We start from the raw sequence: 57,671 nt of genomic DNA, 5'->3' as shown, positions 1-57,671 counted from the left end.
CAAATAAAAAAGCCTTCGACTGCATACTTGAAGCAGTAAAAGCAGCAGGCTATGAAGCTGGAAAAGACATTGTCCTTGCCATTGATGCAGCAGCTTCAGAATTTTATGATGAAGATAAGAAAAAATATGTACTTGCAGGAGAAGGTCGTGAATTTACAGCAGAAGAACTTTCAAAATTTTATCAAGAACTTGTAAATGAATACCCAATTTATTCCATTGAAGATGGACTAGCAGAAGACGATTGGGAAGGTTGGAAGCACTTGACAGAACTTCTTGGCGACAAGGTTCAATTAGTTGGCGACGACTTTTTCGTTACAAATACAAAGAGACTTCAAGAAGGGATTGAAAAGAAATCTGCAAATTCAATTTTAATAAAATTAAATCAAATTGGAACAATTACAGAAACTCTTGATGCCATAGAACTTGCAAAGAGACACAATTACACAGCAATAATTTCTCACAGATCTGGAGAAAGTGAAGATTCAACAATTGCTGATTTAGCAGTTGCAACTAATGCTGGCTTTATAAAAACTGGTGCACCAGCAAGATCTGAAAGAGTTGCAAAATATAACGAACTTCTTCGTATAGAAGATGAACTAGGCGATCTTGCAATTTATCCTGGCTTTGATGCCTTCTTTAATTTAAAATGAAAATCTATTTTATAAGACATGGCGAGGCAGAAATTTATGCAGATGATGATTTCAAGAGAAAGCTCACAACTTTAGGCAAGAAAAAATTAGAGGAAGCCTTTAAAGCCTTTGCAAAAAATTTAGAAGACAAAAGATCCTTTAAAATTTACTCCTCACCTCTTGAAAGAGCAAAAGAAACTGCAGAAATTTTGGCAAAACATCTGGACTCAAATTTTGAAGTGAAGGACTATCTTGCCGGTGGAAGAATAAAAGATATATTAAAAACTTTAGACCCAGATGAAAATTACATCTTTGTATCCCATGAGCCCTTTATATCAAATTGGATTTATCATCTAACAGGCGACATGAAAATAATATCAAGGGGCAGCATAAATTTAGTAGATCTTGATCCAAAAGAATTTATAGAATAAAATTTTTAAAACACAAGCACTGGCAAAGACCGGTGCTTTTTTGTTAGGAAAATTTATAAGAGTCTAAAATGATTAGGAATTCTTTTAAAAACCAAAGTGTGATAGAATTTGTTTACAAGATTATGTTAGGTGATTAAATGAAAAAAATAATTTTAATAGAAGATGATGAAATTTTATCAAATCAAATTTATAAATATTTGTCTGCAAACAATTTTGATGTGGAAATTTGTAATTCTTATAAAGAGGCAATAAATAAAATAAACAATTCTTTTGACTTGGCGATTCTTGATATAAATTTGCCTGATATTGATGGAATTAACTTATTAAAAATTTTGAGAAACAATAATATCCGTGTCATCATCACAACAGTGAAAAATGATGAGAAATTTATCGTGAGAGCTCTTGACAATGGAGCAGATGATTATATTACTAAGCCTTTTAAATTAGCTATTTTAAGAGCTAGGATTGACAAGACTCTAAGGACTGCTCTTGTAAAAGATGATTTTATTAGCTTTAAAGATCTAAGCCTAAATAAAAATGAAGGATGTTTTTATTATAAAGATGAGAAACTTGATTTAACAGCGCTAGAATTTGAAGTTATGAATTTATTTATAAATAATCCCAATAGAATTTTTACTCGAGAATTTTTATTAGAGAGATTTTGGGATAGAAGAGAAAAGTTTGTCAACGACAATACACTAACTGCCACTATAAAAAGAATTAGAGATAAAAGTGACAGAGATATTATTAAAACAATCCGTGGAATAGGTTATAGGATGGACTGATGATTTATTTATTTTACCCTGTGAGCTTACTTATACTTTATTATTTTTTAAAGAAAAGACAAAAGAAAAGAATTGAAGAATTGGAAGAACTTATAGATAGGCTGGGAGAAAAAAATTATTCGATTCCCATGGTGCAAGATGAGTTTTCAATCCTTGAAGATAAGATTTATAAAATTTTTATAGAACTTGTTGAAGCTAGAGAATTAGTGGAGAAAAATTCAAAAAAGCAAACTCAAAACCTAGAAGATATTGCCCATCAAATAAAGACTCCAATTACTTCAATGTTTTTTGATTTGGAGATGATCAATAAGGATGAGGACAATAAAAAAGAAATTGAAAGACTTGAGCTTCAACTTGAAAGGCTTAATTCTCTTGCTGATATTTTATTAAAGCTATCTAGTCTTGATGCAAATGTAGATAAAATGGAAAAGAATGAAGTTTTAATTTCAGAAATAATTGAATACGCCTTAGATATTTTAAGAAAAAGTATTGATGAAAAAAACATTAAAATTATATTTGATTATGAGGATTCTGAGATAAAAGTTGATTATTATTGGGTTTCTGAAGCCCTAATAAATATTATAAAAAACGCTTTAAATCGTGAAGAAACTACAAAAATTAAAATTTCTACAAATAAGAATCCAATTTACACAGAGATAATAATTGAAGATGACGGCGGAGGTATTAAAGAAGAAAACTTCAAAAAAATATTTGAAAGATTTTACAAGAGTCCTGACTCTAAGGGCTTTGGCATAGGTCTTGCTATGGCAAAATCAATTGTTGAGGCAAACAATGGAGATATATCTGTAAAAAATGGCAAAGATGGTGCGATTTTTAAAATTAAATTTTACAATGTCACTTAAAAGTCATTTTAACCCTTTATTATTGAGACAAATAGAGGGAGGTACATATGGAAATTGTTAGAACTGAAAATTTATCAAAAACTTATGGAAGTGGAGAAAATCTTGTAAGGGCAATTGATGATGTTAATTTAAAAATAGAAAAAGGAGAATTTATTGCAATTGTTGGACCAAGTGGATCAGGCAAGTCAACTCTTCTTCACTTGTTGGGTGGTGTGGACAATCCAAGTTCCGGAAAAATATTTATAGACGGTAATGACATCTCAAAATATTCATCAAAGGAATTAGCACTTTTTAGGAGAAGGAAAGTAGGTCTAATTTATCAATTTTATAATTTAATTCCCAACTTAACAGTTAGGCATAACATTGAGTTGCCCCTAAAGCTTGATAAGAGAAAAATCAAAGATGAAGTCCTATTAGATATTATTAGAAAACTTGGCATAGAAAACAAGTTGGATTCTTTTCCAAGTGAACTATCAGGTGGTCAGCAACAAAGGGTTGCCATAGCAAGGAGTCTTATATATTCTCCGTCCCTTGTACTTGCTGATGAGCCAACAGGAAACTTAGACAGAGAAAATTCAAGAGAAATAATTGAAATTTTAAAATATTTTAACAGGACTTTAAAACAGACAATTATAGTAATCACCCATGACGAGTCCATAGCCCTAGAGGCAGAAAGAGTAATAACAATAGTGGATGGAAAAGTAGTGGGAGATGATAAGAATGAATAGGAAGAATCTATCAATCTCACTTTCACTTTTTATAACTGCAATTTTCTTTACATTTTGCCTTTACTTTGGATATGTAAATAATAAGTTTGATTATAAATTTTTTAGGAACAGATCAATTTATGATGCTAAAATTATGTCTGATACAGTTTCTGGTGAATCAAGTAAATTAAAAGAAATAAAGAATATTAAAGAAGTGGGAGAAGTTGCAGTAGAAAATAATTCTGCCAAGCTATCTCAAAATGTCTTAGTGGTAAATTACATAGACCAGGGTTATAACAAGATGTTAGAAGATAATATGTTAAAAGAGGGAAGTTTTGCTGCAAAAGATAATGAAATTACCATACCAAAAAGTCTTGCAAAAAAAGAAAATTTAAAAATTGGCGATAAGATAAAAGTAGAATTTGGAAATAGATTGGTTGATGGAAAACAAATAAAAGCAGTTTCAAGTGTTACTAAGGATGAAGAATTTATAAGAAAAGATAGCAAAGAATATGTAATAAGTGGTCTCACAAGAAATCTTTACAATGAGAATATGAAGATTTTTTATGCTTCTACTGTCATTGGAAAGGATGCAAAGACCAATAGCTTTGTAAGATTCCATAATTTTAGAAAAGCCTACAATAATAAAGATAATTTAGAAAAAGATCTTGCATCTGCCTTGAATAAAGATAAAGTAGAACTTGAATATAGCGAGATAATGAAAGATTACTATAATGTTGATGGAAGTCTTTTACAACAAAATAGGCAGGTGATTGTAGACTCTATTTTAATATTTGCTACAATCCTTATTTTTATATTTTTTGTAAAAAATATTTTTACAGTTTGGGGTCTAAGAAAGATAAGAGAAGTTTCAATGTACAAATCCATTGGCTCAACAGATTATCAAATTTATAAATTGCTTTTAAAAGATGGATTAAAAATTTCACTTCTACCAATAGTTATGGGACATGTTTTCGGATATGGGGGAATCAACCTCCTCTATCTTGGTCTTCAAAAAATTGTAGAGGAAGAGGAAAAACTCAAATATATAGAATTTTCGCCAAGCCTTTCCTTTGTAATTTTATTAATTTGCTTTTTTATAATTTTCATATCAATATTTGCTCCAGCTAAAAAAATCGCAAAGATAAATATAATTGATGGTATAAAAGGCAACTTTAATGACAAAAATATAAAACTAAAGAGAAATAAAGATATTTGGAAAGAATTGAAGATAAATAATTTAAAAACTACTTCTTCTCAGAGATATATTTCTGCAATTGGAATGATAATTGTATCAATTTTTTTGATAGTTTTCTCTATGGCAAAGTACAATAGGGTGAAGAATACTTACACTTACAATACGAATATTAATATACTAATTCATTCAAATGAAGCTGAAGTTCCAAATGTCTTAAAGGATATAATGAAGACTACAGAAAATCACAGAGCCTTCCTTTCAACTGAAAAATATATTTCTCTTAGTAAGGAGCAAAATTATTCAGATGAGTTTAGATCTCTTAATTTAGATGAAAAAATGCGAAAATATTACGATAATGGCGAAGATTTTTATCTCGATGGAATTATAACGGCTTTAGATGACCAAACATTTGAAAAAATAGGTGGTAAAAAGGGAGAAGTTTTGCTATTAAATAGGGTCCAAGTTAATCCAAATGCACCTATTGATGGATCAGAAACAACAAAATATTTTAAAAATATAAATAGTTTAAATTACTCTATAACACAAGAGAAAGATTACAATTATTCAATTAAAGTGGATAAATTAATTGATGACACAAAGGACTTTAGACAAAGAAGAGAACCCTTCTATGTGTATTTATATCTTGACTTTGACACATATTTTAAACTCTTAGATGAATGGAATAAATACTATTTAAAAAACAATAATGACTTGAGAAGAAACACCTATGAACTATCAATGCAAGTTGATGAAAATAAGTTAGACGATATAAAGAATGAAGTTAAAGAGAGATTGGATTCATCCATTGCTTATAATGAAACATATAATTTAACTACGAGTAAAGACGAAGAGGCAAATCGCATGAAAGATGTAAAAACTTTTGGCCTTATGATAATTTCTATTGCAAGTATAATTTTTATTTTAAATATAACTAATGGATATTCTTCTATTAATTTAAGTTTAATGGCAAGAAAAAAAGAAATTGGTTCTTTAATGTCTTGTGGAATAGATGAGGAAGAACTAAAAAATAAATTTATAAAGGATTTCATATTCGAGGAAATAAAATCTCTGGCAATAGTTTTAACAGTAAGTTTTGCTGCTTTATTTATAATTGCAAAAATTTCACCAACAATGGATATGAAGATTTTATTATCATATTTTGAATATAAATATTTTCTTGTTTTTGGAATTTTGATTTATGGTATAAATATCTTAATCTACAACTTATCTTTGAAAAATATTCTAAAAATTGATCCCATTGATTTGATAAGAGGATTTGATTAGGAGGTAGTCATGAGAAAAAATATTAGCAAATTATTATTTTTTATTGGCATAGGAATTTTTATAATTTCTTATATGCTGCCAGTAGATCTTTTTGAAAACTTTACAAATTTAAGACCAACAGGTCTCACTAGTTTATTTATTTGTAGGATTATTGGCATTATTGGTCTTGTCTTTGCAGTAAAAGAAAAGTCGATTTTGTTTGGAGTATTAAATTTTTTATTGATTATAATTTTTCCTCTCTTTATGTTTATTAACAGTTTAATATAATTTATTTTAAGTGATGTTAGGGATAATTAATTTTATTCTTAGCATCACTTTTTTATTTAATAAATTTTTATGGCTTCGACTATACTAGAAATAAATCAAAAATAGCAAAAGATTTCGAGTATAGTCGAAATCGAAAAAATATGAGAGTTTATTTTAATGAAAAGTTATTGAGATAACTGAATCAATAAAACTTGTAAATAAAATTAAATAAATATATAATTACTTGGGGTTAAAGCCAAGTTTTTTATTTAAAGGAGAAATGATGAAGACTTCATATATATTAATGATTATTACAATTGTCTCAAAAATCTTTGGACTTTTGAGAGAAAAGGCACTTGCTTACTTTTTTGGAGTTGGCATGGTGGCAGATATTTTTCTAATTGCCTTCCAACTTCCCATGACCTTTACCAATGTCATTAGCGGGGCTGTTGCCAATGGCTACATACCCATGTACGACAAGATAAAGGAGAGAGAGGACAAGAAAAGAGCAGACCTCTTTACTGCTAATCTTTCCAATATTATTTTAATTGTCTTTGTTCTTGTGACTATTCTTTCTATTATTTTTGCAAGACCTCTTGTGAAATTAATGGCTGAAGGCTTTGAGGGAGAGAAATTAGAAACAGCAATTTTTGTTTCAAGAGTTGCCATGCTTTCTATTGCAGTAACAGCTGTAAGTTCAATTTATAAGGCCTATTTACAAATATACGAAAAATTTATAATTTCCGTTCTTCATTCAATTTTAATGAATGTCATAATAATAATTGCAATGGGAATTTCTTACAAGCTAGGAATAAATTATCTTGCCATAGGAATTTTACTTGCCTTTATTTTGCAATATTCTATTTTTATTTTGCCAATTAAAAAACTTGGCTACAGACACAGTTTAAAAATTAGTTTTAATGAAGACATGAAGACAATGTTTATCTCAATTCTTCCAATTTTAATTTCAACTTCAGCAATTGAAATAAACTTCATGATTTCCCGTTCTCTTGCATCAGGAGCCTATGCTGGTGGAATTTCTATTTTAAATTATGCCTACAAACTTCAAAGTTTTGTAACGGGAATAGTTGTAACATCAATTATTACAGCAACTTATCCAAAACTTGCAAACTTTGGATCAAAAAAGGACTATGTAAATTTAAAATCTGCACTTTCTGAAGGACTTTCAAATATGCTACTTCTAGTTGTGCCAGCTGCCTTTGGTCTTTATATTTTTTCCTTCCCAATTGTAAATTTATTATTTGTTGGTGGAGAATTTTCAGTAGATGATGCAAAAATTACGGCAACAGTTTTATCTTTTTTTGCCTTTGGTGTAATTGGAATTGGTGTGCGTGAAGTTATTTCAAGAGTTTTTTATTCTCTTGGAGATAACAAAACTCCAGTTATAAATTCTGTTTTAATAGTAGCAATTAATGTCATTCTTGCTCTTTTACTTTCAAAAGTAATGGGAATAAGGGGAATTGCCCTTGCGACTTCTATTTCTTTTATAGTTGGGGCTATAGCACTTTACCTCCCATCAATTAAATTAATTGGCAATGTATTTAACAAAAAACTTTTTACAAATGTCATAAAAATTACTATTTCATCAATTGTTATGGCTATTTGTTCAAAATTTTTCTACAATATATTAACTAAGAGCTTTGGAATAAATTTATCTCTATTAATTTCTATAATTATTGCAGGCTTAATTTATTTAATCTTATTAATTGTATTAAGAGTTGAAGAAATAAAAGAAATAAAGAAGGTAATTTTTAAGAAATAGCTAATAAAGTAAAAGCTACTTTATTTTCTCACTTTATTAGTGTAAAATATTAACTAATAAGGAGGGATTTATATGAAGGTAATTTTTCACGTAGTCGAAGAAGATAAATGGGCAGATGTAATTTCAAATGTAAGAGATTTATTAGATAATATTGATGATATACATGTTGAAATAATTGCAATGGCTAAGGCTGCAGCACTTTTCACTAAATACTCTGGAGTTGATTTTCATGGTGTTTTAGGAAATCCTAAAGTAAATATCACAATTGGTAAAAAAGCATTAGAAGATAATAGACTTACAAAGGAATTAATTCCTGCTGGAATTCATGTAGAAGAATTAGTAATTACAAAAATAGTAAAACTTCAAAATGAAGGTTACGCTTATATTAGACTTTAAAAAAATTCTGCCAAGTGGCAGGATTTTTTTTGTTTTAAAGCTTGCAAGTTTACATAAAAAATGATAAAATACCTATTTGCATAATAATAATTAGAGTGGTGATTTGTACTCTAATTGGAGACACTCATTTGAAAGGCTAGGGTGAGAAAATTAATGGTACATCCTGTTAAATATGGGAAACGTGAGAGAATGAGTTTTTCTCGTGTAGATGAGGTTATGTCACTTCCAAATCTCCTTGACGTGCAGACTTCTTCATATAAATGGTTAATTGAAGAAGGGTTAAAGGAAGTATTTGACGACGTATCTCCTATCGAGGATTACACTGGTAATTTAATTTTGGAATTTGTCGACTATCATTTATCTGAAGATATTAAATATGATATTGATGAATCAAAACAAAGAGACACTAATTATTCTGCGCCACTAAAGGCAAAGGTAAGACTTATCAATAGTGAAACGGGAGAAGTAAAGGAACAAGAAGTCTTTATGGGCGACCTTCCTCTTATGACACCAACTGGTACTTTTGTAATAAATGGAGCAGAACGTGTAGTTGTTTCACAACTTGTAAGAAGTCCAGGAGCATATTACAAAGAAGAAAGAGACAAGACTGGTAAAAAAATCTATTCGGCAACACTTATTCCAAATAGAGGAGCTTGGCTTGAATTTGAAACTGATGCTCAAGGCGTAATTAATGTAAGAATTGACAGAACTAGAAAACTTCCTATCACTGTTCTTTTAAGAGCATTGGGAGTTGAGTCTAACCAAGAAATAATTGATGTTCTTGGTGAAAGTGAAGCACTTTTAAAGACATTAGAAAAAGATATTACTACTAATAAAAATGAAGCTTTACTTGAAATTTATAAAAAGTTAAGACCAGGTGAACCACCTACAATTGATTCAGCACAGTCACTTTTTGAAAATATGTTTTTCGATGACAGAAGATATGATCTTGCAAAAGTTGGAAGATATAAATTCAACAAAAAATTAGGCATCAGTGCAAGAATAGAAAATAATATTCCTGCAGAAGACATAGTTGATCCTATGACTGGCGAAATTTTAGCTGAAGAAGGTGAACTTCTTACTAGAGCAAAGGCTGAAAAAATCGAAGCAGCTGGAGTTAACCAAGTTTTAATAAAAACTGATGAAAATTATGAACACGCAACAGATAAGACAATTGTTATAGGAAATAACTTTACTTTTGTTGATGCTTACGAACTTGACTTTGACATGGAAGAACTTGGCTTTAAAGAAAAAGTTTATAGACCACTTTTCGATGAACTTTATGAAGAATATTCTGAAGACACAGAAAAATTCAAAGAAGAACTTTTAAAAGCTCACAAAGAACTTTCTCCAAAACATATATTAATTGACGATATTATCGCTGGAATTAATTATGAATTTGGACTTATGAATAATGTTGGTTCAGTTGATGACATCGACCACTTGGGCAACAGAAGAATTAGATCTGTTGGAGAGCTACTTCAAAATCAATTTAGAATTGGTATTTCTAGAATGGAAAGAGTTATCCGTGAAAGAATGACAGTTCAAGATGTTGATGCTACAACACCACAATCACTTATAAATATTAGACCTGTGACAGCTGCCATAAAAGAATTTTTTGGCTCTTCACAACTTTCACAATTTATGGACCAAAACAATCCTCTATCAGAATTAACACACAAAAGAAGGTTATCTGCACTTGGACCTGGTGGGTTAAGCAGAGATAGAGCTGGATTTGAAGTGCGTGACGTCCATAACTCACACTATGGAAGAATGTGTCCTATTGAGACACCAGAAGGTCCAAATATTGGACTTATAACATCACTTACAACTTACGCAAGAATTAACGACTATGGTTTTATTGAAACACCATATAGAAAAGTAGTTGACGGAGTTGTAACTGATCAAATTGATTATCTAACAGCCGATGTTGAGTACGAACAAATCATTGCACAAGCTGACGAAAGGCTTGATGAAAATAATAAATTCGTTGAAGACAGAATTGCAGCCAGAGGTCATGGTGGTAATGCCGATATATTTGACATCAAAGATGTAAATTACATGGACGTTTCACCTCAACAAATTGTTGCGGTTGGTACTTCTATGATTCCTTTCTTGGAAAATGATGATGCCAACAGAGCCCTAATGGGTGCCAACATGCAGCGTCAAGCAGTACCTCTATTAAAAACTGAAGCACCTGTTGTTGGAACTGGTATTGAATATAGAGCAGCCAAGGACTCAGGCGTTGTAATAGTCTCTAAAAATAAGGGAACTGTAAAAAAAGTTGATGCTGTTCATATTGAAATTGAAAGAGAATTTGACAAGGGCATTGACTCATATAAATTACACAAATTCATGGGCGGAAACCAAGGCACTACAATTAACCAAAGACCAATTGTAAATGCTGGAGACTCTGTTGAAGCAGGAGAAATTATTGCCGACGGACCAAGTACAGACCAAGGTGAAATGGCTCTTGGTAAAAATATCCTAATAGCCTTTATGAACTGGGAAGGATATAACTACGAAGATGCTATGCTTGTAAGTCAAGAACTTGTAATTAACGATGTATTAACTTCACTTCACATTGAAGAATATGAATCTGAAGCAAGAGATACAAAACTTGGACCTGAAGAAATAACTAGAGATATTCCTAATGTTGGCGAAGATATGTTAAAGGATCTTGACGAAAGAGGAATTATAAGAATTGGTGCAGAAGTTAAACCAGGAGACATTCTTGTTGGTAAAGTAACTCCAAAGGGAGAAACTGAACTTTCTGCAGAAGAAAGACTTCTTCGTTCAATCTTTGGTGAAAAGGCAAGAGAAGTAAGAGATACTTCCCTTAGACTTCCTCATGGTGAACAAGGTATTGTCGTAGACGTAAAGACTTTTAATAGATCTGCTGGCGATGAACTTCAACCAGGCGTCAATGAAATGGTAAGAGTTTTTGTTGCTACAAAGAGAAAAATTCAAGTTGGAGATAAAATGTGTGGTCGTCACGGTAATAAAGGAGTTATTTCTAGGGTAATGCCTAAGGAAGATATGCCTTATATGCCAGATGGTACACCTATTCAAATTGTTCTTAACCCATTAGGGGTTCCTTCTCGTATGAACCTTGGACAAGTTCTAGAAGTTCACTTGGGTCTTGCTGCCAAAAAATTAGGCTGGCATGTTGCCACTCCAGTATTTGATGGTGCCAATGAAAATGACATTTTCGATACACTTGAAGAAGCAGGATATTCTAGAGATGGAAAGATTCAACTAAGAGATGGTAGAACTGGAGAAGAATTTGACCACCCTGTAACTGTTGGTTACATGTATATGTTAAAACTTCACCATTTAGTTGATGAAAAGATCCACGCTCGTTCTACTGGACCTTACTCACTTGTTACACAACAACCTCTTGGAGGTAAGGCACAATTTGGTGGACAAAGATTTGGGGAAATGGAAGTTTGGGCACTTGAAGCTTATGGTGCCAGCCATACTCTTCAAGAAATGCTTACAGTTAAGTCTGACGATATTGTTGGTCGTGTTAAGACTTACGAAGCAATAGTTAAGGGCGAAAACATTCCACAACCAGGAGTTCCTGAATCCTTTAAAGTTTTAATAAAGGAATTACAAGCACTTGCTCTTGAAATTCAAGTACTTGATGAAAATGGAAATGAAGTTGATCTTGAAGTTGATGAAGATGAATTAACGAAGATTGACAACATTGACGACAAAAATAATGAATCAGATGACGAAATAAAGGAACTTATTGAACACACAGGAACTGCAAATATTGGCATCAGAACAATTTCAAATGATGAGGTTGAGTCTTTTGAAAACAGCCACATTTACGAAAATGAAGATGGCGAAGAAGACGATTTTGATGAATCCGATGAATCTGAAGATTAATTAGTTATTTTAATTAATAGGAAAGGAGAAGTGCTCCTTGAGCGAACATGAATTATTCCATTCAATAAAAATTGGACTTGCTTCACCAGAAAAGATCAGATCATGGTCTTATGGCGAAGTAAAAAAACCGGAAACTATAAATTACAGGACATTAAAACCTGAAAAGGAAGGTCTATTTTGTGAAAAAATATTTGGACCTACTAAGGATTGGGAATGTTCCTGTGGAAAATATAAAAGAGTAAGATACAAGGGAGTAGTCTGCGAAAAATGTGGCGTTGAAGTCACAAAGGCTAAGGTTCGTCGTGAAAGAATGGGTCATATTGAACTTGCTGCTCCAGTATCACACATTTGGTACTTTAAGGGAATACCTTCAAGGATGGGTCTTGTGCTTGACATGAGCCCTAGAGCTCTTGAAAAAGTTCTTTACTTTGCTTCTTATGTTGTAACTTATGTTGAACCAGGCGAAACAACTCTTTATGAAAAACAACTTCTTTCAGAAATTGAATATAGAGAGTTCAAAAAAGAATATGGCGACAAGTTTACTGCTAAGATGGGTGCAGAAGCTATTAGAGATCTTCTTGTAAAAGTCGACCTACAAAAGGAAAATGATGAACTTCAAGAAGAACTTCAAGATGCAACTGGACAAAAGAAAATTAGAATTACAAGAAGACTTGAAGTAATAGATGCCTTCATCCAATCAGATAACAAGCCTGAATGGATGATACTTGATGCAATCCCAGTAATTCCACCAGATTTAAGACCAATGGTACAACTTGATGGTGGCAGATTTGCAACAAGTGACTTAAATGATTTATATAGAAGAATTGTAAATAGAAATAACAGACTTAAAAAGTTAATGGACATCAACGCTCCGGACATTATCGTTAGAAATGAAAAGAGAATGTTACAAGAATCTGTTGATGCTCTTATAGATAACGGAAGACGTGGAAGACCTGTTACAGGTCCTGGAAACAGACCACTTAAATCCCTATCAGAAATGTTAAAGGGTAAGCAAGGTCGTTTCCGTCAAAACTTACTTGGTAAGAGAGTTGACTATTCTGGTCGTTCTGTAATCGTAGTTGGTCCAGATTTAAAATTCTATCAATGTGGTCTTCCAAAGAATATGGCTCTTGAACTTTTCAAGCCTTTCGTAATGAGAGAACTTGTAAAGAGAGAATTAACTTATAACATTAAGTCAGCAAAGAGAATGGTTGAAAGAGGAAAAGACGAAGTTTGGGATGTACTTGAAGATGTTATTAAGGACCATCCAGTTCTTCTTAACCGTGCACCGACACTTCACAGACTTGGTATTCAAGCCTTTGAACCAGTTTTAGTAGAAGGCAAGGCAATTAAGCTTCATCCACTTTCTTGTACAGCCTATAATGCCGACTTCGATGGTGACCAAATGGCTGTCCATTTGCCACTATCAACTGAAGCACAAGCTGAAGCAAGACTACTAATGCTATCAACAAATAATATCTTGGCACTAAAGGATGGTAAGCCAATTACTACTCCTACTCAAGATATGGTTCTTGGTTCATATTATCTAACTTTAGATAGAAAAGATAAACTAAAGGGAGATGGATCAATTTACAGAAACTTTGATGAAATGTTCCACGCTTATGAATCAGGATTTTTACACCTACAATCTCATGTATCTGTTAGAAGATATATAGATGAAAATGACAAGAGAGGTAAAATTGTCCCATCAACTGTTGGTAGATTTATTGTAAATGAATTTATCCCACAAGACTTAGGTTTTGTAAATAGAGATGAAGACAAATATTCTCTTGAAATTGACCAAGTTGTAGACAAAAAACTTCTTGGTAAAATAATTGAAAAAACTTACAAAAAACATGGAAATATAAAAACTGCAGAGCTACTTGATAACATCAAGGCTACAGGTTATCACTACTCAACTATTGGAGCTGTATCAATTTCAATGGGTGACGTTGAGATTCCTGACACAAAGCCAGAACTTTTAGCTAATGCAGAAAAGGAAGTTGCTAAATACGAAAAAGCCTTTAGAAGAGGTCTTATATCTGATGAAGAAAGATATGAAAAGGTAATTGAAATTTGGAACAAGGCAACTGATGACTTAACTGATGATGTAATGGACGGCTTTGATGCCTTAAATAATATTTATATCATGGCAGATTCAGGAGCCAGAGGTTCAAAAAACCAAATCAGACAACTTGCAGGTATGCGTGGACTTATGGCATCACCTTCAGGTAGAACAATAGAAGTTCCAATTACTTCAAACTTTAGAGAAGGTCTTTCTGTACTTGAATTTTATATGTCAGCCCATGGTTCCAGAAAGGGACTTGCCGATACAGCACTTAGAACTGCCGACTCTGGATATTTGACAAGAAGACTTGTAGATGTTTCACAACAAGTAATTGTTTCTGAAGAAGACTGTGGAACTGATGAATATCTAGTAGCTAGAGCTTTTAAAGATGGCAAGGAATTAATTGAATCCCTAGCTGATAGAATTGAAGGAAGATATTCTTTTGAAGACATAATAAATCCAGAAAGTGGAGAAGTTATTGTAAAGGCAAATGAAGTTATCTCTGACGATGACGCAGTTTTAATTGAATCACTTGGTATAGGAGAAGTTAAGGTTAGATCAGTTCTTGGCTGTAAGGCTAAACATGGAGTTTGTGCTCACTGCTATGGTAGAAACCTTGCAACAGGTTCTCACATTGGCATTGGAGAAGCAGTTGGTGTAATTGCAGCTCAATCAATAGGTGAACCGGGTACACAACTTACAATGAGAACTTTCCACACTGGTGGTGTAGCTGCAGCAGCAGATATCACACAAGGTCTTCCAAGAGTTGAAGAACTTTTCGAAGCAAGAAAGCCAAAGGGACTTGCAGTAATTGCAGAAAGAGGCGGTCTTGTTGACATTAAAGAAACAAACAAGAAGAGAGAAGTTCTTATAACTGCAGAAGATGGAACAGTTGACTCCTACAACATCGTCTATGGCTCAAGACTTAAAGTTAAAGCAGGCGATGAAGTTGAAGCAGGAGACGAACTTACACAAGGTTCAGTATATCCACAAGATTTACTTCGTGTAAAGGGCGAAAAGGGTGTACAAGAATACATTGTTAAGGAAGTTCAAAGAGTTTACAGACTTCAAGGTGTAGACATCAACGACAAGCACATTGAAATAATAGTTAGACAAATGCTATCAAAGTGCAAAATCGAAGATGCAGGAGACACAGATTTACTTCCAGGCTCACTTGTGAATGTAGTTGATTACAAAGAAGCAAACAAAAAAGCAAAAGAAGAAGGCAAGGAGCCTGCTATTGCAAAAGTAAATCTTCTTGGAATTACAAAGGCATCACTAGCAACAGATTCCTTCTTATCAGCAGCATCCTTCCAAGAAACTACAAGAGTTCTTACAGATGCAGCAATAAAAGGCAAGGAAGATATGCTTGAAGGCTTAAAGGAAAATATTATAATCGGACAACTTATACCGGCAGGTACAGGCGCTCGTATAAATTCTAAGGTACAAATTGGAATCGACGAAAGCCTAAAGGAAGATTACAATATCCTTGAAGATTCTGAAGTAATAACAAGCGACGATGTAAAAGTTGAACTTGAACCTGTAGCAGAAGAAGAATAAAAATATAAAAATAAATTTTAAGTAGGTTGATTAGTCAGCCTACTTTTTTTATGCAAAGAGGATAAAAGGAAATTGATTTAAAAATTTATGGGGAGTGCTATAATAAATTAAGAAGGAAAAGTTTTTATTTATTAATAAAAGATTTTGAGGTGAATTAATGAGTGATTCAACAATATGTTTGTTAGTAGCAATTTTTACATCAGCCTTAGTCACTTTTATTTACATAAGAGAAAATAAGAAAGAAGAAAAAGATTCTGAGAATGACATAATATACTCCTTCCTAATAGCAAATTTTTTAATCTTAGAATATTACTCTGACATTTATCAAAATATTGGTCTCATAATTATTATCAGCATGTTCGTATATTTTGTGATTTGGGCTATTTATAAACTTTACACAGAGAGCAAAATGGGAAAGAAGTTATTGGAAAATAAAAATGAGCCTAAGTGGAGGATTTTATTTATTTCCATATCTTTTATATTAATAGCAAGCCTTAGCTTTTTAGAATTAAAAGATGGGGATACTATTTTGAGATACAATAAAAGCGACTTTCAAAAAATTTTAATAATTTCAATCTTTTTTCTAACCTACATTAAAATAATTTTAGACATGAGAATTTTAAAAAGTATTTTATTTGAAAAAGATATTTGGAGAAGGACTTTTATTATTTCAGAGATTATTTTGATTTTAATATTTGCTTTAGTAAGTGCCTACAACATAAAAAATGCCAGCCGTTTTGATTTTTATGTAGAAAGAGAAAATTATAAAGAAATAATATGGAATAATTATGAGTAATTTGATATTATTTTTTATACCAGCAATACTTATTTTATTAATAAATCCAATTGGAGATAAGATTAAAGAAAAAAACAAAATTAAGAAACCTTAAAGTCTGTTGAAGTATATATCTTCAGCAGATTTTTTATTTTTCAACATCTTAATAACAAAGTAAAATTTTACACTATTTACATAAAATTTAATTTTATATTACCTTTAATATACATAGATGATTTAAATTATATAAGAGGTGATTAATATATATATAATTTTTATTTCATCTTCTCTTATGTGGGACTTTTCTGAAGAAGAGATTTTCGACTATGCCAATAAGAATGAAATTTCGGGTATAGAGTTCTGGTCACAACAAATAGAAGATAAAAGATTATCTACTAAAAAAATAAGAGATTTGTCAAAAAAATTTAAACTAGACCTAACACTTCATGCTAAAAGTTGGGATTTAAACCTAGCTTCTATTAATGAAAGAATTAGAGAAGTAAGCCTTAAAGAAATTTTAGATGATATAGATTTAGCAAGAAATATTGGAGCTAAAGAAATTACGATTCATCCAGGTAGATTTTCAGTGGGTTTTAACAAGGAAATTTATTATAAATTTTTAAAAGAAAGCTTAAATACCATTTTAGATTATTCTAGAAATAAAAATATAAATGTTTCAATAGAAGTAATGGAAAAAATAAAAAATGAATTTATTGTAGATCTCAAATCTTTAAAAAAACTTATGGGAAATAATTACGACGATTTTAAATATACTCTAGATATATCTCATTGTGATTCTTTAGAAGAAATATATTCTAATTTAAATAATATTAAAAATATATCTAAGTGCCATATTAGCAATAGATTAAAAGATAAATATCACACTGAGCTTGAAAGAGGAATTTTTCCAATGGAAGAAGTTATTTTTAAAATAGGAGAGAAAACTATTCCCATGGTAATAGAAGGCATGGAAATAGGTAGAAGTAAGACAGTATTAGATAAAAATATTAGATATTTAAAGGAGAAAAACTTATTATGAAAAGAATATTCGCTGTAATCTTAATGGCTCTAGCTCTTGTAGCTTGCTCATCAAATTCTACCGAAATTGCAAAAGAAAATGCCGTAAGTGCTAATAAAAATAATAAAACTGAAAGTGTAGAAAAAGAAGAAAAAGATGTAAAGGGAACTATAACACTTTATACATCACAACCAGAAGAGGACGCAAAAAAATTAATTGATGGATTTAAAAAAGTCCATCCAGAAGCTGATGTTGTAGTTTTCAGATCAGGAACAGAAGAACTTGTTTCAAAAATTCTATCTGAAAAAGAAGTAAATGCATTACAAGCTGATGTTGTATTAGTTGCAGATACTGTTACTTTTGAAATTTTAAAATCAAAAGATATCCTAGAAAAATACGCTTCACCTGAACTAGAAGGAATTGATAAAAAATTCTATGATGAAGAAAACTATTATGCAGGAACAAAAATAATCTCTACAGGTATTATCCAAAACACAGATGTATATAAAGGAGAAGTTAAAGGATTTAGTGACTTAATAAAAGAAGAAACAAAATCTCAAACTATTATGCCATCACCATTATATTCAGGAGCAGCTGCTTATAATCTATCACTTTTAACAAGAACAGAAGGAATTGGTTGGGAATTTTACAGTGGTCTTAAGGATAATGACATTTTAGTTGATAAGGGAAATGGTGCAGTTCAAAAATCTGTAGTAGCAGGTCAAAAAGGACTTGGTATTATTGTTGACTATATGGCAAACCGTTCAAAAAATGAAGGTGCACCTGTTGAATTTATATATCCAGAAGAAGGATCTCCAATTGTTACAGAACCAGTGGGAATCGTAAAGGGAAGCAAAAATATTGATACAGCTGAAGCTTTTTACGATTATATAATTTCAAAAGATGGCCAAGAACTTGCTTCTTCAATGGGGTATACTCCAATAAGAGGAGATGTAGAGGCACCTGAAGGACTTAAATCATCTAATGAATTAAATATTTTAACAGGAAATAATAAAGAATTATTAGATAATAGAGAAGCCGACAAAGAAGAATTTTCAAAATTATTTCAATAAGAGGAATAGACCTTGAAAAAAGATAAAGCACTAGACTATTTAATAGCCATTGTAGTTTTATTTGTATTTGTCATCCCCTTTGTAAAGCTTTTTATTAGAAGCTTTGGAGGGGATGGTCTTATTATAAACTACAGCAAGATATTTTCTGACAAAAGAATTATAAAGGGAATAATAAATACCTTTATTATAGGGATAACATCTTCTTTTTTAACTTTAATAGTGGGTTCTTATCTGGCATTTATAATAGCTTATACTAATATTAGATTTAAAAGTATTTTAAAAATATTAGTGTATCTCCCTTTTATTGTGCCAAGTTATATTATGACACTTGCTTGGACAAATATAACATCAAGTGTAGGAATTGTTACAAAATTACTAACTGCCTTGGGGTTAAAACCAATTAACCTTTATTCAATGGGTGGTATAATTTTTCTTATGATTGTCTGTTATACACCCTTTGTCTATTTAAGTGTTTATAGAAGTTTAATTAAAGTTCCACAAAGTCACGAATATGCTTCAAAATTATTAAATTATGGGAGTTTTGAAACTTTTAAAAATATAAATTTAAAACAAATTACACCAACTTTAGTAAGTACTTTTGTCCTTGTATTTTTATCAAGTTTAGATAATTTTTCAATTCCAGCATTTTTGGGAGTCCCAGCAGGTATTTCTGTTCTCTCTACTTTAATTTATGAAAAGACAATATCCATATCAACGGGAGGTTTTACTGATCCTGCTGTTTTATCGGCACTTTTATTTATAATCTCCGTTTCAGTTTCTGGTATTGAATCATCTATAATTAATAGATCGAGAACGGGTAAAGACTCATCAGAAGATACAAATATAAGATATATCTTTAAACCAAGTGATAGAAAAATTATAGAAGTTTTAACTTTCGTAATATTTATATTTATAAACATTGTGCCAATAGGTTTTATGATTTATTCTTCACTTGTAGCAAATTATGTAAGTGGATTTTCTTTTTCAAACTTTAACCTAAATAATTATAGATTATTATTTTCAATCTCTTCAATCAAAATGTCAATTACAAATAGTATAAGCTATGCAATTATAACAGTAATTGTATGTGGAGTTCTATCAATTATTTATGCTTATTTAAAATGGAAAAAGAAATTTAGTATAAGTATATCTTTACTTGAAAAGGCAACAAGTATTTCATATTCCTTACCAGGTATGGTACTTGCACTTAGCATGATATTTCACTGGGCAAAACCAATACCTGGACTAAATATAGGATTTTATGCTAGTCCAATAATAATTTTAATTGCCTATGTAAGTAGATTTTTAATTATAGATATGAAATCAGCATATCAAGGATTTTCATCTATATCATCAAGCTTAGAATATGCTGCAGATCTATCAAATGGTTCTAAATTTAAAAAGTGGACAAAAATATTTTTGCCATTAATTTATAGATATATTTTAACATCAAGTTTACTGATTTTTGTATATTCTCTATCAGAACTTAGCCTATCCGCTATATTGTCAGGGCCATTTACAAAGACTATTGGACTTTTTATCTTTAACTTACAACAATCAGGTGATTATAATTTGGCTTATGCGATGTCAACATTGGTGTTAATAATCCTATTAATAATGTATATTTTAATGGAAAAAATAAATGCAGGAGGAAAAAATGAGCTTAAGAATTAAAAGTGTTTATAAGAGTTTTGGAGATAAAACAGTTTTAAAAAATATAAATTTAGAAATTAAAGACGCTGAGTTTGTATCACTTCTTGGAGCAAGTGGATGTGGTAAAACTACACTATTAAAAATCATTGCAGGATTTGAAGGTGTTGACTCTGGAGAGATTACAAAAGACGATAGAGTTTTTATAAGTGATGACAAAACTTTTCTTCCTCCACAGGATAGAAGTCTAAATATGGTATTTCAACAGTTTGCTCTTTGGCCACATATGAATGTAAAAGAACATCTTCTTTATGCACTTAAAGGAAGAAATAAAAATATAAATGCGGATAAGGATATAAAGGATATGCTTGAAATAGTGGGACTAAGTGGATTTGAAAATTCCTATCCTGAAGACCTTTCAGGTGGACAAAAACAAAGAGTTGCCCTAGCAAGAGCATTGATAACAAAACCCGAAATGGTTCTTATGGACGAGCCTCTATCAGCTCTTGATGCAAATTTAAGAATTGAGATGCGTAAATTTATAAAAGAAATTCATAGGAAATTTAAAACTACAATAATTTATGTAACTCATGATCAAGGTGAAGCACTTGCAATGAGTGATAGAATTGTTATCTTAAAAGATGGAGTTATTGAACAAGAAGGAAGTCCGTATGAAATATACGAAAATCCAAAAACAGAATATGTAGCAAAATTTGTAGGTAAATCAAATTTAATTAGTGGAAAATGGCAGGGAGATTTATTTGTAGTAGAAGATTCTGATATTTTCTTCCAAGACAAATCAGTAAAAGAAAACTTTCAAAATAAAAACCTATATCCAATAAAACCAGATGAATTATATTTATCTAAGGGAGAGACAGGTATAAGTGCAAGAGTATTATCTCTTGAGTATATGGGAACAGGATACGAATATAAACTAGAATCTAAACATGGAATATTAAATGTACACAGTAAAAGTCCAATATATAGACCTGGTGAAGAAGTAAAAGTAATGAAGGAGGAAACTTATAAAAATGCTATGTGACCTTCATACTCACACAATAATAAGTGGTCATGCTTACTCAACTTTAAAAGAAAATATAGAAGAGGCAAAGAAAAAGGGACTTAAATTTTTGGGAACAAGTGAACATTCTCAAAATATGCCTGGATCTTGTAATAATGTTTACTTTTACAATATGAAAATATTAAAAAGAGATTTTGATGGGATTTTTTTGTTAAGAGGAGCTGAAGCAAATATAATGGATTACTCAGGAGACCTTGATCTTACAGAAGAAAAGCATATAAAAAATCTAGATTATATCATAGCATCACTTCATACACCTTGCATAAAAGATGGAGGAATTACAAATAACACTGAAGCCCTTATAAAGGCAATGGATAGACAAAAGGTTAGAATAATAGGTCATCCTGATGATGATAGATACCCAATAGATAGAGAAAGTCTAGTACTTTCGGCAAAAGAAAAAAAAGTGTTAATAGAACTTAACAATTCCTCACTGACAAAAAATAGTTCAAGAAAAAATGCAAGGGAAAATAATATAGAAATTTTAGAACTTTGCCAGAAACACAAAGTAGATGTAATAATTAATTCAGATGCTCATGTAGATTACCAAGTAGGTGACTTTAAAAGGGCAATAGATCTCATAGAAGAATTAAACTTTCCAAAAGAACAAATAATAAATTTTGACGAAAATGAAGAAAGGCTTTTTAGTTATCTAAAAATAGATAAAGATATTTTTTACAATTAGTAAAGTAATAATTTTAAATCTCTCTAATTATTAGAGAGATTTTTGATATAATTAAACTAAGTTTTTAGTATTTTATAGTTCTTTAAGATTTATAAAAATTTGATTTTTATAAATAGATAAGTATCGAGGAAGGTTATGGCGTTTTATGAGTAATTTAATTTTATTTTTTATACCAGCAATACTTATTTTATTAATAAATCCAATTGGAGATAAGATTAAAGCAAAAAAATAAATTGAAACTGAAAGTATTGATGTATTGAGAAACTATATTTATGCTTTTATCATGATTTCTTTTTGGATTGGCATAGTTTTTAGACAAGATAAGCTATATATCTATTTTGCAGTTTTTGGTCTTATAGCATATTTTGTTTACAGAACTTACACAGAAGATATTATGAAAAACAAGTATAAAGACGACCCAAGACTTTATAAAATAACGACAATTATTGTACAAGCAATTCTTATAATTTATCAACTAATATTCTTTATGACCCTTGAAGATGGTCATAAAGTGAGTTACTTCGCGAAAAATGAATTTTTAATAGTTTTGTCATGCTTTATGCTAGTTATCTTATGGCTTAGCTATTATTTATCAAAAAAATTACTTTCTAAAATTTTTGTAGAAAAGGACTCTTACAGAAAAACTTTTGTAATCTTACAAATTTTATATTTATTATTTTTTACAGGATTTACAATCTATAACATGATAAATATCAATAGATTTGATTTTTATCTTGATAGATTAATGTAAATTTTAGAAAAAATCTCAAAAAAATAAAAATAATTTTAAAAAATATGAGGAATTCGCCAATTTCTCATATTTTTTGTTGACTTAATGGCTTTGTAATGATAAAATTGATGAGTATTTGAGACGGAAAGACTACCTAAGACTGGGTAGTCTTTGAAATGTCTGATACTATTATTAAAACAGGAGGTGCAATTAATGCCTACAATTAACCAATTAGTAAGAAATGGTAGAAAGAAAATTCACAGTAAATCTAAATCACCAGCTCTTGATGTAAACTATGACACACTTAAAAAAGTTGAAACTGAAGTTAATTCTCCACAAAAAAGAGGAGTATGTGTTGCAGTAAGAACAGTAACACCTAAGAAACCGAATTCAGCTCTTAGAAAAGTTGCCAGAGTTCGTTTGACAAATGGATACGAAGTTATGGCTTACATTCCAGGAATCGGACACAACCTACAAGAACACAGCGTTGTTTTAATCCGTGGTGGAAGAGTTAAGGATTTACCAGGTGTTAGATACCATATTGTAAGAGGTACTCTTGATACAGCTGGAGTAACTGATAGAAAGCAATCTAGATCTAAATATGGTACTAAGAAACCTAAAAATTGATAGAATTTTTTAAAAGAATTTATAGATTTTTGGCTTACGGGCTCAACCTGAGTACCAATGAATCGACTGAAAAATAGTTAAGGAGGGAAGTTATGCCAAGAAAAGGACATATCCAAAAACGTGAAGTTATGGCTGATCCAATGTATAGCGATGTAGTTATCACAAAGCTTATAAACAATGTTATGCTTGACGGTAAAAAAGGTACTGCTCAAAGAATTGTTTATGGAGCACTTGAAACAATTGCAGAACAAACTGGAGAAGACGCACTTGAAGTATTTTACAAGGCACTTAATAATGTAATGCCTGTACTTGAAGTAAAGGGAAGAAGAATAGGCGGTGCTACTTACCAAGTTCCAATGGAAGTTAGACCGGAAAGACGCCAAACACTAGGACTTAGATGGTTAGTTAGATATGCAAGAGCTAGAGGCGAAAAGACAATGCACGAAAGACTTGCAAAAGAAATCCTTGATGCATCTAACGGACTAGGCGGAAGCGTTAAGAGAAAAGATGAAATGCATAGAACAGCAGAAGCTAACAAGGCCTTTGCTCACTATAGATGGTAATAAGGGGAGGAATTTATGGCTCGCGAAATACCATTAGAGAAATATAGAAATATTGGTATTATGGCCCATATTGATGCTGGAAAGACTACTACTACTGAACGTATTCTTTTCTACGCTGGTAAGATTCACAAAATCGGTGAAACTCACGAAGGTGCAGCACAAATGGACTGGATGGAACAAGAACAAGAAAGAGGTATCACAATTACTTCTGCAGCTACTACTGCACACTGGAAGGGTTACAGACTTAACATTATCGATACTCCGGGACACGTTGACTTCACAGTTGAAGTTGAAAGATCTCTAAGAGTACTTGATGGTGCTGTTGCACTTTTTGATGCAAAAAGTGGTGTAGAACCTCAATCTGAAACTGTTTGGAGACAAGCAGATAAGTATCATGTTCCAAGAATTGCACATATTAACAAGATGGATGTTACTGGTGCTGATTTCTTTAGATCAGTTCAAACAATTGACAAGAAATTACATGGTAACCCTATTCCAATTCAAATCCCAATGGGAGCAGAAGATACTTTCATTGGAATGATTGACCTTGTTGAAATGAAAGCAGAAATTTACAAGGACGAACTTGGTAAGGAAATCGAAATTACTGATGTTCCTGATGAATACCTAGACCTTGCAAATGAATATAGAGAAAAATTAATTGAAAAAGCTTCTGAATTTGATGAAGATTTAATGATGGCTTATCTTGAAGGAGAAGAAATAGACAAAGAACTTCTTAAAAAAGCTATAAGAAAGGGAACACTTGCTGTAGAAATCACTCCAGTATCTTGTGGTTCTTCTTACAAGAACAAGGGAGTTCAACTTCTTCTTGATGCTATAATTGATTATCTTCCATCTCCAATTGATGTACCATCAATTGAAGGTGTTGATTTAGATGGCAATGAAGTTCAAAGACATTCTTCAGACGATGAACCTTTCTCAGCACTTGCATTTAAAATTGTTACTGACCCATATGTTGGTAAACTTGCATACTTTAGAGTTTACTCTGGAGTTTTACAAGCTGGTTCTTATGTAATGAACTCAACTAAGGGCAAGAGAGAAAGAATCGGAAGAATTCTTCAAATGCACGCTAACAAGAGACAAGAAATCGAAGAAATCCATGCAGGAGAAATTGCTGCAGCTGTAGGTCTTAAAGATACTACTACTGGTGATACTCTTTGTGATGAAAAAAATCAAGTTATTCTTGAAACCATGGAATTCCCAGAACCAGTTATATCTGTAGCGATTGAACCAAAGACAAAAGCTTCTCAAGATAAGATGGCTCTTGCCTTAGCAAAACTTGCTGAAGAAGACCCTACTTTTAGAACATATACTGATGATGAAACTGGTCAAACAATTATCGCAGGAATGGGTGAACTTCACCTTGATATCATTGTTGATAGACTTTTAAGAGAATTTAAAGTTGAAGCCAACATTGGTAACCCTCAAGTTTCTTATAGAGAAGGTATTAAGAAGGCAGCTGAAGGCGAAGCTAAATACGCTCGTCAATCAGGTGGTCGTGGACAATATGGTCACGCTAAGATTAGAATCGAACCTAATAAACCAGGTGAAGGCTTTATATTTGAAAATGCCATCGTTGGTGGTGCTATTCCTAAGGAATTTATTGGACCAACTCAACAAGGTATTGAAGAAGCACTTCAATCAGGTATTATTGGTGGATATGAAGTACTTGATGTTAAAGTAACTCTTTACGATGGTTCTTATCACGAAGTCGACTCTTCTGAAATGGCATTTAAGATTGCCGGTTCTATGGCAGTAAGAGATGCTCTTGCAAAAGCAGATCCAGTACTTCTTGAACCTATGATGAAGGTTGAAGTTACAACTCCAGAAGAATACATGGGAGATGTAATTGGAGACATTAACTCAAGACGTGGAAGAATGGAAGGTATGGAACTTGTAGCTGGAGCTCAAATTGTTACAGCTTATGTACCACTAGCAGAAATGTTTGGTTACGCAACTAGCCTTCGTTCAAATACACAAGGAAGAGCAAACTATTCAATGCAATTTGATCACTACGAAGAAGTACCTCAATCAATAGCAGAAGAAGTAGTTGGAGATAAAAAGAAAAACTAATAATTAGGAGGATTAATAATGGCTAAAGCAAAATTTGAAAGAAATAAACCACACGTAAACATTGGAACAATTGGTCACGTTGACCACGGTAAGACAACTCTTACAGCAGCAATCACACTTGTAATGAACAAGAGATACGGTGGAGGAGAATTCGTAGACTACGCACACATTGACAAGGCACCAGAAGAAAGAGAAAGAGGAATCACAATTTCAACTTCTCACGTAGAATATGAAACACCAAACAGACACTACGCTCACGTAGACTGCCCAGGACACGCTGACTATGTAAAGAACATGATTACAGGAGCAGCACAAATGGACGGCGCTATCCTAGTAGTATCAGCAGCTGATGGTCCAATGCCACAAACAAGAGAACACATTCTACTAGCTCGTCAAGTAGGTGTACCAAAGATTGTAGTATTCCTAAACAAAGAAGACCAAGTAGATGACCCAGAACTAATCGAATTAGTAGAAATGGAAGTAAGAGACCTACTTTCAGAATACGACTTTGACGGAGACAACACACCAATCGTAGTAGGATCAGCCCTAAAAGCACTTGACGATCCAGACGGAGAATGGGGAGACAAAATCGTAAAACTAATGGAAGAAGTAGACGAATACATTCCAACACCAGCAAGAGATACAGAACACCCATTCCTAATGCCAATTGAAGACATCTTCTCAATCACAGGAAGAGGAACAGTAGCAACAGGAAGAGTAGAACAAGGTGTAGTAAAAGTAGGAGATACTGTAGAAGTAGTAGGACTTACAGAAGAAAAGAGACAAGTAGTAGTAACAGGTGTAGAAATGTTTAGAAAACAACTAGACCAAGCCGAAGCAGGAGACAACATCGGAGCCCTACTAAGAGGTGTACAAAGAGAAGAAATCCAAAGAGGACAAGTATTAGCAGCACCAGGAACAATTCACCCACATACAAAATTTGAAGCAGAAGTATATGTACTAACAAAAGAAGAAGGTGGAAGACATACACCATTCTTTAACGGATACAGACCACAATTCTACTTCAGAACAACAGACGTAACAGGAGATATCCAACTAAAAGAAGGAACAGAAATGGTAATGCCAGGAGATAACTCCACATTTACAGTAACACTAATCACACCAATCGCAATGGACGAAGGATTAAGATTCGCTATTCGTGAAGGTGGTAGAACAGTAGCATCTGGAGTAGTATCTAAGATTCTTGACTAATCATTTAGATTAAAATAAAAATTAAAACATTTAAGGGCGAGGAAACTCGCTCTTTTTTTATGGAATTTTACACTCTATAAATACTATTGAGAAAAATATTTAAATAAAAAAGTTTTAAAATTTAAAATTTGAGGAAATTTTTTAAAAGTAACTTGGAAAAAATTAAATTAAAATTCAATTGCAGATATTTAAAAATAAAAAGATTTTTTTAACATAAAAATTAAGTTGTGATATAATTATAAAAATTTATGGAGTGATAAAAATTAGTATAGAAAAAGTTAAAAGCTATTTTAAAGTTTTTGGTCTTGAGGATAGGATAATAGATTTTGACACTTCTAGTGCAAATGTAGAGCTTGCAGCGGCAGCCTTAAATTGTTAGCCAGAAAGGATTGCCAAGAGCCTTTCCTTTATTTTAAAGGAAAAAGCAATAATAATTGTAACTGCAGGAGATGTCAAAATCGATAATAAGAAATTTAAAAGAATTTTTGGCAGCAAGGCAAAAATGATTGAAAAAGATAGGGTTGAAGAACTAATAGGGCATAAGGTAGGGGGAGTTTGTCCCTTTGCCATAAAAGATGATGTAGATGTTTATCTGGATGAGTCTTTAAAAAGAATTGTCACAGTTTTTCCTGCATGTGGATCTAGTAATAGTGCAATAGAAATGTCAATAGAAGAACTAGAAAAGTGTTCAAACTATAAGGCTTGGCTTGATGTTTGTAAAAATTAAAATAAAGCAAAAAAAAGAATCAGCTCCTGTGAGCTGATTTTTTAAATTAATTTTGAAATTTTTTCATCGACAAGATCCATTTTTGCAGTTGGCTCAAATCTCTCAACTACATTTCCATCCCTATCAACTAAGAATTTTGTGAAGTTCCATTTGATATCAGGATTGTTTTTGTAGTCCTTATCCCTAGACTTTAAAAGTGTTGCCATGGCAAGTGCCTTGGGACCATGTCCAAAGCCTTCAAATCCCTTTTGAGATTTTAAAAACTTATAAAGGTCAATTTCATTTTCTCCATTTACTTCAGCCTTCTTCATTTGTGGAAATTCAATATTAAAATTCAATTGGCAGAATTTTGATATTTCTTCATCACTTTCAGGCGCCTGTTCCTTAAATTGATTGCAAGGTATGTCAATTATTTCAAGTCCCTTGTTATGGTACTTGTCGTAAAGGTCTTGTAGGTCATTGTATTGGGGTGTAAAGCCGCATCTAGTTGCAGTGTTTACTATTAAGATGACTTTACCCTTTAAATCCTTTAAGTCTAAGAAAGATCCATCTTGTTTTTCTACTTTATAATCATAAATCATATTGTTATTCCTCCTATGTATTGTTATTTACCCAATTTTAAGGACCTATATCAAGAAAATTTATAGATAAATAAGGGCCACTGATTAAGAGTCAGTTGATAAAAAAAGAGATGGTCTCCCATCTCTTAATTTTTATCAACTTGTAGACTTATATGACTTATTAAAGACTTGCTACTTGTAAATATCTTGCAAGCTAGTAAATCTTTACGACTTAATAAATTTTTATAAACTAGTCATTTATAATGATTTTTTAAGTTTTTATAAGTTATTCTTATTTATTTTCTTCTAACAATTTGTCAATTGTTGCCTTTAAGGAGTCTTTGTCAGCTTTACCAACAAAACCACCAAGAACTTTTCCCTCACTATTTACAAAAAATGTAGTTGGCATAGCAGTTATATTAACTAAAGTGTCTTCCGTAGTTGGGTTTGGCATAATATTTTTATAATTTACGCCAGAATCTTTAATTATTTTTTGTGCTTCTTCCACATTTGTGTCCATACTAACATTTGTATCTACCACAACTCCAAGGAAGTTCATTTTGTCCTTGTATTCATCATATAATTTTGCAAGATCAGGCATTTCTTCTTTACATGGTCCACAAAATGTTCCCCAAACATTTACAAGTGTTAGAGGTTTTTCTTTGTAAAATTCTTCTGATTTAATGACATTTCCATCTAAAATATCCATTGTTTGAAAATCAAAGTTTTCAATTGGCATTTTTTCTAGCTCAATAGCAGTTGCTGTAGTTTTATCTTTTTCTTCAACTTTATTTGTTTCGGCTGGATTATTTTTCTTGTTGCAAGCAAAAAGTGTTAGTGCTAAAGCAAATAAAATTAGTATTTTAAAAATTTTTTTCATGTAATCACTCCAAGTTAAATTATAATTCTACCTACATAAATTAATTTTGCCTAAATCAATTATACTTCATGACTATAAACTTGTCTATTTTTTAAATTTATTGTATAATAAGTTTCACTTGTTCGGGAACTCCAAGTATAAAAAACTAATTGTTCTCCAAAGAAATGGAGGTTAAAATGAAAAAAATTATTATCGACGCAGATCCCGGGATTGATGATTCTATAGCTATTATGCTTGCAGCTAAGCTAAAGGAATATAAAATCCTCGGGATCTCTTTGGTTTCAGGTAATGTTCATATTGAAAAGGGAAGAAAAAACATACTGAGACTTTCAAAGTTTCTAAATCGAGACTTTAAAATTTACATGGGAAGTGAAGCTCCTCTAATTAAAGATTTTATTAACGCAGAGGACACACATGGCGAAGATGGGCTTGGCGAAACTTATCTTGATTTTGATGAAAAAGAAGTAGATGGAGATGCCATAGACTTTTTAATTCAAGAAGCTAGAAAAGGAAATCTTACAATTTTTGCCTTGGGACCATTAACAAATATTGCTAGAGCCTTAAAAAGGGACAGAGATGCCTTTTTAGACACTAGAATTATTATTATGGGTGGCAATTTTAAGAGTCATGGTAACATGAGTCCAGTTGCTGAATTTAATTTTTATGTAGATCCAGATGCGGCAGACTATGTAATAAAAAATGCACCAAGAAAAGTTGAAATTATGCCTCTTGATGTCACGAGAAAATTCGTCCTTACACCTAGTATTTTGTCCTACATGAAAAGACTAAATCCGACTATGGGAAATTTCATTGAAAAAATTACAGATTTTTATATGGATTTTCACTGGGAATATGAAAAAATTATAGGATCTGTTATAAATGATCCACTTACAATTCTTCTTGAAAGAAAGCCAGAGTTTTTCAGAGGCAGGTCCTTTAATGCAGAGTGCATAACAGATGGACCAGCTAGGGGAATGCTTATGGTTGATGAAATGGACTTTATGAAGAGAGAAAAAAATATAATTCTTTATGAAGACTTAGATGTCTATGAAGTTTGGAAGTATTTTTTAGAAGAAATTACAAAAAGTGAAGTTGATGAGAAAGTTTTAGGTGATATTTTATGAAAATTAGTACAAAAAAAATAACGATTTTGGCACTTTGCATTGCCATGAATATGGTAGGCTCATGGATTGGACTTATGATTAAACTTCCAGTTTATTTAGATTCAATTGGAACAGTTATGGCAGGCTTTGCCTTTGGTCCAGTATTTGGTATTTTAGCAGGAGTAATAACAGCTTTAGTAAATACAATTTCAGATCCTGTTGCCCTGTATTTTATGCCTACACAAATTATAGTAGGTTTCACAGCAGGTTATTTTAAATTTTTAAAGAGAGAGGATTTTCTTTCTAAATTTTATCTAACACCAGTTATGTCTATACCAGCAGCAATTTCATCTGCACTTATTGCAACTTATCTTTTTGGTACAGTTACAACAGCTGGATCATCTTATATTGTCCAAGCCCTTCGTGCAATTATAGATATTTCAGATTTTGTAATTGTCCTAGGAGTTCAAATTATTACAGACTACCTAGACAAGTTGCTTTCAATTATTTTAGTTTCAAAGATTTACAATATGAATGCTTTTAAAAATATTTTAAACAAATAAAATTATAAAATTTTAAAAATTTTCAGCCACTGTTTTTTTAACAGTGGTTTTTTTAACAAAAGTATTTTTTTATATTATTTTTCTCCACTTTATAGATTTTTAAGTTACTTTTGATAAAAAAAACAATTAAATTCTTTTTTTTTCAATTAATTTTAAATAAAGAAATTCTAATAGGGTATCAAGTAAAAGTAACTAAAATTAAAATTCTTATTATTATAGTTAAATAATAATTTAACAAGTGTTATAATTAGTTTAAGAAAGATTTTACATTGGAGGTGATTTAGTGTCAGATGATGCAGTAAAAAAAGTTAGAGACACTGAAGCTGAAGCAAAAAAAATTATTGACGACGCAGAGGTTAAGGCTAAGGAAATTATTGAAAATGCAAGAGTTCTAGCAGATAAGTCTTACGATTCAATTGTTAATAAGGCAAATGAAAGTAAGAATGAATTTCTTAAAAAGGCAAGACTTGAGGGAGAAGAATCAATACTGCCAATAAGAGAAGAAGAAGAGAAGAAGATTGCTAAAATTTCAAATATTTCTAAAGACAAAGAAGCTGAAATTGTAAAGTCAGTGGTAGAGAGGATTGTGAATAATGGCAATAGTTAATATGAAAAATTTCAAACTCTTTATCTTTGATGAGGATAGAGTTAAATTAATTGATAAATTTCAAAAATTTAATTATGTTCACATTGATGAGTCTAAAATTGACCATGATTTGTCAGAAGATGATTTCACAAGACCTAGATCTTCAGAAGATTTAATTGAAATTGATGATAAAATCAAAAGGTCTAAGGAAGATATTGATCTGCTTCTTCAGTTTAAGGAAAAGGAAAATCCTATTAAGGCCATGAAAGATGGAGTAAAAAACATCACTTTAGAGGAACTTGCAGCTAGAGCAATGACCTTTCCCTTTGAAAAAATAGACGGTGAGATAAAAGTCTTAGTTGATGAAAAAGATAAAAATAATAGCAAAATTCAAAATATCGATTCCAAGATAGGCGAATTAAAACCTTGGGAGAATCTTTCATCCTCCTTATCTAGGATAAACGATATGGGTGCTGTAAACATTTACACAGGTACAATATCTTCAAATCATGTAGCTGAATTTGAAAGTGAATTTATAAAAAATGAGCTAGCATATATTGAAAGAGTCTCAAAGGACAAGAATTTTTATTATTATCTCATGATAGTGGAAAAATCTATTGATGAAAATATAAGGTCCCTATTTTCAACTTATGGCTTCACACCTATAAACATTAAGGCAGATGGCAAAGTTAAGGACAAGATAGACTCCTATGAAAGAGACAAAGAGTTTCTTTATGAAAAAAATAAAAACATAGAAGAAGACTTAAAGACTTATTTAAAATATTTGGAAGATTTTAAATTTTCCTATGAATTTTATCGAAATGAAAAAATTAAGATAATGTCAGAGAGAAAATTTTTAAAGACTACAGAACTTGATTTAATAGAAGGTTATGTTCCAAGTGAAAAATTAGAAGATTTTGAAAATGAAGTTAAAAAAGTATGTGGCGAAAATTATTATCTAAGTGCAGAAGATGCCAAGAGAGATTCTGATAAAGTGCCAATTTTACTAAAAAACAATTCCTTTGTAAGTCCTTTTGAGCTTATGACGGAAATGTATTCCATGCCAAAATATAATGAAATTGATCCGACGCCTTTCTTTGCGCCTTTTTATTTCATATTTGCAGGTATAATGGTTGGCGACTTTGGCTATGGCCTATTAGTATTTTTAGGTACACTTTTTGCCCTTAAAAAATTTAAATTGACAGATAAAAAGAGAAGATTTATTAAATTTTTTAATTATCTTTCAATTTCTACAATAATATTTGGGCTTGTATTTGGTTCCTTCTTTGGAGGAATAATAAAATTCCCAGCACTTATAGATCCAGCAGAGGATTCTACACTTTTAGTAATTCTCTCACTAATTCTTGGTGGCATTCACATATTCTTTGCCCTTGGCATAAAGGCTTATATGAATATTCGTGATGGCAAACCAAAGGATGCACTTTTTGATGTTGGTTTTTGGTATATGGCAGTTTTGGGAGCAATTGGATTTATTTTAAGTAAATTCCTTCCACAAGTTGCAGCCTTTGGCAAAGTATTTTTAGTTGTAATGGTACTTGGCATGATAGGAATAGTTGCAACTGGTGGTAGAGAAGAAAAATCCACTGGTGCAAAAATAGGTTGGGGAATTTATTCTCTATATGGAATTTCATCTTATCTTGGTGATTTCGTATCTTACCTAAGACTTATGGCGCTAGTTTTATCAGGTTCCTTCTTGGGACTTGCCATAAACATGATTGCAGGAATGCTTTTTGAATCAAATATACTTGGAAAATTATTTGCAATAGTAATTTTTGTGGTATTTCAATTATTTAATGCCTTTCTTTCTTATTTGTCAGCTTATGTTCATACAGCAAGGCTTACTTATGTAGAAATGTTTAATAAATTTTATGAAGGTGGAGGCATACCTTTCAAAAAAATGATAGAAAATTCAGATTACTTTAATATAGACTAGGAGGAAAATTATGTTAAATGGATTAATGGGACAATATGGTGGATTGATTTTAGGATCTCTAGGGATCTTCTTTGCAGTAGCACTTTCTGGTGCAGGATCTGCTAAGGGAGTAGGTATGGCAGGGGAAGCTGCTGCAGGTGTAGTAATTGATGAACCAGAAAAATTTGGTAAATCTCTTGTACTTCAACTACTTCCAGGTACACAAGGTCTTTATGGATTTGTAATTGGACTATTTATATTATTTAGACTTTCACCAGATGTTCCAGTAAACACAGGATTTATGTACATGGCAAGTGGTGCCGTTATTGGTCTTGCTGGACTTGTATCTGCAGTTGCACAAGGAAAAGTTTCTGTTGCAGGTATTAACATCTTGGCAAAAAATGAAGAACAACAAGCAAAGGGGATTATCTTTGCAGTAATGGTTGAACTTTATGCAATTCTTGCCTTTGCAATTTCATTCTTTATTCTATTTAGAGCCTAGGTGATACTATGGCAGGACTTGAAAATATTTTAAATAAAATTATTGAGGATGCAAAAACTAAGGCTGATGAAATTATAAAGGAAGCAGAAGAAAAACAACATCTTGTTGTAGAAAAAAGAGAAGATGACGCAAAATTTTTAGCTGATAAAATTAATGAAATCTCAAAAAAAGAAAGAGAAGACATTTTAAAAAGGGCAAAATCCAGTGCTGAGTTAAAAGCAAGAGATAATATTCTAGCTGAAAAGCACAAATTAATTGATAAAGTTCTTGAAGAGGCAGTAGCTGAGCTAGAAAATTTGTCAGAAGAAGATTTTATAAAATTTGTAAAAAATAATGTTAAAGGTGTAGAAGACAAAAATTCTATATTAGATGTGCCAAGTAAATATAGAGATGCAGTAAAAAATGCAGATCTTGACTTTAAGGTGTCTGAAACCGATGTAGAAAGAGGTTTTGTCCTTCACAATGGAAATTTAATTTACAATGGTGATTTTAAATCTATTGTAAAATCTGAAAGAGAAGACTTGGAAAAATTTTTGGCTGAAAAACTTTTCAGTTAAGGGAAAAGGTGGTTAAATGGATAAAAGTAAATTCATCCAAAGTTCTACAAGACTTAGAGTTTTGGAAAAGGAATTTTTAAAAAGTGAAAACTTTATAAGAATTTCTGAAACAGAAACTTTGGAAGACGCACTTAGATCTCTATCTGATACAGTTTATAACAAGTATATTAATAAACTTTCTTCTCCCACAGAATATGAATATATTTTAAAAGAGGAACTCACAAATTTTTATGATGAGCTTTTTGATATTTCTCCTTCTAAAATTCCAGTAAAACTTCTTACTTTAAAGTATTTTTATCACAATTTAAAGGTGCTAATAAAAGAAGATATTGGGAAAAAGGATTTAAAAGATCTCTATATGAATATTGGAGATTTTGATCTAAAAGAATATAAGGACGCTCTTTTAAAGGGAAGCAAAAAAAATAAGTATTTTGAACTCATAACAAGGGTTGAGGAGCTTTATGAAGAAAAGAAAGATCCACAGCTGATTGATATTTATCTAGATAATGCTTACTTTACTGAACTTCTTGAACTTGCAAAAGAGTCTAAGGTGGATTTATTTATAAAATATGCAAAGAATTTAATTGATTTTACAAATATTAGGACACTTTTAAGGGCTAAGAAGCAAGAAAAAAGCGTAGAATTTTTAAGGAGTATAATTATTGAAGGCGGCAATGTTAGAGAGGAAACTTATTTTGATTTATTAAATAGAGATATAAGTTCAGATACAGATGCCTTTAAAAAACTTGAAATTTACAAGTATATAAAAGAGGCACTTGATTCCTTTAAGGAAATGGGAAATCTTTCAGATTTTGAAAGAGAGATGGACAATTACTTTATAGATTTGATAAAAGATGTAAAGTACATCACTTATGGTCCAGAAGTTGTTTTTGCCAATGCTTTGGCAAAGGAAATGGAGATTAAAAATCTTAGAATCATTTTAGTTTCCAAACTAAATGGACTTGACAGTGAATTTATTAGAGAAAAGTTGCGTGATACTTATGTATAAAATTGCAGTTATTGGCGACAAAGATTCAGTTTTATCCTTTAAGGCAATAGGGATAGATGTCTTCGTTAGTTACGAAGAAAAGGACGCAAGGGCAAAAGTTGATGCTCTTGCCAAAAAAGATTATGGTGTAATTTATATTACAGAAGAACTTGCTGCAAAAATACCAAATACTATAGAGAGATATAATGACAAATTATTGCCAGCAATTATAGTTATTCCTTCAAATAAGGGAACTCTTGGTATTGGTATGAAGAATTTGAACAAAAATGTTGAAAAGGCAGTTGGAGCAAATATATTAGGTGATTAATCACCTTTTTATAAAGGAGGAGCTTTATTGAAATCAGGAAAGATAATTAAAGTATCCGGGCCACTAGTTGTAGCATCTGGCATGGAAGATGCCAATGTTTATGATGTAGTAGAAGTTTCTAAAGACAGACTAATTGGTGAAGTTATTGAAATGAGAGGCGACAAAGCTTCCATTCAAGTTTACGAAGAAACTACAGGTATTGGCCCTGGAGATGAAGTTTATACAACAGGAGCACCACTTTCCGTTGAGCTTGGACCTGGAATGATCGAGCAAATGTTTGACGGCATTCAAAGACCTCTTGTTGGACTTAGAGATGAAGCCGGAGACTTTTTAAAAAGAGGAGTTATAGTAAATCCTTTAAATAGAGAAAAGAAATGGGAATTTAAAAAAGTTGCAAATGTAGGAGATAATGTTCAAACGGGAGATATCCTTGGTACAGTAGAGGAGACATCAGTTGTAACTCACAAAATCATGGTTCCTAATGGAATTAAGGGTAAGGTCAAAGACATAAAGGAAGGTTCCTTTACTGTTGAAGAAACTATTGCAGTTATAGAAACAGAAAAGGGCGATGAAAATCTCACAATGCTACAAAAATGGCCAGTAAGAAAGGGAAGACCTTTCAAGAAAAAAATTGACCCAAAGGAACCACTTGTTACTGGACAAAGAGTAATAGATACATTTTTCCCAATTACTAAGGGTGGTACTGCTGCTATTCCAGGACCTTTCGGTTCAGGTAAAACAGTTGTACAACATCAACTTGCAAAATGGGCAGATGCACAAATAGTTGTCTATGTAGGTTGCGGAGAGCGTGGAAACGAAATGACTGATGTACTTATGGAATTTCCAGAGCTAATGGACCCTACAACTGGCGAGTCAATTATGAAGAGGACAGTTCTTATTGCCAACACTTCTAACATGCCAGTAGCAGCTCGTGAAGCATCAATTTATACAGGAATCACAATTTCTGAATATTTTAGAGATATGGGCTATTCAGTTGCCATGATGGCAGACTCTACATCTCGTTGGGCTGAAGCTCTTCGTGAAATGTCTGGTCGTCTTGAAGAAATGCCTGGTGACGAAGGTTATCCAGCTTATCTTGGTTCAAGAATTGCAGAGTTTTATGAAAGGGCTGGTCGTGTAATTGTAAATGCATCTGAAGAAAGAGAAGGAGCACTTTCAGTTATAGGTGCAGTTTCTCCTCCAGGTGGAGATATTTCTGAACCAGTTACACAAAACACACTTAGAATCGTAAAAATATTCTGGAAGTTAGACTACGATTTGTCTTATCAAAGACACTTCCCAGCTATTAACTGGATTGATTCTTATTCACTATATCAAGCAAAAATTGACAAATATTTAGATGAAAAAGTTGATAGAAGATTTTCAAAACTTAGAAAGAGGGCAATGGCACTTTTACAAGAAGAAACAACACTACTTGAAGTTGTAAGACTTGTAGGTCGTGACACATTATCTGATGAAGACCAAGTTAAACTTGACACTACTAAGTCAATTCGTGAAGACTTTTTACAACAAAATGCCTTCCACGATGTTGATACTTTCTGTCCACTTGAAAAGCAATTTAAGATGCTTGACACAATTCTATACTTCTATGACAAATGTCAAGAAGCACTAGAAAATGGAGTCTACTTTAGTGAAATTGAAAAACTTGATGTAAAAGAAAATATTGCCAGAATGAAGTACCTTCCTAATGATGACTTGGGAAAAATCGACGCAATAAAAGATAAAATTGACAGTGAACTTAAAGAATTAGAAGAGGTCGGTGATGTAGATGCTTAAAGAATATAAATCAGTAACAGAAGTCGTTGGACCTCTTATGACTGTTGAAGGAGTAGAAGGTGCAGCCTACGAAGAACTTGTGGACATCGAACTTCAAACCGGCGAAAAGAGGCGTGGTCGTGTTATAGAAATTGAAGGCGACAAGGCCATGGTTCAAATTTTTGAAGGTTCCAGTGGAATTAACTTAATGGACACAAGCGTAAGATTTTTAGGAAAGCCACTTGAACTTGGTGTTTCACCAGATATGATTGGTAGAGTTTTTGACGGACTTGGAGAACCAATTGACGATGGTCCAAAAATTATTCCTGAAGAAAAAATAGATATTAACGGAACTGCAATAAATCCAGTTTCAAGAGACTATCCATCAGAATTTATTCAAACAGGTGTATCTGTAATTGATGGACTTAACACTCTTGTTAGGGGACAAAAACTTCCAATATTCTCTGAAGCAGGACTTCCCCATAACGAACTTGCAGCACAAATAGCAAGACAAGCAACTGTACTTTCAGGTGGAGACTTTGCCGTAGTATTTGCAGCCATGGGTATTACTTTTGAAGAAGCTCAATACTTTATAGATGACTTCACAAAGACAGGAGCTATAGATAGAGCAGTTTTATTTATGAATCTTGCCAATGACCCAGCAATTGAAAGACTTGCAACACCAAAAATGGCGCTAACTGCAGCAGAATATTTGGCCTTTGAACTTGGAAAACACGTACTTGTAATTTTGACAGATATGACAAATTATGCTGAAGCCCTAAGAGAAGTTTCTGCCGCAAGAAAAGAAGTTCCAGGTAGACGTGGTTACCCTGGTTATTTATACACAGACCTTGCAGGTATTTATGAAAGAGCAGGAAGAATTAAGGGTAGAGAAGGATCCATTACACAAATTCCAATTTTGACAATGCCAGAAGGAGACATCACTCACCCTATCCCTGACCTTACAGGTTATATCACTGAAGGACAAATAATTCTTTCAACTGACCTTTATAAGCAAGGACTTGAACCACCTATTAATGCCATCCCATCACTTTCAAGACTTAAAGATAAGGGAATTGGCGAAGGTAAAACTCGTGAAGACCATGCTGATACAATGAACCAAATTTATGCAGCCTACACTGCAGGTAAAGAAGCAAAGGAACTTTCTGCCATTCTTGGCGAAACTGCTCTATCAGATACAGATAAGGCCTTTGCAAGATTTGCTGATTTGTTTGAAAAACAATATGTATCTCAAGGTTTTGAAACAAATAGACCTATTGAAGATACTTTGAATTTAGGTTGGGAACTTTTATCTATAATACCTAAAACAGAACTAAAGAGAATTGACGACAAATTAATTGAAAAATATTTGGGCGATAAGGAGAAAGATTCTAAAGATTCTGAAAATTTAGAAAATGAGGGATTATAATGACAAGACTTAAAGTAAATCCCACAAGAATGAATTTGTCCATTTTAAAAGATAAATTAGAAACATCAAAAAGAGGACACAAACTTTTAAAGGACAAGCAAGACGAACTTATGAGACAATTTATCACTCTCATAAAGGAAAATAAAAAGCTTAGACTTGAAGTGGAAGAAAAATTACAAAATTCTTTTAAAGCCTTTCTCATGGCATCAGCTGCTATGAGTCCAGAAATGTTAGAAGAAGCAATTTCACTTCCCACAATGAAAACTCTTGTTAATATCAAAAAGAAAAATGTAATGTCTGTTGATGTGCCAGAGATGGAATTTATAACAAAAAAGACAGCTGAAGATGCATCTCGATATCCTTATGGATATGCACAAACAACATCTGACCTTGACTATGCCATAGACGATCTTACAGAAGTTATGGATGAACTTTTAACTCTTACCCAAAAGGAAAAGGCGGCACAACTTCTTGCCAATGAGATAGAAAAAACAAGAAGAAGAGTAAATGCCCTTGAGTATAAAACAATACCAGATTTAGAAGAAACTATAAAATATATTCGCTCAAAACTTGATGAAAGTGAAAGAGCAAATATAACAAGGCTAATGAAGGTAAAAGACATTATCTCAAAGGACGAGATGAAGGAAGAAAAATCAGAAAAAGTAAATGCAGAGCTTGCATATTTAAAATAGACTAAATTAAAAGAGATATTAACAATGGAAAAAAACAATTTTAATATTAATAATTACATTCTTTATTAATATTAATGTTTTTGCTTATCAAGAAACAACTGAGGATAAAGAATATGTTACTTTTAAAGTATATGATAGTTTAGATAAGTATGAATAAGAAAATCAGTATGAAATTGTTCCTTACTCATTAGGAAAAATATCAACATTAGAACCTGTATTTATTAGGCTAAATGATGGGACAGATATAGTTGATTTTATTTTAAGTATTTGGGTTAAGATTCAGCAAATCTTTTAGAAGTAAAGAATTTTATTGTTAAAGATTCTAATTTTTTGAATCAAAAAATATTAGCAGAAATACCTCATGCTTTCATCAAGGAGAGGTGCGAATAAACTTGTATATTTTAAAATAGGAGAAATAAGTTTACCAAAAAATTTGATAAGGTTAGAGTAGATTGTACTCAAATTAAAATATATATATTAAATCATGGGTGGTATGTAGCTAGTGATCAAATAGGATTCTTGGGAGTAAAGAAATGAATCAAGCTGAACATTTAAAGGGAAAATTTATAAAATTCAAATTACCTAGAAAAAAATCATCTGATGAGATTTTAACTTGGATAGAAGACAGATACGATGCTTATAAAATTAGCTTTTCAGAATATATAAAGAACAATAGAGTAAGATTTAATTTTATTTTAATGAATCTGATAAATCATCCATACACTTACAAATTTTCTGATGAAATTTTAGAAATTGTTATATATAAAATACCTAAAAATGAAAAGACAGAAATTTATTTTTTAGAAAATGAAACTTATAACAAATCAGATTATTATTATCTTGTATTCGAAAAAAATACACAATATTTTAGCATAGGTCAACATATTATTTTTGAAGAAATTTTTCTGTATAAAGGAATATCAGAAGATGATAGGAAAAAAGATTCAATTAACTATTTAGAATATTTGACAAACATTGAATTTTTCTATAACAACTTATAAAGTTGAAATATCTATTGATTGCAAAATTTTCAATAGATATTTTTTTGCAGTTTTTGAGTACCGAACTAAATTATTGGTATAAATAAATTGGAGGGATCTTATGAAATTTTTACACACAATGATTAGAGTAAAGGACTTGGAAAGATCTGAAAGGTTTTATAAAGAAGCCCTGGGTTTTGTTGAATCAAGGCGCAAGGATTTTCCAGAAGATGAATTTACACTTTTATATTTAAAGCTAGAAGACTCACCCTATGAACTTGAGCTGACACATAATTATGACGGAAGGGACTACACAATTGGCGACGGCTACGGTCACATTGCCATTTCTCACAAGGACATAAAAGCCTTTAGGGAAGAATTAAAAAATAAAGGTTATGATGTCACAGAACTAAAAGCACTTTCTGACAAATCAGATTCCTACTTCTTTGTAAAAGACCCAGACGGATATAAAATTGAAGTAATTGGAGAAAAATAAATAAAGATAAAGTCCACATCAAAGCTGATGTGGATTTTTAATGCAATAAATTATAAGTTATTTAAAATATCATGGTGCCCTGTATCGATTAAAAAAATAAGTTCGTCATCTTGGTAGAACCAAATAATTCTTATGTCCATATTGATTGATGATTCCCAAGTATTGTATAAACCTTTATTTTTTTTAGTTCTTAGAGATGGGTGAGTAGGATTTTCTATAAAAATTTTTAATTTATTTTTAAACTGATTTTTTTCTACATTAGATAACTTTTTATAATGTTTTAAAAAAGTAATTTTAAAAGACATTATTTATCCAACTCTTCAAATAAAGAATCTAGAGAATCAAAAACTGGTTGTTGACCCCTTTTTATGTTTTCTTTAATTTCTTCCACAGATTCTTTTATATTTTCAATAACATGGCTGGGATAAATTGCAACTGGAACAAGAATAATTTTTCCATTATCTTCAAGGATTTCAAACTGGTCGCCTTGACTTAATTTCATGGAATTAATAATATCTTTGGGTATAGTTACTTGTGACTTTGCTTTTAATTCAACTAACATGAGAGCCTCCTTAGTTAGAAAATCATACTTTCTAACAAAATTATATTTCTGAAAATTTTATTAGTCAAGTAAAAAATTTGAAAAAAATTTACAAGTAAAAAAAGCACCAGCTCATGAAATTAATTCATAAGCTGGCATTTTTTTACATATTATTTTTTAATTTTTCATTTAATCTTGCTATGTCCCTCTTGGCAAGTGTGTATTCAACAAACCAAATTACAAGATAGATTAAAAGGTAAATGCCAAGGAAGATGGCAAGGGACAAAGGGGACTTTTGGAACCAGTAGAGCTTGTAGCCCACAAAAACCATAGTGGATGCAGTTAAGAGAAAGTGGATGATGGTTCTTGTAAGTATTGAAAGTTTTTCTTCTTCCCAAATTACAGAGGCAAGACCAAAGACCATGCCAAGAATTCCACTAAGACAAATTGACAAAAAGTTTGCCGCAAAGACTGACTTAGAGCTTTCTATTAAGCTTGGGTTTGCAATAGAAAAATCTCCATCAGTAAAAATATAGGACATAATTAGGGAAATGACAAGCAAAATAAATTCACAAATCAAAAGACCATTTACCATTCGACTAATAATTTTTTTCATAAAATCACCTCATATACCTAAAGTAGTTTTAATTTTTTTCACATATCTTCGAGATACGAAGGTCTTGGACTTATTTTTCATAGTGACAGAAATAGTTCCAGAGTAGGACAAGTCGAAGCTATCAACTAAGTTTAGGTTGATGAGTTCAGAGTTTGAAATCCTAACAAAATTTTTCGCCTTCAGCATATCTTCCAGCTGATAAATTCTCTTTTTCACTAAATATTTTTCATGGAGAGATTCGGCAAAGACCCTTGAATCCTCTGTGTAAATCCTATAAATCTTTGCAGGCTTTAAAATTTTTATCTTCTCATCAAGAAAACCAATTAACAAATTTTCAGAATTTTCTAGCACAAAGGACTTCAGCCTTAAAACTTCTTCTGTAACTTTATTAGTGTAGACAAGAGCCTTGGGTACCTTATAATTTTCATCAATTTTAATTTCAAAATCCATTTCTGACCTCCTTTACTTATAATATAAACCTTGAAAAGAAAAAGTAAATAAATCTTCTCTAAGTGGTTGAGAAATTTAGTTAAGTGGCAAAAGAAAAAGTGTAGGAAGCTTCCCACACTTAATCTAATAAAATCCCCCTTAAAAATCCATGAAGGAGATGGTCGCCATTTTCGTCATAGACATCTGAAATTATGTCGATAAAATTTTTTCCACGCTTATTTTCTAGGTTTTCAACTAGGTTTACGCATCTTATTTTCCTTCCAGTGTAAGCCTTTTTTATAAAATCGAACTCCATGCGATACATCAAAATATCGTAGTCGCCGCCAATTTTATTAGTAAGACTTGCAGTAAGTAGACCCTGTAAGAGATATTCGCCCTTGTCATTTGGACTTTCGTGGTGCTTGCCCCAAAAGTTTGCATTTTCTGCATAGTCCCTCAAATCTTTTTCAGTAAAAACTCTTTCATATATAACTTCGTCACCCTTATTTAGTCTCATAAAAACACCTCAATAATAATATACCCAATAAATATATTAAAATTGGGTAAAATAAAAGGGAGGTGTTAATGTGAAAAAAATTTTATTATATGGATTAGAAGAAGAAAAGACAAAAATCACAGAAAATGTGGCAAGTGAATTTGGCATTGAAATAAATAAAATTGCAAAAAATGACTTAGAGAAAAAAGTTGGCGAACTCTTTAATTTAGATTTGGGAGAAAATGATCTTGTGGAAGACGAAAATAAATTAATGGTATTTTCTGACTTTGACAGAAATATTTTGCAGGACTTTTTAATTGCCCTAAAAAAAGAGGGAGTAATGGTTGACAACAAATGCGTCTTAACAAAGACTAATGCAGACTGGACCTTTGCCTTTTTAATGGGTCATATTGCTGATGAGCATAGGGTTGTCACAAAATTTAGAGAACTCGGCGGGCTGGTAAAAATTGCCTTAGATAGGCTTGAAAATGACAGGGACGACCAACTTATGGACCTAGTAGAAAAAGCCATAGAAAATAAAAATAGAGAGCTCGACGAGGAAAAACTTGACTCAGCCATAAAAGATTTGAGAGAAAAATTAGATATTAAATAAAAATAAAGCCTTGATGTTCCTACACCAAGGCTAATTTTTTGTCTTAAATTTTATATTCTTAATTTACAAATTAAATTATAAATTCAAAAATTTTAATTAAAATTTTGTGATGTCATAGATATCCATGTTTTCTTCGTGGAATTTTTTATTTTTTACAGCTACTCTTGCTGCTAGGGTGTCAAGAGATGTTACTATGTCGATGCCATATTCTGTTGCCATTCTTCTAATTTTAAAGCCGTCTCTTGTTGAGTCGCCACCTCTTGTTGGAGTGTTGACTACAATGTCGATTTCGCCATTTCTTATTACATCTAAGATATTTGGTCTTGGGTCATTTATTTTTCCAATTTCTCTTGCCTCAATGCCTTCTTTTTTAAGAAGCCCACAAGTTCCTTTAGTTGCTATAAATGTGTAGCCCAAGTCCTTCATAGATTTTGCAATTTCAATAAATTCTTCTTTGTCATTGTCATTTACTGTTGCAAGGACAGTTGAAACTTCACTTTCTATTGCAGAGCCTGCTGCCAAGAAGCCTTTGAAAAGTGCTTCGTCTATATCTTTTCCAACTCCAAGGACTTCTCCAGTAGATTTCATTTCAGGTCCAAGGGAAATTTCTACTCTGTTAAGTTTTGACATTGAGAATACTGGAACTTTTACTGCCATAAGTTTTGGTTCCTTATAAATGCCAACACCGTAGCCTAAATCAGATAATTTTTCGCCAAGCATAGTTTTTGTTGCAAGATCAACTATTGGCACACCAGAAACCTTTGAGATGTAAGGTACAGTTCTTGATGCACGAGGGTTTACTTCGATGATGTATAAATCATTTTTGTATTCGATGAACTGAATGTTAATCATGCCCTTTACATGAAGTGCCTTGGCAATTTTCTTTGTGTAGTCTAAAATTTTTGCCTTTATGGCATCAGAAATGTGAAGGCTTGGATAAATTGTTATTGAATCTCCAGAGTGAACTCCTGCTCTTTCAAGGTGTTCCATGATTCCAGGAATTAAAATATCTTCGCCATCTGAAATTGCGTCAACTTCAATTTCACGACCAACTAAATATTTGTCAATTAAAACTGGGTTTTCAGCATCTCTTTCAAAGGCACTTTGCAAATAAGTTTTTAAACTATCTTCGTCATAAGTTATTTGCATTCCTTGACCACCAAGTACATAGGAAGGTCTAACAAGTAGTGGATAGCCAAGATCTTTAGCAGCATCAAGTCCTTCTTTTACTGTGAAAACACCATGTCCCTTAGGTCTATTTATTTTTAATTTTTCAAGCATTTCGTCAAATTTTTCTCTGTCTTCAGCCCTATCTATGTCTTCAAAGTCTGTTCCCAAGATGTTTATTTTTTGTGAGTGAAGATATTTTGCAAGCTTAATGGCAGTTTGTCCACCAAAGGCAAGTATAACTCCCATAGGTTTTTCTATTTCAATTATAGATTTAACTTCTTCTTCAGTAAGTGGTTCGAAGTAAAGTTTGTCTGATGTGTCAAAGTCTGTTGAAACAGTTTCAGGGTTGTTATTTATAGTAATTGTTTCGATGCCAAGTTTAATAAGGGCCTTAATTGCGTGAACGCTACAGTAGTCAAATTCAATACCTTGACCAATTCTAATAGGACCAGATCCAATTACAATTATTTTTTTCTTGTCTGATACAATATTTTCGTCTGTCTTTTCATAAGTTGAATAATAGTAAGCGCCATTCTTTCTAAATGGGGAAGTGTCAACTCTTCTATAATTTGGAAGAATTTTATTTTTTTCACGAAGTTCAATTACATCATCCATTTCTACGCCAAGAGCCTTGGCAATAGTCTTATCAGAGAAACCAAGTTTTTTAAGTTTAGCAAGCTCATCAGGTGTCATTGTTTCAAGACTTAATTTTTTAAGATTTTCTTCTTCACGAACAATATTTTCAATTTTTTCCAAGAAGTAAAGGTCAATGCCAGTTATATCGTGGATAAGTTCAATGGAAAGTCCACGTCTTATAATTTCTGCAACATCAAAAAGTCTTTCGTCATCTGGGAATTTAATTCTCTTTTTAAGTTCTTCAGTAGTTCTTTCTTCAGAGAATTTTGATTCAAGAGAGAATTTAGAAATTTCAAGAGATCTAATTCCCTTCATTAGAGCTTCTTCAAAGGATGAACCAATTGACATAACTTCGCCAGTTGCCATCATCTTTGTGCCAAGTTTTCTATTTGCATATTTGAATTTGTCAAAAGGCCATTTAGGAATTTTAACAACTACATAATTGCAGTGTGGTTCATAATTTTCTATAGTGTCGCCAGTAGTTTCGTTTTCGATTTCAGAAAGGTTAAGTCCAAGGGCAATTTTTGTTGCAATTCTTGCAATTGGATAACCTGTTGCCTTTGATGCAAGGGCAGAAGAACGAGAAACTCTAGGGTTAATTTCGATTACTGCGTAATCTAAAGTTTCTGGATTTAAGGCAAGTTGAACATTGCAAGCGCCAACAACATTTACATTTTCAACTATATTTAGGGCCGCATTTTTTAATTTTTGTAGCACATTCTTATCAAGACTTTGGCAAGGAGCAACTACAATGGAATCGCCAGTGTGAACTCCAACTGGATCAACATTTTCCATGTCGCAGACAATGATTTTTTCACCAGCAGAGTCTCTTATAACTTCAAATTCAATTTCCATCCAACCACGAATAGATTTTTCAAGAAGACATTCATTTACTGGGCTAAGGCTAAGTCCATGAGATAAAACTTCTTCAAGTTCTTCTTCATCATAGGCAAAGCCGCCGCCAGTTCCACCTAAAGTGTAGGCAGGTCTAATAACTAGAGGATAGCCAATTTTTTTAGCAAGAACTTTTCCTTCTTCTAGTGTAGTTGCAATTTCAGACTGGATAATTGGTTCGCCAATTTCTTGCATAGTTTTTCTAAAAATATCTCTGTCTTCGCCTTTTTTTATGGCGTCAATGTCAGTGCCTATAATTTTTATTCCATACTTATCTAAAATTCCACGCCTGTCTAGTTCTAGTGTCATGTTAAGACCAGTTTGTCCGCCCATGCCTGCAATAAGGGAATCAGGTCTTTCCTTTTCAATAATTTTTTCTATAAAAGAAATAGTTATTGGCTCGATATAAATTTTATCGGCAACACCCTTGTCTGTCATAATAGTAGCAGGATTTGAGTTTACAAGAACAGTTTCTACACCATTCTTTTTTAGAGTTTCACAAGCTTGTGTACCTGAGTAGTCAAATTCAGCAGCTTGTCCTATTACAATGGGACCAGATCCTATTACTAGCGTCTTCTTAATCGAATTATCTCTTGGCATTTTTTTCTCCTTTTCCAAATAAAAGATCAAACATTCTTAAAAATGGGCAAAAAAAATTTAAGGTATTAAATTTGCTCAAAAAAAAATCATGCGCAAGGACATGATTTTACTCAGTCCTTGGACTGATTTTCTATTTTTTTATCTTTATTATTAAATCACTTTTGAGAAAAAATTGCAAGAGATTTTTTATAAAAAATTTATAAATCTTTTAAGAAAAATAAATCTCTTGGTCTTTAATTCATTTGAAAGCTATTATTCAACAAAAGAGTTAAAATTATTTACAATTTATTGTATAATAAAAAAGATAAGGAGGAGAAATTATGACAAAAGTTCTCCATTTAATTAGTGGCGGCGACACAGGTGGCGCAAAGACACATATTTTTACCTTGATGAAAGGCCTTAGTGGAAAAGTCGAAAGTAAAATAATTTGTTTTATAAAAGATACTTTTTATGATGAAGCAAAAGAAAGAGGCATCGACATAGAAGTTTATCCACAAGAAAAAAGATCAGACCTTTCCGTCGTTTCTAAATTAAGTGACGAAATAAATAATGGCAAATACGATTTAGTCCATGCCCATGGGGCAAGAGCTAATTTTATTTGCATGTTTTTAAAAAAGAAAATACATGTCCCTATGGTTACTACAATCCACTCAGATTATATGCTTGACTTTAAGGACTCCTTTTACAAAAATTTAATTTACACTACTCTAAATAAGATGGCTTTAAAAAAATTTGATCACTACATTTGTGTAAGTGACAATTTTAAAAAGATGCTAGAAGATAGAGGTTTTGACAAAAAGAAAATTCATGTCCTATACAATGGCATAGACACAGAAGAAAAAATTGAGTACATTCCAAAGACTGCTTTCTTAGAAAAATACAAGATTAATTATAATGGTGAGCTTTTGGTGGGAATTGCAGCAAGGCTAGATAAGGTTAAGGATCATGAAACTTTTATTAAGGCTTGTAAAGAAACCCTAGAAGTAAATCCAGACATAATCTTTTTAATAGCAGGCGATGGCGATGAAAAGAAAAAACTTGAAGAAATGGCAAAATCATATAATATAGAAAAAAATATTTATTTTCTTGGCTTTGTAAGGGATAAATATTCTTTCATGAATGCCATTGATATAAATGTTTTGACATCTATATCTGAGTCCTTTCCTTATGTAATTCTTGAGGCTGCACTTTTATCTGTACCTACAGTTTCCACAAAAACTGGCGGCATACCAGAAATAGTAAAGGACGATTACACTGGATATTTATTCCCAGTGAAAAATTACAAGGCCCTTTCAAGATATCTTTTGGATTTATATGACAATAGAGAAAAATTAAAGGAACTTGGCGAAAATATAAAAAGAGAAGTAATAGAAAAATATTCTCATGAATCCATGGGAAATAGACAAAAAGAAATTTATGATGAAATATTAATTGGAGGAAAAAATGAAAATAATTGACAAAAAGGGCAGACTTTTTGGACTAATTAACATAGTTGATTTACTTATAATAATTTTGTTACTTGCCCTTGTAGCAGTGGGAGTAAAGAGATTTGGCAACAAGGCAGCAGTTGGAGAAGCAACAACAAAAAAAGGCGTCATCACAGCAGAAATAAAAGATGTTAGAGATGTAACAGCAAAAAATGTAAAAGTTGGCGACCCTATTTACGATTATGACAAGGGAACTTTAATAGGAAAAATTATTGCAGCTGAAGTTGAACCTTATAAGGATAAGACAGAATACCAAGGTAAATTTTATAATGCAGAAGTTCCTGGCAAGTACAGAGTAATAATGACAATTGACGCAGATGTCAAGGAAACACAAGATTTTTATCAAGTAGGCACTGAACAAATAAGAATTGGTGCAGAAATGAGAATTAAAAACAAAAGTGTTACAACTTTTATGACAATACTTGGCATAGAAGTAAAGAACTAGGTGATCACTATTAATTCATTAACTATAAGGTTTTTAAATAAAATTTACAGGTCCTTTTCTGGCTATTATGAAAGCTCACTTACAAAAAAGATTCATGATTTTATAAGTAAACCTCTAGCAGAAAACTTTGCAAATTCAAAGACTAAAAAAGTTTTAACAGGCGAAAAAGTTTTATTTGCAAATTCCTTTATTTATAGAATATATAGAGGACTTTTTAACTTAATAGAAAAATTTATGAATTTTTTGGGAAGAGTTTTTGTGCAAATGATTAAGAGTTCCTTTTTCCTTGGCTCAGCCTTTAAGTCCTTTGATGATTTTGACGAAATTGCAGGCATAATATCAAATATCACCTTTTACACTGGGATTTTCACCCTAATTATCTCCATAATTTTTAAGGGAAAAATAATCTTCCCCCTTGCCTTTATTATACTTGGCATAATTCTTTCCCTTTTAAAGGGAAAATACATGGATATAATAAAAGGCTCAAAAGTCTTAGAATTTTTTACATCTTTCTTTAAATTAGATGAAGGCGGTGAAAACTGGTGGTAAAATCAAAAAAAATTAATTTTATACTTTTGTCCGCAGTTTTTCTAAGCTTAATATATTATTTTTTGGGAACAAAACTATTTTTGGCAGCCTTCCTTGGCATAAGTGGTCTACTTTTAGTCATTTATGACATAAAAATTGGACTTTTTGCATCAGTATTTTTATATCCCTTTGTGCCTGATGCCTTGGGACTTATAATGTTACTTTCCATGGGATTTTTTGTTTTACTAAGGACAATTTTATATAAAGAAAGTTTTACAGTAGGCGAAAGGACAGTTCCCATAGCAATATTTGCCTTTATAATAGTTTTTTCTACTATTACATCAGTTGACCCATCAGGATCAATTCGTGACTTGGCACTAAATGCAGCAGGAATTTCCTTTTTATTTGCCATGACAAATTCAATAAAGACTAAGGCAGAACTAAACGCCCTTATATCAACTCTACTTTTGTCAGCTCTTGTAGTTGCCCTTCTTGGCGTAGTCCAATATTTTACGGGAGTTCAAATGAGACCAGAGTGGCTTGACACAGAAAATAATACAGATATTGCAGTAAGAGTTTATTCAGTATTTTTTAATCCAAATATTTTGGCAGAATACTTAGTTTTAATTACGCCAATAGCTGTTGGCATGACTTGGTACACAAAGTCCATGAGGAAAAAATTTCTCTTTGCAGCATCAACAGGCATACTACTAATTTGTATTGTCATGACACTTTCAAGAGGTGGCTGGGTAGGAATTGCCCTTGCAGCCCTTGCCTTTGTCCTCTTAGTTGATAAGAGACTACTACTTTTAGGTATTCCACTAATTCTTGGAGGACTTGCTTTTCTTCCGCAAAAAGTCCTAGATAGAATTACATCTATTGGTTCAACAGTGGATACATCAAATTTATATAGAATAAAAATTTGGCACATAACTATGGATGTAATAAGAGATAATTTTATAGCAGGCGTTGGCTTTGGCTATATGCCCTTTAAAGATACCTTTGAAAGGTATATTAGGACAATGCCAATATATCACGCTCATAATACCTATCTTGAAGTGGCAGCAGAAATTGGCTTAATTGGATTTATATTTTTCATCTTACTTTTACTTTCCACACTAAAATACGATTATGTGAATTTGGTAAAATCAGAGGACAAATATTTTAAATATCTTGGAGCCGGACTTTTTGCCAGCATAATTGGCATTATGGGTCATGGACTTGTAGAACACTTTTTATACATTCCAAGAATAATATTTAGCTTTTGGATTGTCCTTGCCATAATTTTTACAGCCATAAAAGTAGAAAAAAGTGAAAGAGAAAAAGAAAATACAATAGATAATAAAGAAGAATTAAAAAATACAGAAAATACAATAGAAAGAAATCCTATAACAGAGTGATAAAATGAATGGTATGAAAAAAATTGTAGTATCAGGATACTTTGGCTTTGACAACTCTGGCGACGATGCCATCTTAAAAGCCATGGTAGAAGACTTTAAAAAACTAAATAGAGAAAATTTTGAAATAAAAATGACAGCACTTTCAAAAAATCCTGAGAAGACAAAAAAAGTTTACGGCATAGATGCAGTAAATAGATTTTCATTACCAGAACTCATCTCCACACTAAAGGATGCAGACCTATTTTTATCAGGTGGAGGATCTCTTCTTCAGGATATAACATCAACTAGGAGTATAATTTATTATCTCTCTGTGATAACTTTGGCGAAAATGTTGGGGAAAAAAGTCTATGTCTATGCCAATGGCATAGGTCCCATTGACAAGAGAAAAAATAGAATTTTGACAAAGAGAGTCTTAAATAAAGTAGATTACATTACCCTTCGCGACAAATTATCCTATGACTTTGTAGAAAAATTGGGGGTTACAAATAAAAATATAGAAGTGACAGCAGACCCAGTTTTTACCCTAAAAGAAGCAGATGATAATAGAGTAGATGAAATATTAAAAGATGAAGGCATAAAAATAACAGAAAAGACTCTGGGATTTTGTATAAGAGATCACAAAAAAGACGAAACAATAAAGGAAAAATTTGCAAAAACTATTGACCTCTTAATAGAAGCAGGCTACGACATTTTACTTGTGCCCTTCCACACACCAAGGGACAATGTCTATTCGAGAGAAGTAGCAGAAAAGTGCCGCCACAAAGAAAAAGTCATGTTAATAGAAAAAAACTATTCAGCAGGCGAACTTATGGGCATCTTTAAAAAACTAAGACTTTTAGCAGCAATGAGGCTTCATTCACTTGTTTATGCAGCTAGCGTAAATCTACCTATGGTGGGAATCATTTATGACCCAAAAGTTGAAGCCATGGTGAGAGAGCTTGGCATAAAAGAAGCAGTAGATGTTGAAAATTTCTCAGCAGAAGAATTATTTGAAAAAACCCAAAAGGCACTTGATAACTTGGAAGAAAGGCGACAGGTACTGGGAGAAAATACAGAAAAAATGCGTCAAGAATCCAAGAAAAATGTAGAAATTGCCATGAGGCTTTTAGGCGAAAAATAAAAATAAATATTAATAAAAATTTAGAGCAAGAGAAAACTTGCTCTTTTTTTATTTTAAATTTGAAAAACATATTACAAATAATTTATAAATTTAAGTGTAAAGAAATTTTGGGAAAATTTTATAGTTTTAAAGAAAATTTATGTCAAGAAAATAAAAAATTTCTCGAGAATATAAAAAAATTTAGAATAAAAATCAAGAAAATTTTAAAAATTATTATATTAAAAAAAATAAATACATTTAATTAAAAGTATATAAAATTATACAAAAAGGAATAAAAAAAGTAAGGTTTTCATCAAAAAACAATAAAAAAACAGGTAAAATGAAAAAGGATAGCAGACTAAATTAAATGACATAAATAAAAAATAGATTAATGATAATGAAATACTTTAAGGAGAGAACTAAAATATTGCACAAAATAAAGACAAAATTTACTAGGGGTGGGTATAAGAGCATCTAAATTCCTTGAAATTATGGAAAATTTTAAATTTTAAAAATTGAAAAGAATATTTTGATTTGTTATAATAAAGCTGTATAAAAAAAATCTGGAGCATAAAGCAAAAGCAATATATGAGACATAAAAAATTTTAAAAAGAATGTTTACGTTTTCAGATAAAGGGAGATGATTTCCTGGGATATATTAAAGGAATATTTATTAAGAAAGTAAGAAGTTTATAACTTAAAAAGTAATTAGTCAATAACTTAATAAAGAGTTTAATAACTTAAAAATTAAGAAGCTAATAACTTAAAAATGAAAGGAGAAATAATGGATAATAAGAAAAAAGCAAAAGCGAAAGCAAATGCAAATCGCGTTGCTGCTTATGCTTTGTCAGGTGTAATGCTAGCAAGCATGATACCTTACAATGTATTTGCTAGTCCAGATAAGGCTCTTACAGCCGCAACAACTGGCGAACAAAAGTTAGAATTTTCAACTGCAAATACTAAAACACCTGTAAGATCTGGAGAAACTAATGATGCCTTATCTAGTGCAACCTACTACAATAAGGCAAACTGGGAAAACAAAATTAAGGACAAGTCACGTTGGCCTGTAGGCGACAATCAAAGACTTGTAAGAGTTGTTACATCAGAACCAGTTCAAATGAACGATATCGACTACGATGGTAACTTTGTCGATGCCAATGGCAGAACTGTTCTTAGAATGGTTTACAAGGAAAAAGGTCAAGCAGCTACAGGTGTTTGGTACAGAGCTATATTTAACTTCGGAGACCTTGACCAATACATCGACTATGATAAGTCTTACATGGTTGGTGTAAGTGTCGCAGGTAACGAAGCTAAAAGAGGAACTCTAGATCCATTTAATGACCGCAAGGAAAGAATTGTTGACCTAGGTGTATTGAGAGGGGACTTAACAAACCAAAGAAAGAACCTTCCTATAAACCTAGTATTAAAAGAAGGCGTAACAATTGACACTTTAGGTAAGCAAAACTACATCGTTCAAATGAGACTTGCTGATACAAAGGGCGAAAAAATCTATGCTTATGCACCTAAGGGTTCATCCATGGACTACTCTTCTTATACGAAGACAACATCAGTTTCTCTTGAAGATAAGGTCAATAGATTATTTATCAAGGGTGGCTACCAATCAGATAACACTAGTGCAACAAACCAAGAATTCGTTATGTCTGAATTTATTGCCAATCCGGAGCAATACAAGGATGAAAAGAATCTTGGTATCATAAGAACTCAATACATGGGTCAAAGAGCTGGAAGTGCTGCCTCACCAACAGTAGGTGGAAAGCCCATTGCCTTTACCCAAGCCTTTGATGCTAATCTTCTTAACTATTTGAAGCCGGATGACGACGGTAATGTAGCCTATGTTAATGTTCTTGAAAACTCAAGACAAAAATCAAAATGGTCACACAATTTTGGTATCAAGAAAACAGACTTCAATTTATCAAAAGATGGTGAGCTTGCTTACGTTGTTATAGGTACCCATGACTTCCAAAAAGAAGGAGTTAAAAAGGTTGAGATACCACAACATGACCAACACACTATGCTATCTGGCTTCTACGTAACAGCTATCGACTATGTTGTAGATAAGGGCAAATTTGAAGATACCTTTGCAGGTAGAGATGGTGGTAATGCTACAAGAAAGCTTAACTACTCTATGATATCTGGATGGACTAATCCAAATGTCGACGGCTGGGCTGTATTTGAAAAAACATACGATGATGGCTATGTAGCTCATGAAGGCGAGTCTTTTATTATCGATACGACGAAAGACCCTGCAGATGGTCAAATCATGATCCAAATGGGCAATGAAGATGCCATCATTAGAAGACAACAAGGATATTACACTTATTACGTAACAGGTAATAAGGGTATTGAAACCATCGAAAAGTATGCAGATGGTATCTTTAAGTTTGACCTTCGAGAAGGCGCGACTGTAAAGGCCGGAGACAAGCTAAAAGTTTTCATGCCATATGCAAAAGACCACGCTGATCCTGTAAACTTCCTTGAAATTCACAACGGCACTGAGCTAAATGAAGGTGGAGCAACACTAAAATTACAAAAAGATAGAAATATCAATATGCACCTTTATAAGGAAGGCAATAAAGGTTACTACATTCTAAAATACACCCTTGCAGACGGAACAAAGGCTGAAAAGAAATTTGAACCTAAAGGATTATGGAAATTTGACAACAAAGACAAAGTTATGGATCCGGGTACAAATGCACTAACTAATTCAACAGCTGGTAACTTCTATATCAACACAAAGAAATTAAAACCAGGTGCAGATATAATTGTAGAATCCTATGATGAAAATGGCACTAAGTTAGAAGATCAAACATCTTTGTTTAAGTATAGAGCTTTAACAAAATCTGCAGACAATGTTAAGGAACTTACATGGACTGACCACTCAGACAAATCATCAATCCTTTCTATAAATAAGTCACTTTACACTCCATATCAAGTGCTATTTACAAATGACTATGCAGATGGAACAGATGACTTCTATAAGGATCCAAGAGTATTTGCTGGAACTAATAAAGACTTTATGAAAGACACTGAAAAATTCGTTGGTTATACTAAGTATGACGGTGGTAAGGTAAGAACACTTTATGATGGAAAAGATAAAAGGCTTTATGCAAAAGTCAAAGCTGACGAAAACGAATACGATAAAGATGGTAATTTAGTCGGCGATGATGTAAGTAAGATGATTACTATTCCTAAGTCTGATATCTTTGATGCTCAATTTACAGAAGATAGCAAAGAGTATAGGGCTTATGAATACAAGGTAGATTTAACAAAGATGCTTCCTTATCATTCAGATGAAAAGACTGAAACAAAACTTACTTTATTAAAGGATATGAAGTTTGTTACAACTGCATCAGACGGATCATCACTTCCATCTGACCTATTAGAAACAAGAGTTAGAGCAAGAGTATTGTTTGATACAACAGACGGTCAATTTGCAGACGGCACAAAGAAAGTTGTTAAGATAGCACCAGATAACATTAATTTCTTAGACCAAGAAGACTACAAACCTAATGGTTTTGAAGGTGCAAATGTTAAAGCTGATACTGGCGATAAATTCCCAGAAGCACCAAAACTAACTGGAAAGAACTTCTTAGGTTGGGTTACTGAAGCAGGTAAGACAGCCTTAGGAGATAAGGCAGTTGTTACAGCTGATGAATTCAATAAATTACCAAAAGAACAAATCTTTACTAATGAAACACCAATAACAAAACACTTAGTTGTTTATGCTGTTTATTCAGATGAAGTAACAGTTACATTTGATGCAAATCAAGGTACATTTACTGACGGCAAGGACACAACTAATGTTAAGGTTGAAGGTGGAAAAGTAACAAAACCAGCTGACCCAACAAGAGATGGATTCACATTCAAGGGTTGGGCAGATACAAAAGACGCAAAAACACCAAATGTTACAGAATTTACAAACATCACATCACCAAAAACTTATTATGCAGTTTGGGATCAAACTGATAAGACACCTTTGAAGTTAAATGATCCAGACAAGACAGTAGTAAAAGATAAAACATCATTGACAGAACCAGAACAAGAAGCTGTTGAAGCTGCTGTTATTAAAGCAAACCCAGACTTAAACTTAACAAAAGAAGATGTTGTAGTTGATGATGATGGTACAGTAACAGTTACTAAAGACGGTAAGACTGGAACAATAACTCCGGATAAGACAGTTACACAAGAAGAAGTTACTGTTAAATTCAACCCACCAAAAGAACCAGTTAAGGTTGATGATAAAACAAAATTAACTGATAAAGAAAAACAAGCTGTTAAAGATGCTGTTAAGGAAGCTAACCCAGATAGAAACTTAAAAGATGATGAAATTACCGTAGGAGACGATGGTAAGGTAACTATCAATCAAAATGGTAAGACAGGAGAAATTCCAGCTGACAAGACAGTTGTACAAAAAGATAGTATTCTTGAACTTCAAGCTCCAGATAAGACTGAAGTAAAAGACGTAACTGATTTGACACAAGAAGAAAAAGATAAGGTAGCTGCAGCAGTTAAGGCAAAGAATAATCTTGCTGATGGCGATAAGATTGAAGTTGACAATAAGGGTAATGTAAAAGTAACTACTGCAGATGGTAAAAAGACAGGAACATTAGAAGGAAAAGACACGGTAAAACCATTTGATAGAGCTGGCAAAACATTAAATGACCCAGCAATAACAACAGTTGCTAATACAAGCAATCTTACAGAGAAAGAAAAACAAGCTGTAAAAGATGCTGTTAAGGCAGCTAACAAAGACCTAGGTTTCACAGACGACGAAATCCAAGTTGCTGAAAATGGTACAGTAACAGTACCAATGGGAAAAGATGGTAATAAAACTATAGCATCAGCTAAGACAGTTAAACAAGCTGGAAATGCTGATAAAATTATAAAACTAGTTGAACCAGAAAAAACACTAGTTGCAGATAAGTCAAACTTAACACAAGAAGAAAAGGATAAAGTTATTGCAGCAGTTAAGAAAGCAAATCCGACTCTACCACAAGATGCTAGTATTACAGTATCTAACGATGGAGCTGTAACAGTTACACAAGGCACTGGAGAAAATCAAAAAGTTGGACAACTTGCACAAGCAGACACAGTTGTTGAAAAGAAAGCAGGAGCAGTAGTAGCTCCAGCAGAACCAGTTAAAGTAGCTGACCCATCTAAGTTAACAGAAGACGAAAAGAAAGATGTAGAAAAAGCTGTTAGAGAAGCAAACAAAGATTTACCAGCAGATGCGAAAGTAACTGTAGG

At 32.1% G+C, this 57,671-nt stretch carries 51 protein-coding genes (1 of these 51 running past the window's edge); 43 read left to right on the top strand and 8 right to left on the bottom strand.

What is annotated here, in order from left to right; translation table 11 throughout:
* The 23 genes from eno to JOD41_RS09140 form a co-directional block, all read left to right on the top strand.
* A protein-coding gene (gene eno / locus JOD41_RS02370) for a phosphopyruvate hydratase (protein WP_205051444.1) crosses the window boundary here: on the top strand, window positions 1-650 show its 3' portion. The gene continues 637 nt to the left of window position 1, outside the view; 650 of the gene's 1,287 nt are visible here — the last part of the coding sequence; its start codon lies beyond the left edge, outside the window; the stop codon is at window positions 648-650.
* Entirely contained in the window at window positions 647-1,060 is a 414-nt protein-coding gene (locus JOD41_RS02365; RefSeq protein WP_205051443.1) for a SixA phosphatase family protein, read from the top strand. The genes eno and JOD41_RS02365 overlap by 4 nt, the downstream gene beginning before the upstream one ends.
* A gap of 137 nt (window positions 1,061-1,197) precedes the next feature.
* Window positions 1,198-1,845, top strand: coding sequence for a response regulator transcription factor (locus JOD41_RS02360; protein ID WP_205051442.1), 648 nt, complete (start codon window positions 1,198-1,200; stop codon window positions 1,843-1,845).
* On the top strand, window positions 1,845-2,708 hold the full coding sequence (locus tag JOD41_RS02355) for a sensor histidine kinase (protein ID WP_205051441.1): 864 nt from the start codon (window positions 1,845-1,847) through the stop codon (window positions 2,706-2,708). Before JOD41_RS02360 ends, JOD41_RS02355 begins: the two co-directional genes overlap by 1 nt.
* A gap of 47 nt (window positions 2,709-2,755) precedes the next feature.
* Window positions 2,756-3,436, top strand: coding sequence for an ABC transporter ATP-binding protein (locus JOD41_RS02350; RefSeq protein ID WP_205051440.1), 681 nt, complete (start codon window positions 2,756-2,758; stop codon window positions 3,434-3,436).
* Window positions 3,429-5,897, top strand: a complete 2,469-nt coding sequence (locus tag JOD41_RS02345; protein WP_205051439.1) for an ABC transporter permease — start codon at window positions 3,429-3,431, stop codon at window positions 5,895-5,897. Before JOD41_RS02350 ends, JOD41_RS02345 begins: the two co-directional genes overlap by 8 nt.
* Before the next feature lie 9 nt (window positions 5,898-5,906).
* Window positions 5,907-6,164, top strand: coding sequence for a hypothetical protein (locus JOD41_RS02340; protein ID WP_205051438.1), 258 nt, complete (start codon window positions 5,907-5,909; stop codon window positions 6,162-6,164).
* A gap of 262 nt (window positions 6,165-6,426) precedes the next feature.
* A complete protein-coding gene (murJ, locus tag JOD41_RS02335) occupies window positions 6,427-7,926 on the top strand; it encodes a murein biosynthesis integral membrane protein MurJ (protein WP_205051437.1) in 1,500 nt (499 codons plus the stop codon).
* Between the two features lie 72 nt (window positions 7,927-7,998).
* The gene (locus JOD41_RS02330) at window positions 7,999-8,322 is read left to right on the top strand and encodes a DsrE family protein (RefSeq protein WP_205051436.1); all 324 of its coding nucleotides are present in this window, start codon (window positions 7,999-8,001) and stop codon (window positions 8,320-8,322) included.
* Window positions 8,323-8,475: 153 nt separating this feature from the next.
* Window positions 8,476-12,216 (top strand): DNA-directed RNA polymerase subunit beta, encoded by a 3,741-nt coding sequence (gene rpoB / locus JOD41_RS02325; RefSeq protein ID WP_205051435.1) that lies wholly within the window; start codon window positions 8,476-8,478, stop codon window positions 12,214-12,216.
* Between the two features lie 37 nt (window positions 12,217-12,253).
* Entirely contained in the window at window positions 12,254-15,844 is a 3,591-nt protein-coding gene (gene rpoC / locus JOD41_RS02320) for a DNA-directed RNA polymerase subunit beta' (protein ID WP_205051434.1), read from the top strand.
* Window positions 15,845-16,001: 157 nt separating this feature from the next.
* A complete protein-coding gene (locus JOD41_RS02315; protein WP_205051433.1) occupies window positions 16,002-16,640 on the top strand; it encodes a hypothetical protein in 639 nt (212 codons plus the stop codon).
* A gap of 232 nt (window positions 16,641-16,872) precedes the next feature.
* Window positions 16,873-17,658 carry a TIM barrel protein gene (locus tag JOD41_RS02310; RefSeq protein ID WP_205051432.1) on the top strand — a complete coding sequence of 262 codons (786 nt, stop codon included), beginning with the start codon at window positions 16,873-16,875 and terminating at the stop codon, window positions 17,656-17,658.
* Entirely contained in the window at window positions 17,655-18,710 is a 1,056-nt protein-coding gene (locus JOD41_RS02305) for an ABC transporter substrate-binding protein (protein ID WP_205051431.1), read from the top strand. Before JOD41_RS02310 ends, JOD41_RS02305 begins: the two co-directional genes overlap by 4 nt.
* Window positions 18,711-18,722: 12 nt before the next feature.
* Window positions 18,723-20,384 carry an ABC transporter permease gene (locus JOD41_RS02300; protein WP_205051430.1) on the top strand — a complete coding sequence of 554 codons (1,662 nt, stop codon included), beginning with the start codon at window positions 18,723-18,725 and terminating at the stop codon, window positions 20,382-20,384.
* Window positions 20,368-21,402 (top strand): ABC transporter ATP-binding protein, encoded by a 1,035-nt coding sequence (locus JOD41_RS02295; RefSeq protein ID WP_205051429.1) that lies wholly within the window; start codon window positions 20,368-20,370, stop codon window positions 21,400-21,402. The genes JOD41_RS02300 and JOD41_RS02295 overlap by 17 nt, the downstream gene beginning before the upstream one ends.
* Window positions 21,392-22,126, top strand: a complete 735-nt coding sequence (locus JOD41_RS02290) for a phosphatase (protein ID WP_205051428.1) — start codon at window positions 21,392-21,394, stop codon at window positions 22,124-22,126. The genes JOD41_RS02295 and JOD41_RS02290 overlap by 11 nt, the downstream gene beginning before the upstream one ends.
* 256 nt (window positions 22,127-22,382) lie before the next feature.
* Window positions 22,383-22,877 carry a hypothetical protein gene (locus tag JOD41_RS02285; RefSeq protein WP_239540919.1) on the top strand — a complete coding sequence of 165 codons (495 nt, stop codon included), beginning with the start codon at window positions 22,383-22,385 and terminating at the stop codon, window positions 22,875-22,877.
* Between the two features lie 192 nt (window positions 22,878-23,069).
* Entirely contained in the window at window positions 23,070-23,483 is a 414-nt protein-coding gene (rpsL, locus tag JOD41_RS02280) for a 30S ribosomal protein S12 (RefSeq protein ID WP_019124174.1), read from the top strand.
* A gap of 92 nt (window positions 23,484-23,575) precedes the next feature.
* Window positions 23,576-24,046, top strand: coding sequence for a 30S ribosomal protein S7 (gene rpsG / locus JOD41_RS02275; protein ID WP_019124175.1), 471 nt, complete (start codon window positions 23,576-23,578; stop codon window positions 24,044-24,046).
* Window positions 24,047-24,061: 15 nt separating this feature from the next.
* The gene (fusA, locus tag JOD41_RS02270) at window positions 24,062-26,137 is read left to right on the top strand and encodes an elongation factor G (RefSeq protein WP_205051427.1); all 2,076 of its coding nucleotides are present in this window, start codon (window positions 24,062-24,064) and stop codon (window positions 26,135-26,137) included.
* 18 nt (window positions 26,138-26,155) lie between these two features.
* Window positions 26,156-27,349: an elongation factor Tu gene (gene tuf, locus JOD41_RS02265; RefSeq protein WP_205051426.1), complete on the top strand. Its 1,194-nt coding sequence runs from the start codon at window positions 26,156-26,158 to the stop codon at window positions 27,347-27,349.
* Between the two features lie 388 nt (window positions 27,350-27,737).
* Entirely contained in the window at window positions 27,738-28,076 is a 339-nt protein-coding gene (locus JOD41_RS09140; RefSeq protein WP_338046848.1) for a YbaK/EbsC family protein, read from the top strand.
* A 41-nt stretch (window positions 28,077-28,117) separates the two neighbouring features.
* Here JOD41_RS09140 and JOD41_RS02255 read toward each other — a convergent pair whose 3' ends face one another.
* Together JOD41_RS02255 and JOD41_RS02250 are read right to left on the bottom strand one after the other, a co-directional pair.
* Window positions 28,118-28,657 carry a glutathione peroxidase gene (locus JOD41_RS02255; protein ID WP_205051425.1) on the bottom strand — a complete coding sequence of 180 codons (540 nt, stop codon included), beginning with the start codon at window positions 28,655-28,657 and terminating at the stop codon, window positions 28,118-28,120.
* A 271-nt stretch (window positions 28,658-28,928) separates the two neighbouring features.
* A complete protein-coding gene (locus JOD41_RS02250) occupies window positions 28,929-29,516 on the bottom strand; it encodes a TlpA family protein disulfide reductase (protein WP_205051424.1) in 588 nt (195 codons plus the stop codon).
* Window positions 29,517-29,692: 176 nt separating this feature from the next.
* Here JOD41_RS02250 and JOD41_RS02245 point away from each other — a divergent pair, with 176 nt between their 5' ends.
* From JOD41_RS02245 to gloA, 13 genes are all read left to right on the top strand, one after another.
* A complete protein-coding gene (locus JOD41_RS02245; protein ID WP_205051423.1) occupies window positions 29,693-30,640 on the top strand; it encodes a nucleoside hydrolase in 948 nt (315 codons plus the stop codon).
* On the top strand, window positions 30,637-31,182 hold the full coding sequence (locus tag JOD41_RS02240; protein ID WP_205051422.1) for an ECF transporter S component: 546 nt from the start codon (window positions 30,637-30,639) through the stop codon (window positions 31,180-31,182). Before JOD41_RS02245 ends, JOD41_RS02240 begins: the two co-directional genes overlap by 4 nt.
* A 283-nt stretch (window positions 31,183-31,465) precedes the next feature.
* A complete protein-coding gene (locus JOD41_RS02235) occupies window positions 31,466-31,789 on the top strand; it encodes a hypothetical protein (RefSeq protein WP_205051421.1) in 324 nt (107 codons plus the stop codon).
* Complete coding sequence (locus JOD41_RS02230) at window positions 31,776-33,722, top strand: V-type ATP synthase subunit I (protein ID WP_205051420.1); 1,947 nt, start codon at window positions 31,776-31,778, stop codon at window positions 33,720-33,722. Before JOD41_RS02235 ends, JOD41_RS02230 begins: the two co-directional genes overlap by 14 nt.
* A 10-nt stretch (window positions 33,723-33,732) precedes the next feature.
* A complete protein-coding gene (locus JOD41_RS02225; RefSeq protein WP_156700761.1) occupies window positions 33,733-34,203 on the top strand; it encodes a V-type ATP synthase subunit K in 471 nt (156 codons plus the stop codon).
* A gap of 8 nt (window positions 34,204-34,211) precedes the next feature.
* A complete protein-coding gene (locus tag JOD41_RS02220; protein ID WP_205051419.1) occupies window positions 34,212-34,760 on the top strand; it encodes a V-type ATP synthase subunit E in 549 nt (182 codons plus the stop codon).
* Window positions 34,761-34,776: 16 nt separating this feature from the next.
* On the top strand, window positions 34,777-35,769 hold the full coding sequence (locus tag JOD41_RS02215; protein WP_205051418.1) for a V-type ATP synthase subunit C: 993 nt from the start codon (window positions 34,777-34,779) through the stop codon (window positions 35,767-35,769).
* On the top strand, window positions 35,762-36,076 hold the full coding sequence (locus JOD41_RS02210) for a V-type ATP synthase subunit F (RefSeq protein ID WP_019107528.1): 315 nt from the start codon (window positions 35,762-35,764) through the stop codon (window positions 36,074-36,076). Before JOD41_RS02215 ends, JOD41_RS02210 begins: the two co-directional genes overlap by 8 nt.
* Before the next feature lie 27 nt (window positions 36,077-36,103).
* Window positions 36,104-37,873, top strand: coding sequence for a V-type ATP synthase subunit A (locus JOD41_RS02205; protein ID WP_205051417.1), 1,770 nt, complete (start codon window positions 36,104-36,106; stop codon window positions 37,871-37,873).
* Window positions 37,866-39,281 (top strand): V-type ATP synthase subunit B, encoded by a 1,416-nt coding sequence (locus JOD41_RS02200; RefSeq protein WP_156700769.1) that lies wholly within the window; start codon window positions 37,866-37,868, stop codon window positions 39,279-39,281. The genes JOD41_RS02205 and JOD41_RS02200 overlap by 8 nt, the downstream gene beginning before the upstream one ends.
* The gene (locus JOD41_RS02195; RefSeq protein WP_205051416.1) at window positions 39,281-39,973 is read left to right on the top strand and encodes a V-type ATP synthase subunit D; all 693 of its coding nucleotides are present in this window, start codon (window positions 39,281-39,283) and stop codon (window positions 39,971-39,973) included. The genes JOD41_RS02200 and JOD41_RS02195 overlap by 1 nt, the downstream gene beginning before the upstream one ends.
* A gap of 533 nt (window positions 39,974-40,506) precedes the next feature.
* Window positions 40,507-40,974, top strand: coding sequence for a hypothetical protein (locus tag JOD41_RS02190; protein WP_205051415.1), 468 nt, complete (start codon window positions 40,507-40,509; stop codon window positions 40,972-40,974).
* A gap of 100 nt (window positions 40,975-41,074) precedes the next feature.
* Window positions 41,075-41,449 carry a lactoylglutathione lyase gene (gloA, locus tag JOD41_RS02185; RefSeq protein ID WP_205051414.1) on the top strand — a complete coding sequence of 125 codons (375 nt, stop codon included), beginning with the start codon at window positions 41,075-41,077 and terminating at the stop codon, window positions 41,447-41,449.
* 50 nt (window positions 41,450-41,499) lie between these two features.
* Here gloA and JOD41_RS02180 read toward each other — a convergent pair whose 3' ends face one another.
* The 5 genes from JOD41_RS02180 to JOD41_RS02160 all read right to left on the bottom strand — a co-directional run bounded on the left by JOD41_RS02180 (window position 41,500) and on the right by JOD41_RS02160 (window position 43,552).
* Complete coding sequence (locus tag JOD41_RS02180; protein ID WP_205051413.1) at window positions 41,500-41,754, bottom strand: type II toxin-antitoxin system RelE/ParE family toxin; 255 nt, start codon at window positions 41,752-41,754, stop codon at window positions 41,500-41,502.
* Entirely contained in the window at window positions 41,754-42,011 is a 258-nt protein-coding gene (locus tag JOD41_RS02175; protein WP_156700780.1) for an AbrB/MazE/SpoVT family DNA-binding domain-containing protein, read from the bottom strand. Before JOD41_RS02175 ends, JOD41_RS02180 begins: the two co-directional genes overlap by 1 nt.
* A 142-nt stretch (window positions 42,012-42,153) precedes the next feature.
* The gene (locus JOD41_RS02170) at window positions 42,154-42,606 is read right to left on the bottom strand and encodes a DUF3021 domain-containing protein (RefSeq protein ID WP_205051412.1); all 453 of its coding nucleotides are present in this window, start codon (window positions 42,604-42,606) and stop codon (window positions 42,154-42,156) included.
* A gap of 9 nt (window positions 42,607-42,615) precedes the next feature.
* Window positions 42,616-43,056 (bottom strand): LytTR family DNA-binding domain-containing protein, encoded by a 441-nt coding sequence (locus tag JOD41_RS02165; RefSeq protein WP_205051411.1) that lies wholly within the window; start codon window positions 43,054-43,056, stop codon window positions 42,616-42,618.
* Window positions 43,057-43,174: 118 nt separating this feature from the next.
* Window positions 43,175-43,552 carry a hypothetical protein gene (locus tag JOD41_RS02160; protein WP_205051410.1) on the bottom strand — a complete coding sequence of 126 codons (378 nt, stop codon included), beginning with the start codon at window positions 43,550-43,552 and terminating at the stop codon, window positions 43,175-43,177.
* Window positions 43,553-43,622: 70 nt separating this feature from the next.
* Here JOD41_RS02160 and JOD41_RS02155 point away from each other — a divergent pair, with 70 nt between their 5' ends.
* Window positions 43,623-44,144 carry a DUF3783 domain-containing protein gene (locus JOD41_RS02155; RefSeq protein ID WP_205051409.1) on the top strand — a complete coding sequence of 174 codons (522 nt, stop codon included), beginning with the start codon at window positions 43,623-43,625 and terminating at the stop codon, window positions 44,142-44,144.
* Between the two features lie 96 nt (window positions 44,145-44,240).
* On the opposite strand, the gene carB is transcribed toward JOD41_RS02155, so the two are convergent.
* Entirely contained in the window at window positions 44,241-47,444 is a 3,204-nt protein-coding gene (gene carB / locus JOD41_RS02150; RefSeq protein ID WP_205051408.1) for a carbamoyl-phosphate synthase large subunit, read from the bottom strand.
* Window positions 47,445-47,764: 320 nt separating this feature from the next.
* On the opposite strand from carB, the gene JOD41_RS02145 reads away from it, so the two are divergent.
* The 6 genes from JOD41_RS02145 to JOD41_RS02120 all read left to right on the top strand — a co-directional run.
* Complete coding sequence (locus tag JOD41_RS02145) at window positions 47,765-48,901, top strand: glycosyltransferase family 4 protein (RefSeq protein ID WP_205051407.1); 1,137 nt, start codon at window positions 47,765-47,767, stop codon at window positions 48,899-48,901.
* Window positions 48,888-49,376 (top strand): DUF4330 domain-containing protein, encoded by a 489-nt coding sequence (locus JOD41_RS02140; RefSeq protein WP_205051406.1) that lies wholly within the window; start codon window positions 48,888-48,890, stop codon window positions 49,374-49,376. The genes JOD41_RS02145 and JOD41_RS02140 overlap by 14 nt, the downstream gene beginning before the upstream one ends.
* A complete protein-coding gene (locus JOD41_RS02135; RefSeq protein WP_205051405.1) occupies window positions 49,377-49,925 on the top strand; it encodes a hypothetical protein in 549 nt (182 codons plus the stop codon). It abuts the gene before it with no gap.
* Window positions 49,919-51,304 carry an O-antigen ligase family protein gene (locus tag JOD41_RS02130; protein ID WP_205051404.1) on the top strand — a complete coding sequence of 462 codons (1,386 nt, stop codon included), beginning with the start codon at window positions 49,919-49,921 and terminating at the stop codon, window positions 51,302-51,304. Before JOD41_RS02135 ends, JOD41_RS02130 begins: the two co-directional genes overlap by 7 nt.
* A 4-nt stretch (window positions 51,305-51,308) precedes the next feature.
* Window positions 51,309-52,424: a polysaccharide pyruvyl transferase CsaB gene (gene csaB / locus JOD41_RS02125; RefSeq protein ID WP_239540916.1), complete on the top strand. Its 1,116-nt coding sequence runs from the start codon at window positions 51,309-51,311 to the stop codon at window positions 52,422-52,424.
* Between the two features lie 763 nt (window positions 52,425-53,187).
* Window positions 53,188-57,671: InlB B-repeat-containing protein (locus JOD41_RS02120; RefSeq protein WP_239540913.1), on the top strand; the 4,484-nt coding region annotated here is incomplete at its 3' end.

The sequence above is a fragment of the Peptoniphilus gorbachii genome, assembly GCF_016908115.1.
In the GTDB taxonomy this organism is placed as follows: domain Bacteria; phylum Bacillota; class Clostridia; order Tissierellales; family Peptoniphilaceae; genus Peptoniphilus_A; species Peptoniphilus_A gorbachii.
Note: the sequence above shows the minus strand (reverse complement) of the source record. Positions and strands in the feature narration are given on the sequence as shown.

Coding starts and splice junctions, on each gene's coding strand:
- gloA (WP_205051414.1), top strand. CDS start 41,075: ATGAAATTTTTACACACAATGATTAGAGTAAAGGACTTGGAAAGATCT.
- JOD41_RS02190 (WP_205051415.1), top strand. CDS start 40,507: ATGAATCAAGCTGAACATTTAAAGGGAAAATTTATAAAATTCAAATTA.
- rpsL (WP_019124174.1), top strand. CDS start 23,070: ATGCCTACAATTAACCAATTAGTAAGAAATGGTAGAAAGAAAATTCAC.
- JOD41_RS02360 (WP_205051442.1), top strand. CDS start 1,198: ATGAAAAAAATAATTTTAATAGAAGATGATGAAATTTTATCAAATCAA.
- JOD41_RS02220 (WP_205051419.1), top strand. CDS start 34,212: ATGGCAGGACTTGAAAATATTTTAAATAAAATTATTGAGGATGCAAAA.
- tuf (WP_205051426.1), top strand. CDS start 26,156: ATGGCTAAAGCAAAATTTGAAAGAAATAAACCACACGTAAACATTGGA.
- fusA (WP_205051427.1), top strand. CDS start 24,062: ATGGCTCGCGAAATACCATTAGAGAAATATAGAAATATTGGTATTATG.
- JOD41_RS02145 (WP_205051407.1), top strand. CDS start 47,765: ATGACAAAAGTTCTCCATTTAATTAGTGGCGGCGACACAGGTGGCGCA.
- JOD41_RS02195 (WP_205051416.1), top strand. CDS start 39,281: ATGACAAGACTTAAAGTAAATCCCACAAGAATGAATTTGTCCATTTTA.
- JOD41_RS02295 (WP_205051429.1), top strand. CDS start 20,368: ATGAGCTTAAGAATTAAAAGTGTTTATAAGAGTTTTGGAGATAAAACA.
- JOD41_RS02305 (WP_205051431.1), top strand. CDS start 17,655: ATGAAAAGAATATTCGCTGTAATCTTAATGGCTCTAGCTCTTGTAGCT.
- JOD41_RS02350 (WP_205051440.1), top strand. CDS start 2,756: ATGGAAATTGTTAGAACTGAAAATTTATCAAAAACTTATGGAAGTGGA.
- JOD41_RS02140 (WP_205051406.1), top strand. CDS start 48,888: ATGAAAATAATTGACAAAAAGGGCAGACTTTTTGGACTAATTAACATA.
- carB (WP_205051408.1), bottom strand. CDS start 47,444: ATGCCAAGAGATAATTCGATTAAGAAGACGCTAGTAATAGGATCTGGT.
- JOD41_RS02245 (WP_205051423.1), top strand. CDS start 29,693: ATGAAAAAAATTATTATCGACGCAGATCCCGGGATTGATGATTCTATA.
- JOD41_RS02345 (WP_205051439.1), top strand. CDS start 3,429: ATGAATAGGAAGAATCTATCAATCTCACTTTCACTTTTTATAACTGCA.
- JOD41_RS02330 (WP_205051436.1), top strand. CDS start 7,999: ATGAAGGTAATTTTTCACGTAGTCGAAGAAGATAAATGGGCAGATGTA.
- murJ (WP_205051437.1), top strand. CDS start 6,427: ATGAAGACTTCATATATATTAATGATTATTACAATTGTCTCAAAAATC.
- JOD41_RS02290 (WP_205051428.1), top strand. CDS start 21,392: ATGCTATGTGACCTTCATACTCACACAATAATAAGTGGTCATGCTTAC.
- JOD41_RS02315 (WP_205051433.1), top strand. CDS start 16,002: ATGAGTGATTCAACAATATGTTTGTTAGTAGCAATTTTTACATCAGCC.
- JOD41_RS02170 (WP_205051412.1), bottom strand. CDS start 42,606: ATGAAAAAAATTATTAGTCGAATGGTAAATGGTCTTTTGATTTGTGAA.
- JOD41_RS02160 (WP_205051410.1), bottom strand. CDS start 43,552: ATGAGACTAAATAAGGGTGACGAAGTTATATATGAAAGAGTTTTTACT.
- JOD41_RS02210 (WP_019107528.1), top strand. CDS start 35,762: ATGTATAAAATTGCAGTTATTGGCGACAAAGATTCAGTTTTATCCTTT.
- JOD41_RS02180 (WP_205051413.1), bottom strand. CDS start 41,754: ATGTCTTTTAAAATTACTTTTTTAAAACATTATAAAAAGTTATCTAAT.
- JOD41_RS02165 (WP_205051411.1), bottom strand. CDS start 43,056: ATGGATTTTGAAATTAAAATTGATGAAAATTATAAGGTACCCAAGGCT.
- JOD41_RS02175 (WP_156700780.1), bottom strand. CDS start 42,011: ATGTTAGTTGAATTAAAAGCAAAGTCACAAGTAACTATACCCAAAGAT.
- JOD41_RS02200 (WP_156700769.1), top strand. CDS start 37,866: ATGCTTAAAGAATATAAATCAGTAACAGAAGTCGTTGGACCTCTTATG.
- JOD41_RS02340 (WP_205051438.1), top strand. CDS start 5,907: ATGAGAAAAAATATTAGCAAATTATTATTTTTTATTGGCATAGGAATT.
- rpoB (WP_205051435.1), top strand. CDS start 8,476: ATGGTACATCCTGTTAAATATGGGAAACGTGAGAGAATGAGTTTTTCT.
- JOD41_RS02355 (WP_205051441.1), top strand. CDS start 1,845: ATGATTTATTTATTTTACCCTGTGAGCTTACTTATACTTTATTATTTT.
- csaB (WP_239540916.1), top strand. CDS start 51,309: ATGAATGGTATGAAAAAAATTGTAGTATCAGGATACTTTGGCTTTGAC.
- JOD41_RS02225 (WP_156700761.1), top strand. CDS start 33,733: ATGTTAAATGGATTAATGGGACAATATGGTGGATTGATTTTAGGATCT.
- JOD41_RS02250 (WP_205051424.1), bottom strand. CDS start 29,516: ATGAAAAAAATTTTTAAAATACTAATTTTATTTGCTTTAGCACTAACA.
- rpsG (WP_019124175.1), top strand. CDS start 23,576: ATGCCAAGAAAAGGACATATCCAAAAACGTGAAGTTATGGCTGATCCA.
- JOD41_RS02230 (WP_205051420.1), top strand. CDS start 31,776: ATGGCAATAGTTAATATGAAAAATTTCAAACTCTTTATCTTTGATGAG.
- JOD41_RS02215 (WP_205051418.1), top strand. CDS start 34,777: ATGGATAAAAGTAAATTCATCCAAAGTTCTACAAGACTTAGAGTTTTG.
- JOD41_RS02255 (WP_205051425.1), bottom strand. CDS start 28,657: ATGATTTATGATTATAAAGTAGAAAAACAAGATGGATCTTTCTTAGAC.
- JOD41_RS02365 (WP_205051443.1), top strand. CDS start 647: ATGAAAATCTATTTTATAAGACATGGCGAGGCAGAAATTTATGCAGAT.
- JOD41_RS02240 (WP_205051422.1), top strand. CDS start 30,637: ATGAAAATTAGTACAAAAAAAATAACGATTTTGGCACTTTGCATTGCC.